Here is a 49,587-nt window from a genome sequence, read left to right as displayed (position 1 = left end):
CATTTTGAATCTGACGAGATTAAAAATCTCATTTGTGCTCCAGCCGATTCAAGCCAAGGCTTGTTTCAAACTTTTGCGTTCATTCTGCAAGCAGAATGTTTACTCACTCGTTGTTCAGTTTTCAAAGATCAAACTTGTTTTTTCGTCACCATTTTCTCTCAGCGGCGACTTTTATAATATATCACACTTCGTTTGTTTTGGTCAAGTGTTTTTTTGAAATTCTTTTTCGAAGTTCGTAATGAACTTCTTCGTTTCATCTAAAGCATCTAACCAAGCAAGCAAAGCAACGAGATATAATGTACCATATAAATATCGCGTGAGTCAACTATCCAAACAAAGAAATTTTCAACCCCAATAACAGCCCCACACCCGGTAATCCCAAAACAGTTACAGTCCCTATCGTTGCAGGGTTCAGCGGGATGTAAGTTCCTGTAATCCAGCCGGAATAATTTACGATGTATATTCCTACCGCAGCAAGCACCAGATGAATTCCAAATGAGGTGAAAACCGATATCCCGATCCGCTTTTTGAATAAAACAACGATAATCCCCAGTAGCGATAGAACCAATACACTCCCCAGTATAATACTCTTCATATAATACACCCCCATATTTAATGTAAACCCAACTCTACATACTAACCCCTCGCTGTGATTTAACATCCTCATTGGCTCTGGCTTGCTTTGCTCTTCTCAAATGTATCTGGTACTTCCGCTCCGCTGCCTCCAATACATAAATGGCATAATCAATCTCATCCTGCCCATGTGCATCCTCAAACTGTCTCATAGCCCGTTCCCATTCCTGCTTAGCCACCTGAATATCTGCATAGATCTGATCCTCCTCAAGCTCCTTCAACATTCTGTGGTGTTTCTCTATCGAGTTCCGCGTATTTCGCCACAAAAACATACTCTCTCCCCCTCCTGTTCAGCACAGCATATTCTCATACTTATCAGGAAAAGGACAAACTTAGAACTCGGCTATTCATTTCTTTACAAAAAAAAGAGAGCCCTAAGGCTCTCTTTGCACATCGAAACTAATTTAGCATCCGAAGTTTCCAAGGAAGTGCACTGTGTAATACAAATTAAACACACTAACGCATCTCCCTGCGCCCTTCCAATGCTTTGGAAAGGGTCACTTCATCCGCATACTCAAGATCGCCACCTACAGGCAATCCATGCGCAATCCGGGTCACACTGATCTCAAACGGACGCACCAAGCGGGAAATGTACATCGCTGTAGCCTCACCCTCAATATTTGGGTTCGTCGCCAAGATGATCTCTTTTATACGTTCATCACTTAATCGAATCAGGAGTTCCTTCAAACGAATATCGTCCGGGCCTATTCCCTCCATAGGTGAAATCGCGCCCTGTAACACGTGATAGTATCCATCGAATTCCTTGGTGCGCTCCATGGCCACCAGATCTTTCGAATCCTGAACTACACAGATTACAGAGACATCCCTGGACTTATCCTGACAGATGCGACACGGGTCCGTATCGGTGATATTACAACATACAGAGCAGTAATGAAGATTACGCTTCACACTTACAAGTGCTTTGGCAAAATCGATAACGTCATCTTCCTTCATGTTAAGCACATGAAAAGCTAAACGCGCTGCCGTCTTGGGACCTACACCCGGCAACCGGGTGAAGGCATCAATCAGCTTGGCTATTGGTTCGGGATAGTACAATCGATTGTGTCTCCTTTGACAGGATCAATTTTTAATTAAAATAACCCCGGAATATTCATTCCGCCTGTGAACTTGCCCATATCCTTGTTGGCAATCTCATCAGCTTTGGCCATTGCATCATTAACAGCTGTCATAACGAGATCCTGCAACATTTCAACATCTTCCGGATCTACCGCTTCAGGTTTGATCGTGATCGCAAGCAATTTCTTGTGTCCGTTAACTTCAGCCGTCACTACACCGCCACCAGATGTACCTTGAACTGTTTTGTCCGCCAGTTCCTCTTGTGCTTTCAGCATTTGCTCCTGCATTTTCTTCACTTGTTTCATCATTTGGTTCATGTTGTTCATAATTGTTCATCTCCTTTGTTATAGTTATTGCGCTATGCGCATTATTCTTTGATCACTACAAGGTCTTCACCAAAGAGCTGAATGGCTTCATCAATCCAAGGCTGTTTGCCGCTTGAACCGCCGTCTTCATGCTCAGGTTCAAGCTTAAAGTCCTCCTTTGGCGCTTCAGAAGCTCCCTCCATGGCTCCGGTCCAATCTTTGAGCATCATCGTCACCAATCGTGCAGGACGCCCAAGTTGTTCGGACAACACCCGCTCAATGACTTCACGGTTAGCCTGCTTCTCCGTTGTTTCACGGTGGATGTTGTTTTTAAAGGCAACCAACACATTGTCTTCAAGCAACGATACCGGCTCACCATCCACAAACCAGGCATGAACGGTGACCCTCTCTTCCTTCACTCGTTGCAGGATTTGACTCCATTTCTTGCTGATCTCTGCGAACTCAGGTGCTCCCTTGCGCGCAACATACTGATCCAACTGAGCAGGAAGCTTGGCAGGCGAGTTGCCTCTCGATACAGGTGCTCGTGTTGCCGGACGCGATGGAGCGCTCGATGAACCCTCTCCACCAGACAACCCACTCTTCAATGCACGATCCAACTTCTTCTCCAACTCAGCAAGTTGCTGCTTCAAGCGGTTGATCTCTCCCCCATCAGCAGGTGCCGCATGAACTGAAGCTCCCACTTGAACAGAAGCCTCACCCTGAGCTGGAATACTACACAGTTTAAGCAATGCAACTTCAAACAATGTCTGTGGCTGTACTGCATACTTCATTTCACTCTGGTACCGATTAAGGGTGTCAATCATATGAAACAGTTGTTCCCTGGTGAATGACTCCGCCATATCACGGAAAGATTCAGGATTAAGTACCCGGTCCGTCAGTTTATCTGCATCAGGTACCATCTTAATCATAAGCAAATCACGGAAATAATACAGTAAATTCTCCATGCACTTGTCTGCACTCTTTCCTTCATGCATGAAACCTTCAATCATCTGCAGAATATGACCAACATCACCTTTGAGTAGTGAAGCAGCCAGTTTGGCAAATTGCTCTGAAGCAATTCCACCCGTCATGTCCATGACCTGCTGGTACGTCACTCGTCCATCCGTAAATGAAGAGATCTGATCCAGCACACTAAGTGCATCCCTCATTCCACCGTCCGATAAACGGGCGATGTATTGGAGCGCATCCTGGTCAGCTTCCATGCCTTCCTGTTCACAGATCAGTGTAAGTCTTGCTGTCTGCTCTTCCAGGGATACCCGGCGAAAATCAAATCGCTGACAGCGCGATATAATGGTAGCCGGAAGGCGGTGCGGTTCCGTTGTTGCCAAAATAAACATCACATGTGGCGGTGGCTCTTCCAATGTTTTGAGCAAAGCATTGAATGCCTCCGTCGTCAGCATGTGCACTTCATCAATAATATAGACTTTCTGCCGGACTTCGGTTGGCGCATATTTAACCTTTTCCCGAAGATCACGGATTTCTTCAACGCCCCGGTTGGATGCAGCGTCAATCTCCTGCACGTCCATCACAGCGCCAGTCGTAATCCTGCGGCAAGCTTCACACTCGTTACAAGGTTCAGGCGCAGGCCCACGTTCGCAGTTCACAGCTTTGGCCAAAATCTTGGCGGCACTTGTCTTCCCCGTTCCTCTGGGCCCGCTAAATAAGTAGGCATGGGAAGTCCGCTGTTCACGAATCGCGTTCTGCAAGGTCTGAATAATATGCTGTTGCCCCACCATATCTTGAAACGACTGGGGACGCCAAGCCCGGTATAACGCGATATGCTCCATGATGCGTTACCTTCCTTCCACTTCGCATTCGAGTCCTTTGTCGTTCCCCCATTATACTATATTCCAGGGTGAATCCAAACTTTATCTGACTCATTCATGCATGGTTTTTTAAGACATATCAAAAAGACCTCTGCATACATACAACTGCAAAGGTCTCTACATTTAAATGGTAAGCCGTGCACCTGCTATCGATATTTGCGATCCAAGTGGCACCCCTGAACAATAGCTCGGGCTAGGCAACCCTCCGGCACAAGAGTGATCTCACTTATGGCTGCTTCCTTCCGGACCTGACCAGGTTCATGAGTACTCATTGCGGAGGACCCAACCGTCAACACCACGTTTAGGGACCAAACCTCACATCGGCAAAACCTCTAGCAGGAATTCAACCTCGCTATAGCGGATTGCGAGTTACAGGGCACCGCTACCTCCCCATCTAGCACGGTAAGAAATAGTATAACGTAAGGTTATCCAAATTGCAACCAGAGTAAAAATCGGAAGCAGCTACGCTTACACATAACATATAAAAACCCCTGCCAGATCAGCAGGGGTGTGTTGGATGCAATTAACAGACAACTCCAAGAATTGTCCTATTAGATTCCGTATTTCTTTTTGAAACGATCAACACGGCCGCCAGCATCGATAAACTTCTGTTTACCTGTGAAGAACGGGTGGCACGCGGAGCAAATCTCTACACGAAGTCCGTCTTTAACCGAACCTGTCTCAAAAGTATTCCCGCAAGCGCAAGATACTTGACCAATCGTGTATTTAGGATGAATTGCTTCTTTCATTACCTTTCACCTCTTTCCGCCCTGAGCCTCAAGCGGACCCAGAGTAAATGGCACAACTCTGAGATTATAACACGGCCTTGTGCCTGTTGCAATCCATTATTGTTAAGAGGTAATCAACCGTTTCGGACGTGCCATTCCAGCGGGTGGAACATGGGTATACGATCCGATTACAACATCAGGCAACTCGTCTTCAAATATCTCAATCATCTGCTTCATACCCAAAATATCACCTTGAGCTGGAGGGATTAATTCCAGATAGCTCTCCGGATCAATATTTAGATTACGCATCTGAATCAAGCGTAGATCGGTTCTTCTTGCAAACTCAATCATCGCCTCGATCTCTTCTTCACGATCCGTTACACCCGGGAAGATCAGATAGTTAATGGAGGTGTATACACCTTGCTGCGCTGCGTATTTCATCGACTTTTCAACATTAGCTAAGGTATAACCACGCGGTTTATAGTAGGCGTTATAGTGGTCATCCAGTGCGCTAATTGTACTTACACGCATCAGATCCAATCCAGCATCTACAATACCTCTTATGTGATCGTTCAGACCGGCATTGGTATTAATGTTGATATACCCCATGTCCGTTACGGAACGCACTTCGCGAATCGCTTCTATAATCAGCTTGGCCTGTGTGGAAGGCTCCCCTTCACAACCTTGTCCAAAGCTAATGATGGACTCTGGCGTCTTCAGGTGTTCCAGCATAACTTCCACAATCTCATCCACACGCGGTCGGAAGTTCATACGTGTCTGCGGAGAAACAAAGCCACTATCATCCGGTTGCTCGGAGATACACCCGAAACAGCCTGCATTGCAAGAATAGGATACTGGCACTCCACCTTCCCAACGATTCAGAAACGTGTTTGATGAAGTTAGACATTCATATCCAAGCGCACAGTTGGATAGATGGGTGTAAAGACGATTCTCGGGGTATTGCTCTGTCAATCGTTTAACCCCGGAACGCACATCGTCACGATCACAGTTGAGCGGATTCCATTTCTCAGGACTATCCGACTTCGAGGCTGTGACATAGAAACCGCCATCTTTCCAGACTACTGCGGAATAACCGAACAACGGCAACTTATACTCCTTATCCGTCTTCACATATCCCGGGAGACACAAACGAGTGAATCCTTGCGGAAGCAAAGCACCTACAGCCTGTGTGTCCGTTGGCATTGGCAGCATCTCACCTGTGTCCGGGTCCATACCAATGGGCCGGGTGCTCGGGAGTCCTACCAACGTTGCACCCTCTGGCAAAGGGATAAGTTCGTCTTCCATAATCTCAACGATCATATCTCCACTGCGGGCAAGCCCGTACAGGGAAGGGTGATCAAATACATTACCTTTTTCATCTGCGTATACTAAATACATGATGTTCTCCTCACATCTAATGGGTTAAACCTAACGACGAGTGTTATTGTAACATTTACAGCAACGCTGCAAAAAGAAAGTGATTAATTAAACGACTTACGTCGATGTACCTGACGTAGCTGTCTGTCTAGGTGAACGACGGGTTGTTGTTGTCCCGGAATTGCTTGTCGGGCTATTACCAGCCGAATCAAATGCCGCCAAAAACTCTGCATTCGTCTTGCTGTTACGAAGTTTTTTCAAGAATCCTTCAACAAAGTCATGGGAATCATTCATGTTTTTACGAATCGCCCAGATTGTATCCAACTCTTCCTTGCTTAGCAAGACTTCTTCACGACGTGTACCCGAACGACGAATGTCGATTGCCGGGAATATACGGCGCTCTGCCAGACGACGGTCCAGATGAAGCTCCATATTACCTGTACCCTTAAACTCTTCATAAATGACATCATCCATACGTGATCCGGTATCAATTAATGCCGTTGCCAGGATCGTCAAGCTTCCGCCTTCTTCCACATTCCGGGCAGAACCGAAGAAACGTTTTGGACGATGGAAAGCAGCTGGATCAATACCACCACTAAGTGTACGACCGGATGGTGGAATAACCAGGTTATATGCACGGGCAAGACGCGTAATGCTATCCAGCAGGATAACAACATCCTTTTTAGCCTCAACAAGACGAAGCGCGCGCTCAAGTACCAATTCCGCCACCTTAATATGATTCTCAGGCAGTTCATCAAATGTCGATGCCACAACTTCCCCTTTTACAGAACGCGACATATCCGTTACTTCCTCTGGACGTTCATCAATCAACAGGACAAACAGTTCAATTTCAGGATTGTTAGTTGAGATGCTGTTGGCAATTTCTTTGAGGAGAAGCGTTTTACCCGCTTTCGGAGGTGCTACGATCAATCCGCGCTGTCCCAATCCTACCGGGGCGAGCACATCCATAATTCGTGTGGACAAATGGTTGGGGGATGTTTCGAGAACCAGTTTTTTCTGCGGATACAGTGGGGTTAGTGCTGGGAAGTGAAGTCGCTCTGCGGCCGCCGATGGATTCTCACCATTTACAGCATTGACTTGCAACAAACCGAAGTATCTCTCGTTTTCCTTAGGCGTTCTACACTTACCTGATACGAGATCACCTGTTCTTAGGTCAAACTTGCGAATCTGAGAAGCTGAGATGTAGATGTCTTCCGTACTTGGCAGGTAGTTAATCGGCCGAAGAAATCCGTACCCTTCAGGTAAAATCTCAAGTACGCCTTGCATGAACATCAGGCCGCTCTGTTCAGCTTGTGCGCGTAGTATAGCAAAGATTAATTCTTTCTTTTTTAACGTACCATAGTAAGGTATCTGATATTTTTTGGCCAGTTTGTAAAGGTCCGTTAGTTTCATTTCTTCCAAATCGGAAATTTGTAGATCCATATAATAACCACCTATTCAATTAATAAGTCCGTGTGAAATGGATAGTTTCGCTAGATGTTCCGGCTATAGAGCGCAGCACCTGCCACGATCTCTTCTGTCCATTGTACGGAATGTAACCGTTATAATGCAAATACTTGTCTTTGAGTGTAAGTTTCCGGGTGGGATGGCCAACATTCGGCAAGATCCGCTATTGAGTGAACGATGCAATGAGGCGATCAATCCGGATAGACCGGCTATGGAGCGCAGTTCAGACAAAACCGGGGGTTGGGGATGAGAAATGATGTTCTTACAGCCATATGAAGTTTAATTCAAAAAAAGACCCTCCGGTAAAGGAAACAGTAACATTTCGTCTTATGCCGGAGAGACTGAGAACTCTATTAAAACAGGTTTACCCAATCATCGAGAAGATATGCAGTTCAGTTAAAATAAACATGTATATGACTGAATCATGCATAATGCTTCCTATTAATCAGTTTCCCGCCATACGTCTGCACCGAGCAGGCGCAGATTAGTCACCAAGTGATCATAACCACGGTCGATATATTCGACCCCGGTTACTTCAGTCACGCCTTCACTAACGGTGAGACCTGCAATCACCAGCGCTGCTCCAGCACGAAGATCGGATGCTTTTACTTTGGCCGCGTTTAATGCACTGCCTTCAATAATCGCTGACCGTCCTTCTACTCGAATCTTTGCGCCCATCCGTACCAACTCAGGCACATGTTTGAACCGATTACTGTATACAAAGTCGCTCAGGACACTTACACCGGTTGCCTGTGTTAAAACACTGGTCATTGGTGACTGTAGATCGGTTGGAAAACCAGGATACACAAGCGCCTTCACGTCAACATGATTATAGTTCGGTTTGCCAATGACACGTATACTTTCATCCAATTCTTCAATGCCAACACCCATCTCCAACAGCTTTGCCGTTAAAGCTTCGAGATGCTTGGGAATCACATTGTCAATCAGAACATCTCCACGCGTCGCCGCTGCAGCGATCATATACGTACCCGCTTGGATACGGTCCGGAATGATGGAATGACGGCAGCCTTTAAGCTCCGAAACCCCTTCAATACGGATCGTTTCGGTACCTGCACCCTTGATGCTGGCACCCATGGAATTCAGAAGTGTTGCTACATCTATAATCTCAGGCTCTTTAGCCGCGTTTTCGATAATTGTAGAGCCTTTGGCACGAGTAGCCGCCAGCATGATATTAATGGTTGCACCGACACTGCTTACATCAAGATAGATTTTTGCTCCGCGCAGCTCTTTGGCATGCAAATGAATGGAGCCATGTTCGTTTGTTACGGTTGCGCCAAGCGCTTCAAATCCTTTGATATGTTGATCAATTGGACGAGGCTCGAAATTACAGCCCCCTGGTAAACCTATGGTCGCTTCTTTGAAACGCCCTAGCAATGCACCCATCATATAATACGAAGCGCGAAGCTTCTTCACGGGACCATTCGGCATAGGAATGGATTTGATGTCAGAAGGATCAATCTTCATCTGACTGCCTTCCCAAGTCACACGTGCTCCGAGTTCCTCCAAAATTTCTGCATAAACCGCCACGTCACTCAAAAGCGGCAGGTTGTCCAACACGACTTCTGACTCGGCAAGCAATGCTGCAGGAATAAGCGCAATGGCGCTGTTCTTGGCGCCGCTTATGGTTACAGTTCCCTGTAACGGACGTCCGCCACTAATCATCAATTTTTCCATAAAGCTTAATGTCCCCCTACGTGTTTTGCAGCCGATGAACGGCAATACGTGCTGATGGCTTCCGATGTAGAAATAAGGTGTGAAAATGGAAAGACACCGGCTAGGCGGTGTTCTTCCATTTCACAGTATGGAACTGGTAAAGATAAATTAAGCTTTGTTGTTGGAACCAAACTCGCGGATTTTACCTTTAACTGTTTCTTTGATTGCATCACGGCCTGGTACGATGAATGTACGTGGATCGTAAGCATCCGGTTTAGCTGCAAGCACTTCACGAACCACTTTGGAGAAAGCAATTTGGTTCTCTGTGTTTACGTTGATTTTGGATGTACCCAGAGAAATGGCTTTGTCGATGTCGTGTTTAGGAATACCTGTACCACCGTGCAATACGAGTGGAACTTGTACCGCGTCACGAACCTCTTCCATTTCTTTGAAGCCCAGGTTAGGCTCGCCATGGTAAGGACCATGTACGGAACCAAGTGCCGGTGCCAATGTGTCGATACCTGTTTCTTTAACGATACGGATACACTCGTTCAGGTCAGCGTACATGATACCGCCGATAACATCGTCTTCTTGTCCGCCTACAGTACCTACTTCAGCTTCTACAGAAACGCCTTTAGCGTGTGCATATTCTACAACTTTTTTAGTCATTTCGATGTTTTCATCGATAGAGTGGTGGGAACCGTCGATCATAACGGATGTAAATCCAGCATCGATCGCTTCTTTACACTTGTCGAAGCTTGAACCGTGGTCCAGGTGAATAGCAACTGGTACGGAGATTTTCATGTCGTGAATGAGTCCTTCTACCATTTTAACTACAGTGTAGAAGCCGCCCATGTGACGTGCTGCGCCTTCGGATACACCCAGGATTACTGGGGATTTTTCTTCTTCAGCAGCACCAAGAATCGCTTGAGTCCACTCAAGGTTATTGATGTTGTATTGACCAACTGCATATTTTCCTTCGAGTGCTTTGTTCAACATGTCTGTCATAGATACTAATGGCATGGTTTCAATCCTCCTAGGGGTTTGGGTGTGTCTATGGTTTTTAGCCGAAATCACATACGGGCTTATTATACCACATCCCATGTCAAATACTAAACAAGCATTTGCAAAAATGCTGTGCTTTGCAGCACAGTTTTCATAGACAACGCTTTATAACTTCCCCATTTCCAATATTCCCCGGCCGAAGGAGTGAAATACCTCATTCTCTCACCAAATATCACCTATGTTCTCCACACGCAAAAAAATCCTGTATTAACAGGATTCAGCTGCATTTATTGGCAGCACCATTGCGAAGTTGCATATTCACGGCCACTCGCATCTCGTCGATATCAAACGGTTTCGTAAAGTGCATGAGCGCTCCGAGATCCGTGGCTTCTTTAATCATGTCCAGTTCACCATAAGCGGTCATCATGATCACCTTGATACCCGGATCAATTTCTTTAATATGCTTCAGGATTTCCAGACCGTCCATCCCAGGAATCTTCATATCGAGCAATACCAGGTCAGGCTTGTCATTATTCACAATCTCCAGAGCAACCTTGCCGTTGGGTGCTTGAAACGTGTTATACCCTTCACTGCTGAACACTTCCATTAACAGGATTCGAATTCCATTCTGGTCATCAACAATCAAAACTTTTTTATCTTCCACTCTGTAACCTCCTAGAATTAGGAAAGCATGTACGTCTTCGAATCTGGATAACTATCCCATAGTCGTCATGATTAGTATTCTACCTCTTCCATTAAAATCCTGCTACCTTCACAAAATGACAAAAAGCATTTCCATCTGCTTTTTACGCAAAAAAAGGGATGTTCATGGCATCCGCTACGGTTGTCATGAACATCCCTTTTATCTATTGCGTTAACCCTAAAACATGATTATTTCTTTGCATTCTCCAATGAAGCTTTCACGAATTCACGGAACAATGGTTGCGGACGGTTCGGACGGGAAGTGAATTCCGGATGGAATTGCACCGCCAGGAACCATGGGTGTCCTGGAAGTTCCACGATCTCAACCAGACGTCCATCCGGGGATGTACCGGAGATAACCAGTCCTGCTTTTTCGATCGCCTCACGGTATTCATTGTTGAACTCATACCGGTGACGGTGTCTTTCATACACCAGTTCGTCATCATAACAAGCCATCGCCAAAGAACCTTCCTGAAGCTTACAAGGATACAGACCGAGACGCATCGTACCACCCAGATTTTCGATATCTTTTTGCTCAGGCAACAGATCGATCACAGGGAATTCAGTAGCCGGATTAATCTCGGAGCTGTTCGCACCATTCAAACCAACGATGGAACGTGCATATTCAATAACAGAAACCTGCATACCCAGGCAAATACCGAAGAACGGAATTTGTTTCTCACGAGCATAACGGATTGCGGATACTTTACCTTCAATACCACGGTCTCCGAAGCCACCAGGAACAAGGATACCGCCAATACCATGTAGCAGGTCGCCAACATTCTCATCGGTAATATCTTCCGAAGGAACCCAGCGAATTTTGACGTCGGCATTGGATGCAAATCCTGCATGAGACAACGACTCAACAACACTCAAATATGCATCATGCAGCGCTACATATTTACCAACAATAGCAATCTCAACCGTATGCTCCAGCTTGTTGATCCGGTCAACCAACCCTTCCCACTCGCTCATATCCGGTGCAGGAGTAGTCAGTTTCAGGTGATTTACCACGATCTCATCCAAGCCTTCTTCACGCAGGTTCAAAGGTACTTGATACAAGGTGTCTGCATCGCGACATTCTACCACGGCATTCTCATCAATGTCGCAGAAGAGAGCGATCTTCGCTTTCATGTCGTCAGACAATTCATACTCCGTACGGCATACAATCACATTCGGTTGAATACCGATGCTACGCAGTTCCTTAACACTATGCTGCGTTGGTTTTGTTTTCACTTCACCCGCTGCTTTGATATAAGGAATAAGTGTTACATGGATGTACATCACATTGTCGCGGCCTACATCACTCTTGATCTGACGAATAGCTTCCAGGAAAGGCAAACTCTCGATGTCGCCCACTGTTCCACCAATTTCCGTAATAACCACATCCGAACCTGCTTCACGTCCAGCGCGGAATACACGCTCTTTGATCTCGTTCGTAATGTGTGGAATAACTTGTACCGTTCCGCCCAGATATTCCCCGCGTCGCTCTTTGCTGATGACGGAAGAGTATACTTTACCAGTCGTGACGTTGCTGTTTTTGGAGAGATTGATATCAATAAAACGTTCATAGTGGCCAAGGTCCAGATCCGTTTCCGCGCCATCATCCGTTACAAAAACCTCGCCGTGCTGATAAGGACTCATTGTCCCCGGGTCGATGTTGATATATGGATCAAATTTTTGGATCGTTACTTTAAGCCCTCTGTTTTTCAGCAATCTGCCCAGCGAAGCAGCCGTAATCCCTTTGCCCAGGGAGGACACAACTCCGCCTGTCACGAAAATATACTTTGTCACTGTTATTACCCTCCTAATATAAGTACAGAAATTCAGGCGATATATGGTGTTATCGTAACCTGTTTCCCAGGTAATCATCGTTAAAAAGAGCAATGGCAGAAATTCCCTGCATCTGCGAACTGCTCTTTCTGCGAAGACGGTTTAACTACACGTTGTTCTACAGCAAAAAATGGTGCAAATATTCCGGTAGCCTTCATTTCATTACGTGTTTTTGATATACAAAAACGGGCCACGAAATGTTGGCCGGGAGCATACGGAAAAGAATCATTTTGCAAAATTATGCCTCTAAAAATACAAAAAAAAGTACTCCCGCAGGACGGGGCACCTTCTATAAAAAACATAAATATATTGTCGCTCATTCATAAGCCCATGCAATAGTTTACCCGTTACCCCGTCCGCTGTCAAGGCTGACTATTCGGGGGAAACGGGTAAATTATAGACGTCAAAAATGACTACCGATTATCAGAATCGTCGTCAAATTCATCCTCGTTTTCGGACTCTTCTTCGTCTTCTTCGAGGTCTTCATCTTCCAGATCGTCATCTTCGACCAGCACTTCTTCTTCGCTGTCTTCTTCATCAAAGATGTCGTCTTCGTCTTCATCTTCTTCGTCTTCATCTTCGTCTTTATCCGGGCTGTCGAAGTCTTCATCGCTGTTATAGCTATCTTCTTCTTCACCAAAGTCTTCATCTTCCAGATCATCATCTTCATCGTTGATGATACGCGGACGCTTCGCACCCGTCATGGAATCTTCTGTTCCAGCTACCGGATACCAGCGCTTCAAGCCCCACAGACTTGTACCGACGCAAGCAAAACGGCCATCGATATTAATCTCGGTATATAGCTGGGCGATAAATTCGTTGATTTCTTCATCAGTCATTCCGCGCTGCTTCGCTACCTCATTCATCAAGTCACGATAGTAATACGGCGTATTAGCCGCTTTCAGCACCATAAAGGCAAGGTCCACCAAAGGGATCTCTTTTACCTTTTCTTTATCAATTTTCAAATTGAGCGAGGTACTCACTGCAGACACTTCCTCTCACACAAAATTCACTTTTTAACCCCTACGAACTGGACTGTTACGTATAACATATCCATTAACAAACCTAAGTAAAACCTATTTAGCGTTAAAAAGCAAGTTTTTATGTACGGATGTTACGCAAATGCGGAGAGCAGCTCCAATCCGTCCAATATATTCAACGCGATGTGACATTAAACTCATACCTATCCTTCATTACAAAAGAAACAACTCCATAATAAAAAAGACGGAGTCCCCCCCGCCTTCTGACTGTATACCCCTGGAGGATTACTCCTCACCAGGTTCCCCGCAAGAGCCCTCTAGCTCTCCATCCATCATATGTCCCTGCGCCCGTTTTGACACGAAGAGAATGTGTTTTTGTAAAAAAAGGGCAAGTTCCCCATGCGGCGGGATGAGCGCATTCATAGAATACCTCAGCATGTTCATCCCGAAGGGGGCTGCCCATTATGGACTATACTGGTTTATTGCATCAATTGATTGACGGAATGCGACGCCCTGAACCAGAACAGGGAGGGCGATATTTGATCCGATTTGCCAAACCGCAGCAGTACGAGGCCTGTCTCGTGGAATTATCCCGCATGCGGAATGAATTTACCGACCTTGGGGCCGTCCGCTCCTCACGACTAGCACGTTCCATTATCGCTACAGTACAACGCCCGGAGGATCTATACCGCTACGGGGATGAGATTACGATTGAAGAAGACATACCCATCTCCCTTCATGCCACCGCACTCCACAGCAAACCGAGCAATGCCCAAGGCATACCCTGGGGAGTGAAGCAGATTCGGGCGCCCAAAGTATGGTCTGTATCCACCGGACACCGGATTAAAATCGGTGTAATTGATACAGGTGCTGATTATCACCATCCTGATCTTCGTTATTCTCTGGCACGCGGAATCAATCTGTTAAACCGCAGCCTGCTTCCACATGATGATAACGGACACGGTACCCACATTGCGGGAACGATCGCCGCAGCCAACAGCACCGCAGGCATGATTGGTGTAGCTCCACGCTCTCTGATCTATCCTGTGAAGGCATTTGACCACAACGGATCGGCTTATGTATCCGACATCGTGCTTGGCATTGACTGGTGTGTACGTAACAAGGTCGATATCATCAATATGAGCTTTGGCATGAAAACACGCAGCAAGGCGCTTCTTGACGTTGTCAACCGTGCATACCATGCCGGAATCGTCATTGTTGCTTCGTCAGGAAATGACGGCAAACGCCGCAGCATTGATTATCCAGCACGGTACCCCCAAACCATATCTGTTGGAGCAACCGACAAAAACAGACGTATTGCATCCTTCAGCAATCGCGGTGCATATGTGGATGTCTATGCACCCGGTGATAAGATTGTTTCCTCTTGGGTACAAGGCAAGCATCACGAGATGAGCGGCACCTCCATGGCGACCTCTCATGTGAGCGGTGCTATCGCCTTGCTGCTCTCAAAACATCCAGGGTTATCACCCAGCGAAATCAAGGCACTTGTCAAGCGTGCTACAATCCCTTTGCACACCCGCAAAACCACCACCACAAAAGGTAAATTACGCGGTGGTGAGATTGACGCCCTGCGGCTAATGCAGGAGGGCGGGGAGTGATCCTGCTTTACCAGCTGCCAGCAGGACTCCTTGATGCTTGGCGAATGGAAGTAACCTCCCCCAGACTTTTACGCGCAAAGGGTATTATTGCGTAGTTGATGAGTCTTCAGGTGGAGCATGCTGTGATGTCAGGGCCAGCTAGCTCATCTTAGACAGGGCCATTTGTTTTCTTCAGCTCCAGGGCACACAAAACAAAAAGTCTCCATGTACCACGTTGAAAACACTCAACGTGGACGTGGAGACTTTTTATTTTAGGCAGAGGAGCGATGTACCGCTCGCATGGAATTTACATTTTGTCAGGAGCGGTTACGCCTACCAGACGAAGCGCTGTTGCAATAACGGTACGCACAGCACCGATCAGTGCAAGACGTGCCTGAGTTTGCTGCGCATCTTCCGTAATGACACGTTCTGCACGGTAGTAGCTGTGGAACAGGGATGCCAGCTCGTATACATAACGGATGATACGATGAGGCGCATATCCTGTTGCTGCTGCCGAGATTTCCTCAGGCAACTCTCCCATTTTGCGGAGAAGGTCATACTCGTGCTCTGTAGTAAGCTTGGACAGGTCAATCTGTGCCAGTGGCAGCAGTTCAATACCTTGTTCTTCAGCCTGACGGTATACGCTGCATACACGTGCATGCGCGTATTGTACGTAGAATACCGGATTCTCATTGGATGTCGAAATCGCAAGGTCCATGTCAAAGTCCAGATGGGAGTCCATGCTGCGCATAGTGAAGAAGTAACGGATAGCATCAATGCCAACTTCATCCATCAGGTCTTCCATCGTTACAGCTTTACCTGTACGTTTGGACATCTTCACTTTTTCACCGTTCTGGAACAGGCTCACCATCTGTGCAATCAAGACCACCAGTTTCTCAGGGTCATTACCCAGTGCTTGCATCGCAGCTTTCATCCGCGGAATATATCCGTGGTGATCCGCACCCCAGATGTTGATCATCGTGTCGTATCCGCGAGCATATTTGTCACGGTGATACGCAATATCTGGCGTCAGGTAAGTATACGTGCCATCGTTCTTGATCAACACACGTTCTTTGTCGTCACCATACTGCATTGTTTTCAGCCAAGTTGCTCCATCTTGCTCATAGATCTCATTACGGTCACGCAATTCATCAAGTACTCGCAAAACTTCTCCGTTGTCATACAGGGAAGTTTCACTGAACCAGATGTCAAAGTTAACACGGAAGCGATTCAAGTCACGTTTGATCTTGTCCAGTTCCTTCTCCAGTCCAAAGTCACGGAAATAAGCCGCACGATCACCCGGATGCATGGACAGCAATTCGTCACCCTTTTCAGCAACGAGTTGCTTGGCAAATCCTTTAATATCCTCACCGTGATAACCATCTTCAGGCATCTCAGCATCCTGACCCAGCTCTTGCAGATAACGAGCTTCAATGGAACGAGCCAGATTAAACACCTGATTACCTGCATCATTAATGTAGTACTCACGGGTTACATCATATCCTGCGTAGTCGAGGATGTTACATAGCGCATCACCTACAGCTGCTCCACGGGCATGACCCAGATGCAAACTGCCTGTCGGGTTGGCACTGACAAACTCCATCTCGACTTTGCGTCCTTCTCCGATGTTAATTCTACCGTAGTCTTTACCCTGCTCCTGCACAAGCGCAAGCACTGGGTAAAGGTAACTCTTGTCCAATTTGAAGTTAATGAATCCTGGACCCGCAATCTCAGCCTTCTCGATGCCTGCTTCAGCCAGATTCAGATTGGCAATGATCTCTTCAGCAATCTGACGTGGATTGCGCTTGGCAATCTTGGTCAGCTGCATGGCAGCATTGGTCGCCAGGTCTCCGTGTGTTTTCTCACGCGGCACTTCCAATGTGATGGCTGGCAATTCTTCCTGCGTAACAATTCCGGCCGCCACAATGGCGTTACCGATAGCCGTGCTTACCCGTTCGTTAATCGTATCTAGTGGATTACGTGTCATGAAATTGGTTCCTCCTGTATATGCAAACTAATCGCGAAATGTCCGGATTCTTCATCAAAGCGGTAAAAGTCGTAGCTCCACGCTGCGCGTGCGCTCAATCCCTGAATGGAAAGTTCCAGCTTCTGTGTATGCGTGGACAGAGCAAACGACATGTATGGTGATCGGTAGAAACCAGGAAGCTTCCGATTCAATTCAAAAGTCTGCTCCGATTCCACTTCACCATGACGTATAATCTTGATGGATTGTCCGCCCAGCTTCAATGTGGTACGAGTTGTGCCTCCCTCGGGTCCAACCTGCGGTTCTTCATAACGAACATAAAGAACAGACCCTTTCAACACGGCTTCACCCTGCATTTCCTGCAGCACATCTTCACCTTCATAACGGCTGTGCAGCCGGATGTGTACCGGTCGCATGTTCGACATGAATGTTAACCTCCATTATATTCGAGGCGACGCAAAATCAGGCACGGCCGGTGAGAACAGCCCTTCCCGTATTGTTGTGTCGCTATACGCGCTCATATTCCCGGATAGCTCGCTATCCTACACTCTACTGTATAACTATATCCAGTTCCCTCGCTCAATTCAAATCCAAATTCAGAGTTTTTTCCTCATCAAGCCAAAAAAGAAGAGCCACACCTGTAAAGTGCAACTCTCTTTTGCTTCATTATAATAAGATTCATTCATCCGTTCAGGCCCATTGTGATTCATAAGGAAAAGGACATGTCGACTCTCTCAGCTTCGCTCGCACCTGTACGATACAGCCGCAGTGCCGGCAAGTTGTGCCATATTGCAATCCCGGACAGGCAGAACAGATGGAAAGCCGCCGCTCATACTCCTCATCCTGTACCGTCGGACGGGAACGTGAAGCAACCTCAACAAGTCTGGCCATTTTGGCATCGCTAATCTTCACATCATACTGATCATCGCAACCTTTGCAAGGTTCCTGCCTTTTCATCATTAACCCTCTACAGCGATAACCCCAACGGATGCTGGAGGAAGAACAAAACGCAAGGTGTTATTCTCCAACGCGAGTCCCTCCCACGCCACAGGCTGAACATGATTCGGCTGATCAAAGGTATTGAATGCACCAAAATCAGTGTGGTGCAGAATCTGACCGTATACTTTAGCCGCTTGAGTTGCGTCCAGCTGACACACAACTTCCAATTCATCAATATGGCTCAGATTACAAGCTGTCACATGAATGACCCCATCCTTGTTGCGGGAGGCTGATAAGCTAAGCTGCGGAATGGTGTCTTCTCCGAAAGTATATCCAGGGCTTTCATAATTCAGATCCAGTCGCTTCGCATCCATATGCACCTGATACATATCAAACACATGATACGTAGGTGTCAGGAGCATTTTGTCCCCTTCCGTGAGCACAAGCGATTGAAGCACATTGACGATCTGCGCAAGGTTCGCCATGTGTACCCGTTTATTATGTTGGTTGAAAATATTCAGGTTAACGGCTGCAAGCACAGCGTCCCGCATCGTATTCTGTTGATATAGAAACCCGGGGTTGGTTCCCGTCTCAACGTTATACCACGTGCCCCATTCGTCAACAATAATGCCAACCCGGCCATCTGGATCATATTTATCCATGATTGCAGAGTGCTTCACAAGCAATTCATCCATAAACAGCGTTTTCTTCAACGTGGTAAACCATTCAGCCTCTCCAAAACCGGTAGCGTTCCCTTTGTCTTCCCACACACCTGTCGGAATCGTATAATAATGAAGACTGATGCCATCCATGAAACGAGCAGCTTCCCGCATCAACACTTCCATCCACTCATAGTTACTGTCGTTCGGGCCACATGCAATTTTATAAATCTCATTCCCCGAATAATTACGTACATATGTAGCATAACGGCGATATTCATCCGCATAATATTCTGGACGCATGTTGCCACCACAGCCCCAGTTCTCATTACCCACACCAAAATACTTCAGCTTCCACGGTTCTTCGCGGCCATTCCGTTTCCGCCAGTTCGCCATAGGAGACTCGCCATCAAACGTAATGTATTCCACCCATTCCTGCATCTCTTGCACTGTACCGCTGCCCAGGTTGCCGCTTATATATGGCTCCGTGCCGAGCAACTCACATAATCTCATGAATTCATGCGTACCAAAGTGGTTGTTCTCTTCCACCCCGCCCCAGTGTGTATTGATCATACGAGCGCGTTCACTCTTCGGACCCACACCATCTTTCCAGTGATATTCATCGGCAAAACAACCGCCTGGCCAGCGAAGCACTGGAATATTAAGCTTCTGCAAGGCCGTCAATACATCATTTCGAATCCCATCCGTATTCGGAATTGGTGAATCTTCTCCTACCCACAACCCCTCATATATACAACGTCCCAAGTGTTCGGAAAAGTGACCATATATATTGCGATTTATTAATCCTTGATCTGAATCTGCCTTTAAAATAACATTAACCATGATTTCAACCTCCATATAATGTATTGTTATCGCTTACAATAACTTGTTTTAAAGCAGGTTTCAACCGTTTTTATTTCTACATAAATAAGCCCCTTCCCGCATCATTAGCCAGGAAGAGGCTTGTTCATGATAGATATACATGCAGAGACATACCACATCGATTATCATTCATTTCTAATTTGGATTTGCTCCGTTATTATTTCAGATTAACAGGCTATTTAATCCTGATTTGAAGGCAGCAATAATTTTTGTGCCCACGTCGTTCCACCATCTGTAGTCCGATAGATCGCAGGGGAATTATCACTTGTTACGACGAGCCAACCTGTCTTGGCAGATGGGAACGAGATACGAGAACTGTATCCTGGATCTTTCAGGTCTACGTTTTTCCACGTGGAACCTGCATCATATGAACGTCCGATTCCCACTTTGCCAGCTGCCGGTGAACCTGCAGACAGATAAGCCGTCTGATTACCAATCAACACCATGTTTCCAGGATGACCACCTGGGTTGGCTGGTCCAGTTCCTTTGCCCGTACTGTTTGTACCGGGTGCAGGACCTCCTCCTGCTGTCGATTGCGCAAATACTTGGGTCCAGTTCTTGCCTTGATTACCGCTCGCGTAGAGGGAATACGATTGTTGGGACATGCCTGCATCACCATACAGAAGGGCCCACACTTGCTGACCATGTGCATACAGATCCGCTCCACTCCATGTGTCTGAGACCACTCGAAGAGAGGTTGTCCAGTTCTTGCCGCCATCACTTGTTTGCTTCAAATGATATCCCGATCCAGGTACAACCACGACGGCATACCCTTGCTTCTCTGTCGCAAAAGCAGCTGCACGCGTGTTGGCAGGCGTATTCATTTTGCTCCAGGTGACCCCGCCATCCTTCGTCTGATATGCACCATTATAGGTGTAACCATAACCTACATCTGTATTTCGAAAATCGATTCGCTTGAATTGAATGCCCGGCGTATCGATCCGCTTCCAGTGCGATCCCCCATCATGGGTACGGATCAGATAGGTTGCAGGTGAATTTTTCACTTGTGCCAACGCATATCCATTCACATTATTCGGAAAATCAAGCTGTGTGAATTGCCACTGCCCGGTATATATGGACTGCCACGTACATCCTGCATTCGAGGTGCCGATCAGGAAGCCTTCACCCCCGGCTCGACCAGTCGTATCATTTAGAAAATCAATGTCGGTAAATTGCAATCGTTGCTCTTCCACACCACTACCTTTTTTCAATGTAGCAGAGAGTCCGTGATCTCCCTTTCCACATGCCAGCGAGGATGCAGCGTTAGCGCCTGATAGTGTATGTACCGGTCCCATCCCCCAAGCCAGCGTTAACGATAATGCGAGTGCACCAATCCGTTTCCATGTCTTTGTACTCTTGGTTGTCATCGTAACACCTCCTTCTATGGTTTTACCCAAATTGGATGGTGATAACGTAACAATCTGGTGCACTTCGATGACAATTTCGCAAGAAAAAAACCACCTTTACCCATGATTGGATCATGTAGGCAAGGGTGGCTAATCACTAAACGTTGTGAACTCTAAGTTAAATGGGATACGTCACCACAGCAAGGATAACAAAACTGATACTTAATAAAAGGCATAATATTATGATGGAGTCATGCCAAAGCAGGAAATCTGCATGTGCGAGCCTATACTAACACTAAGCAATAAATGGTAGAGGCACGGGAACATACGTGCTATAATTAATGTTATGGACTTTTGAATATCGGTGGATGTTTTCCAGACCACGGCGCAGCTTCCCGAAAGGGGGTGACGTCGATGGTCAAACTTGTGACGTTGCTTGATGTAATCCGATGGATTGCTGCGATCCTTAGTATTGTACTGAGTGGGCGAAAGCTTTACCGTTGGTTGCGCAAAAAGTTTCGTAACAAGCGAAAACCCACCTCATAAGGTTGGACGCCTGACGGTGGGTTTCGCTTGAATAGCATTATTTAGTTCATGCGCGCCGTGGCAATCCACAGCCTTTCGGGTCCTAAGAGTCTTTACCGTTGACGCGGTGAAGACTCTTTTTTAGTATATGACCGAACCCGATCACCATATACTTCACGAATGTAATATATCAATTAATATACTACTGAATACTTATTAGTCAGTATAGCACAGCTCTGTCCAAAAGTTAAATTACGTTAATTTAACTTAACTTGGTTTTTTCGTTTGCAGAACAGTTTGGTCCAGCAATCCAGTCGGTCACTAAGCTGGGCTAGTTGAGGAAACAGCGATAAACGTTAACAATACAAAACGCCCTCCCCTGCGCAAATTTGAAACCGCGCAGACAGAGAGCGTTATGTCTATCGATTATTCTGTAATTACTTCACGAACCCAAGCAACATTTCACGGATCAGCTTCGCAGCTACAATCTGTGTCTGTTGTGTTGGATCATAGATTGGTGCTACTTCAACCAAGTCACACCCAACGACATTTACATCAGATCCCGCGATCATATGGATGGCTTCCAGCAATTCCTTGGACGTGATGCCGCCCGCTTCTGCCGTACCTGTTCCTGGTGCTGCTGACGGATCAAGCACATCGATGTCGATGGTCACATACACCGGACGGTTGCCCATCTTCGGAAGAGCTTCCTTCATCGGAGCTGCCACTTCAAATGGATAGAAGTTGATGTTCTCGCGACCATACTGGAACTCCTCACGGGAACCGGAACGGATACCGAACTGATAGATGTTTTGGCCACCCATCAACTCAGCTGCTTTACGCACTGGCGTGGAGTGGGACAATGGCTCGCCTTCATAATTTTCACGAAGGTCTGCGTGTGCATCAATATGAATAAGGATCAGATCCGGGTATTTCTTGTACATCTGTTGGATGACTGGCCAAGTAACCAGATGCTCGCCACCGAGACCAACTGGGAATTTGTCATCAGCAAGCAAACTGCCGATGTATTCATGAATTACATCAAGGCTGCGTCCCGCGTTACCAAAAGGCAGTAGCAAGTCTCCAGCGTCAAAGTACGTCATGTCTACAATACTTTTGTCGAGATATGGGCTGTACTCTTCAAGTCCAACCGATGCTTGACGGATATGAGATGGGCCGAAACGGGAACCCGGACGGAAGCTGACGGTGTAATCCATTGGCATACCATAGATAACCGCTTTGGAGTTCTCATAATCCTCAGAGCTGCAAATAAATACGTTTCCTGAATAAGCTTGATCCAGTTTCATTAATGATTTCCCCTTTATTTCGTTAAATCTTCCACGAATTTAGGAAGTACAAATGCTGCTTTGTGCAGACGCGGAGAGTAATACTTGGTATCCATCTCCGGGATTTGAGTCTCATCCACTTCGAGCGGGTCATGTTTCTTGCTACCCATAGTGAATGTCCACAAACCACTTGGATAGGTTGGAATATTACAGCCGTACACATGTACGATCGGGAAGATTTCTTTGACGTCTTTGTTCACCTTCTGGATCAGATCCGCCTTGAACCAAGGGTTGTCCGTTTGGGCAACGAAGATTCCGTCTTCTTTTAACGCTTCGTAGATGCCTTGGTAGAAACCGCGCTCAAACAGCGGAGCAGCCGGACCAACAGGCTCTGTAGAGTCTACGATGATCACATCGTATTCATTTTTATGTTCAATAATATGCATGTAGCCGTCGTTAACGAGCACTTCAACATTAGGCTCGTCCAACTTGCCGGCGATTTCAGGCAAATATTTTTTGGAGTATTCAATAACTTTACCGTCGATCTCGACGAGAACTGCTTTTTCTACAGCAGCATGCTTGATCACTTCACGAATGACTCCACCATCACCGCCACCAACAACCAGAACTTTTTTCGGATTCGGGTGAGTGTTTAGCGCAGGATGTGCTGCCATTTCGTGATATACGAATTCGTCTTTTACGGTCGTCATCACCATGCCATCAAGAAGCAACATGTTACCGAATTCTTCAGTCTCTACCATGGCCAAATCTTGAAAATCCGTTTTCTCTGTAACATAGGTCTGCTTAATCTTCGCGGTGATCCCGAATACCGGGGTCTGTTTCTCCGTAAACCACAATTCCATAATCTCTACCTTCTTTCCGTAAAGTTAATGATCAGCCATACCCGACCAAGCGCTGTACCCTATGATCGGTTCGCCCAAGCACGTCCAGCGTTCGGCGCCATATCGCGTTATGATTGCCGGCCTGCGGGAAAGGTCCGCGGTTCACTTCATTTTATAGATTAAATTGACCAGAGCGTGCAGAGCGTCTGACTAATCAATGAATCAATGACCATTCGTCTGTTCGTCCTTACGCGCTTTAGTATCTTGTGCCGAATCTACCCTTTTCATTACCCTTTTGCATTATACGCGATTGACGTTTATACTGCAAAACGGTTTTTCCTTCGAAAAGGCTACATTTTGTTTGCTTATGCACCCAATTGAATATCCCTGCCAATGAAGTCCCATACTGGAAGAAAAGAGAGGAGCCCGTTCCATGACCAAGCCAAATCAAAAGACCCGCAAACGCGGGTTCCGTGTACGTAAATTCATTAAAAACCTGTCTCTGCTCGCCGTGCTCGCTATGCTTGCTACCGCTGCGGGATTGGTGTACCTATACGCAACCAGCCTGCCCCTCGCAGACTCTGACCGGAATTCAAGATTGCTGGACAGTCAGGGTGAAGTGATCGCTACCTTCTCTGCAGGTGGAAAAGACTCCGTACCCGTTCAACTGGAGGATATCGCTCCGGATCTCGTCAACGCCACTCTGGCTGTAGAGGACCGCAAATTCTATAATCACTACGGTTTTGACGTTCAAGGGATGGGACGAGCTGTACTCGTTAACCTGGAACATATGCAGATGTCGCAGGGCGCGAGTACATTGACTCAACAGCTGGCGCGTAACCTATATCTATCTCATGAGAAAACATGGACTCGCAAAGCCAAGGAAGCCATGTACACGGCGCAATTGGAGATGAAATATAGCAAAGATGAAATTTTGCAGATGTATCTGAACGAAATCTATTATGGGCATGGTGCGTACGGAATCGAAGCGGCTTCGCGAATGTATTTTGGCAAATCAGCCAAACAGCTGGATCTTGCAGAGAGTGCCATACTGGCAGGAATCCCGAAAGGACCGACCTACTATTCACCCTATAACCATATGAAGAATGCCAAAGACCGGCAGAAGATTGTGCTGAATGCCATGGCTGATATCGGTAAGATCACCCAAGCCGAAGCGGATAAGGCCTATGAGAAAATGCTTACGTTCAAACCGGAAAGTGAGCGTAAAACGGTAGAAAGTGCCCCGTATTTCCGCGACTATATCCGTAACCTGGCCATCAAAGAACTGGGAATCAGTGAAGCGATGCTGGATCACGGGGGATTGAATATCTACACCACCCTGGATCTGCGTGTGCAAAAAGCAGCGGAAGACGCCATAGCAAAGGGTATGGATGCCAAAAGTGAGCTGGAGACAGCGTTGGTGTCCATCGACCCTCGGACGGGCTACATTAAAGCCATGGTGGGCGGCAAGAATTACCGCACCAATCAGATTAACCATGTACTGGCGACAACGCGCCAGCCAGGTTCGGCGTTTAAACCCATTATGTATCTGGCAGCTCTGGAATCCAAGCAGCTCACCAGTGCATCCATATTTAACAGTGAACCTACCCTGTTTCACTACGACAATGACCGTAAAACCTATAAACCCGGCAACTTTGGTGACAAGTATCTGGGTGAAATTGACCTCAGACAGGCGATCGCCGCTTCAGACAATATCTATGCGGTGAATACCATTATGCAGATTGGTCCTGAGCAAGTTGTAAGTATGGCGAAAAACCTCGGAATTACAAGCAACCTGAGCGCCGTACCTTCTCTTGCACTGGGAACGTCACCCGTTAGCCCGCTGGAGATGGCGTCGGCCTTTTCCGTTATTGCTGCCGGTGGACAACGGACGCCACCTGTTGCCATTCTGCAAGTGACGGATGCAGCAGGACGTGTGCTGTATGAATCGCCTCAGACGAAAGCTGAGACCGTGGTGGAACCTGCGGCAGCTTATGTACTGACTCGTTTGATGGAAAGTGTATTCGAAAATGGGGGAACGGGTAACCGGGTATCTGCCGCGATCAAACGTCCGGTTGCCGGAAAGACAGGGACGACCAATACGGATGCCTGGCTCGTTGGATTCACACCGGAGCTCTCTACCGCCGTATGGGTTGGGTACGATCAGGGCAAAGCCATCTCAACTTCCGATGGCCGCCGGGCGGCGCCGATCTTTGCACAGTTCACAGAGCAGGCACTTGAGAGCGTACCACCCAAAATCTTCACCGTGCCTGATCATGTCGTCAGTGTCTATATCGACCCGCAATCCGGCAAGCTGGCAGGCAACGGTTGTGAAGAGAAACGACTGGAAGTTTTTATTGATGGTACTGAACCGACAGAGGTATGTCACGGTACGACGGATGATTCGGATTCTGGAGAAGATGAGAAGACCCGTCAGGTACAGAGTCAGCAAGGCATACAGGAAGAGAAACGTTCCTGGTGGGGAGATTTCAAACGTTGGTGGGTAGAATGACGCAAATGCGCGATGACTTAGTTGCGTCACCCATAACCCCTGATAATATGGGGCCATTGGAAATTCACTTCGGATGAAAACTCATAATTATTCAGGTTCGTGAATATGATTAATGCACAAGCAAAAGCCCCCAAACCGAACTTTCGGTCAAGGGGCCTTTTGCTTTTTTTTCTTTTATACAGTGTTGCATGATTCGCCTTAGGCGAGTGCTTCTTTCAATTCATCCGGAGAAGCATTCCACCATTCTTCGTTGTGTGAGATCAGCAGCGTCTTGAGTGCAGCCCGATCTTCAGGTCCAAGCTCGTCCAGCATGAAGCGACGCTTCAAGGCATAATCCATGCGATTCACATGTTCCGCCAGCAGTTTCCATCCACGTCTTGCTTCCGTATCAATCCACATCTCACATGCCGTTGCTCCACCATACAGTTGGCCTTCCTCCGTGCGATCGACAGCTACCCACACCAGCCATACCTGGCGTCCGTTGGGCACATCTTCACGATTGGTAGAGAACTTGATATTGCGTTCCACTTTGCTTTTCGCATGCATCGCACCGATATCGATTTTGGCTTCGCCATTATCAATAATGACCGGGGAAAGGTTATTCAGATCAATGGAGCCTGCACCGAAGCCTTTATGCTTGCTTTTTGCACTAACGATATTCAAGGCAATCTGTTTCTTGCCGTTTTGCTCGTTTTGGTCCATGTTTATAGCCTCCAAGGGTTGATACAAATATTTTAACTAATAATTGTCCCATTGCAAACATATACATGCTGTAGATGCTTGTCAACGGGAGGTATTTAACGATGATTCCACGACGCGCCAAGAGCTGGCTCACTGCATCCCTGGCCCTGTGTGTACTTGCCGGAGGGATATGGATCACTCTGGGTTATAATCGCTCAACTCATTCCGAATTGCCAGTACTCGCCCCCGAATCGGGCAAGCCCAAGGCAATAGCTCCAGCTCCAGCACCTCCAGAAAGTGTACAGACCCCTACAGCCGAAGTGTACAGCAACCGTGTTGTGGAATATCACATGGATGTGAAGCTGGTCCAAGGAAACATATTGGAAGGGACTCAGACGATCACCTGGACTCATCCAGGCAAAAAAACCGTCAGCGAGCTTTACTTTCATATGTACCCCAACGCCTTCTCTTCTGCTGACACCACCTTTATGAAGGAATCCGGTGGAAAGCTTCGAGGTGATGTCATGCCTACCAATGGTTATGGCTCGATGAACATTACCGAAATGAAAACGGAGGACGGGCTCTCTCTGCTGCACCGGATGCAGTATGTGCAACCAGATGACGGAAATATCAAGGACACCACCCTCATTAAAGTACGCCTGCCCAAACCCGTCAAAGGCGGGGAAAGTATCACACTCCACACCCGATTTGAAGTGAATCTGCCCAAGATTTTTGCCCGGATGGGAACTGCTGATAATTTTGTCATGGCTGGGCAATGGTTTCCCAAATTAAGTGCCTATGAACCTGTAGGCAGGCGTGGACGAACAACGGAAGGCTGGAATCTGCACCAATACCATGGCAATTCAGAGTTTTACGCCGACTTCGGTATATACAGTGTGCGTATTCGGGTGCCTGAAACATACAAAGTGGCTGCTACCGGATTTCCAACGCAACAAGCCGTGGTGAAGAACGGAGAAAAGGTCTATCAATTCTACGCCGATGATGTGCATGACTTCGCATGGGCAGCCTCACCCGATTTTGTGTACGCAGAGGAGCCCTTCTCCGCACCCAATGTGCCTGGTGTACGAATCAAGTTATATCTGGACCCTGCTCATCAGGATCTGAAAGAACGTTATTTCTACGCCGCGAAGGCCGCACTAGCCAATTATAGCAAATGGTTTGGCCCTTATCCTTACGCTACCTTATCCATCGTTGTTCCACCCAAAGCGGGAAACGGTGCTGGAGGTATGGAATACCCTACGCTAGTTACGGCCTTTGGAGCCGATGATACGACTCCAGGTTATGACCTGGAACGTACCGTAGTCCACGAGATCGGACACCAATACTTCTACGGCATGGTTGCCAGCAACGAATTCGAGGAAGCCTGGCTGGATGAGGGGTTCACCTCTTATGCAGAAGACAAACTGATGGAGCAGGAATACGGATTGATTCCGAATCTGCCGGTACAATCGGGACTGATTACGTCTCCTTCATCCTTAACACAAGAATCCTGGAAGTTCGATTCACAGAATGAGTATGCAGCTAATGTTTACACACGTGGCAAGCTTGTATTGCTTGGTATTGAACATCAAGTCGGCACCAAAACGATGGAACGCATTCTCTCTACCTATGTGAAGAAGTACCGCTTCAAACATCCCACTTCGGCTGATTTTCAGAACGTTGTGGAACAAGTGACTCGCACTTCCTGGTCTGATTATTTTGACCAATACGTCTATGGTAACGGGATGGCTGACTTTGCTGTAGAGAAGATTCGTGTTACACCCGTACAGAAGGACGGTCAAACATGGTACGAGTCATCTGTGACGATCGCAAAAAAAGGCAGTGATTACAACGCCGTTCCTGTTCGAATTGCTTTTGAAGACGGACATACCCTCACCAAGCAATGGGATGGCAAGGATGATCGCATTACCTATAAATTAACGCACACATCCCCCGTAACCTGGGCCATGACCGATCCCCTGTACACGATCGTGCTGGAGAACCGCCATATGAACAATTTCCTGAAATCCGGACTGGATGAGCAGACGAAGTCCCGCTGGAGCATGAGTGTAACCAAACTAATAGAAGCCATATTCGGAGGTCTGTCATGGTGAGGTGGAAACGGTGAAAGCAAAAATACGTGAAGGCTGGTTTCTCGTCCGTCAGCATATGTTCATTGCAGCACTTTTATTTCTCTATCAACTCATTTGGGGCTATTTCTTCTATCGAATGGTACAATCGGCGGTCATTCCACTCCTCCTGCGCTATCCAGATCCTGATGCCGGGGAGCTGAGTACACTTCTGTTCAAAATGGAAAGCCAGCTTAACCTGTCTACCCATCCGGAGGTTCATCGTTATCTATGGATTCTAGGGGGCATGCTGCTGATTCGCATGTTGATCAGCCCCCTCATTCAGGCCGGACTGCTCTACTCGCTTCAGCACTTTAATTCTACAGAAGAGCGCATTCCCTTCGTCCGCGGAATCAAAAACCTGTGGAAACCGATGCTGCTGCTGCACACCATACGTACATTATTGATACTTCTGCCCGCCTACTGGCTCATACCAAAGCTCTACTCGATCCTCATGGACGGATTTCATTCCCTTCAATTACTTTTGCCTGGTATACCTTATGTTGCTGCCTGGATTGTATATGGTTGGATCATCCACCATGCCCTGCTCTACATGCAGTTCGGTGTTTCGGCACCAGAAGGAGAAGGCGGGGCTCACGGTACCCTCAAAGCTCTCTGGATTGTAGTGCGTCATCTCATCGCCGTAATCGGTATTGCACTCCTGCTGGGCGGAGTTCACCTGCTCGTCTTTGGGGCATTCACTTCTGCCTCATGGTTATTAACGGGACTTACCGGACTTATACTACAACAGACGTATCCACTCGCCAGATGTCTATTGAATCTGTGGAAAATATGCAGCCATTTCCGATTGTGGCAGTCCAAAGTATCCAAAGGTGAGAGCAGATAGTTTAAAAATTGTTACCATCACATGTTAAACATATGGCCTAATATGTACTTAAAAATAGGCAAACCTCAACCTTTCCCCGTCAAAGGTCGAGGTTTTTTTTGCTAAATTTGTTGCTAAACGTTGCCAAAGCCGTACTCCTCTGTTACAATAATCGCAGTGAGTTTTTAGTAACAACTTTGTAATCTTTACATTCATATTTGTAACTACTTAAAATTAAATCGTCATTTCTTGATTTCGCAGGTGCATAACTAGCATAGCCAAATTCCTGGCACCTGGGAAGCGGGGGAACCAGTTATGGGTGAATTGATCTTGCTACAGAGGGATCATAGGGGACCTTCAACCGAATCCTTAAGCTAACCTCGCAGGCGTTGGAAGGGGAATATCTCTTGTTCAAGAAGAAATTAACCGCAGCTGTACTTAGCATCACATTTGCATTATCGCTTGGTGCAGGTAGCGCATTCGCAGATTCAAAAATGGATAAAGTAATTGATTCAGCAATGGGAACTACATACAAAAGTGGGGGAACAACGCTTAACGGCTTTGACTGCTCCGGATTTACACGGTATGTATTCGACAAGTTGGGTATTGATTTGGCACGCCAATCCAGTTCCCAATTCGACATGGGTGATTCCGTATCCCGCATGGAAATGAGAGCTGGCGATCTGGTATTCTTTAATACAACAGGTAAAGGCGTATCACATGTAGGAATCTTTGTAGGGGATGGGAAGTTCGCACACTCCTCTTCTTCCAAAGGCGTTACGATCAGTGCATTGAGTGAAAGCTATTGGGCCAATCGTTATGTTGGCGCTAAACGGATTATGAGCACGGACGCATATGAATCACTGGCCCTGGAGTAGGGACAAGCTGAGCAACATGATGCTGTAACCATGAACCATACTGGAACGAAACAAGAAGCATAACAGAACCGCCCGGTACATTCTCCGCAGGAATGTATCCGGCGGTTTTTTTGTGCTTCAATCCTGAAGCATGTTGCAAGTTACACTCGGGGCATATCCTGCGACATCAACAAGTTCATTTTGCGTTCGTTCGTCCGTGCCCTTATGATGTTTTTACCCATCCTGTTATAATATAAACGGAATTACCGGAACTTTTGTTTCATATTTTTTCTGGTAAGGGAGACTTGCTAAATGAATATCTCTTTTGTAGAGTGGACAGTGAGTTCTGTTTCAAGGAAAGGAGCATGCAGGTGTATGAAGGAAGCCCCTTTAACGTTTCATGTTATACCCATGCGAGAAGAACATGCGGAGCTCATCTGCAGTTGGCAGTATGATCCGCCTTACAATATCTACAGCTGGCTCCCCTGGGAGCAGATGAAAGCTCTGGAAGTGGAATTCGGAGATGCACAGCTGCGGCAGGAGCAATATGCGATTGTCCTGGATCAGAACGATCGTATATGTGGATTTGCTCAATACTTCCCACTTCAAGGGGTAACCCGAATCGGCCTCGGCATGCATCCAGAGCTGTGTGGTCAGGGCCAAGGGACAGCTTTTGTCACTGCCATTGTACAGGAAGCCATTCGCCGAAATCCCACGAACGAGATAGATCTGGAAGTGCTCACTTGGAATGCTCGTGCCATTCAAGTCTATTTGAAGAGTGGATTTGTCACCCAGGATACATACGAACGACAGACCCCAAGCGGCTTGAAGCCCTTTCACTGTATGGTTTATGAAGGGCCTCGTGATTAAAATCCATTGCAAAACAACCAAATTTGCCCCTTGTTATGTGATTAGTTCAAAAAATTCCCACAAAATGCTATGATGTCAGTACAGGTTCCGTTATAATGATATGGATAGTTTCAGGTTAGATGATCTTTCATTCTGGAGGGGACATAAGGGATGCACAAATGGATCATGAGCGGAGTATTTTTTGCAGCATGCGCTTTAGCTATTGTTTTAATGTTTACGCTTCCAGGGAAAGAAGAAGTGGCTGAAGAAGCCAAGCCAACCATGCCGGAAGTAACATTGGATGCCGGACAGGCTGAAGCACTGGTCAAAGCCAATTGTATCTCCTGTCACGGGGATCAGCTTCAAGGTGGCGTAGGACCTGCTCTGGCTAACATCGGCAGCCAGGATGATCTGGAGAAGATCTACTCTACGATTGTCAAAGGTAAAGGCGGTATGCCTTCCTTCAAAGGCAAACTGCAGGATGAAGAGATTGCAAATATCGCCATGTGGCTGTCAGAGAAGAAATAATCTCTGCACGCACTACATAATGAAGAGGCCCTTAATCCCCTTTTGGGAGAATAAGAGCCTCTTTGTTATACCAATTATTAGACATCTGCCGCGTGCTCAGCCAGGAAGGCCTCCACTTCACTTGCGGACGGCATCCCGGACTGGGCGCCGAGCTTCGTCACGGATAACGCGGCTGCACCCATGGCGAAGCCTACGGCCGCGTCCAACGTCTCACCGCGCGCGAGGGCTACCGCCAGCGCGCCGTTGAAGCAATCGCCAGCGCCGGTCGTATCGACGGCGCTTACGGCGTAGCCGGGCGCACGGCTTGCGCCGGCACGCCCTGCCTGTACGCGGCCACCAGGTGCCGCCGCGTACACAGCCCCCTCGGGGCCAAGCGTCGTGACGACAGCGGCCCCGAGGGATGCGGCGAGCTCTGCGACCGCCGCATCCAGGTCTTCCGGCCGGAGGTGATCCCGGCCGGTAAGCACGGCAAGCTCACTGCGGTTCGGCGTGACAACGTCGACGCACCGCAGGAGCTCCTGGGGCAGACCCGGCACCGCGGGAGCCGGGTTGAGCATCACCAGTGCGCTGCCTTCAGCCGCCAGTTGGGCGGCGCGGGTAACCGCTGGCAGCGGGATCTCCAGCTGCAGCAGCACCGCTGAGGCTGCAGTCAGGCTTTTTACCGTATCCGCCTCTTCCAGCATCTCAGGCACCACTTGCCCATTCGCACCAGGAATAACGATAATCCGGTTGTCTCCCCGAGAGAGCCAAATGGAAGCTGTCCCTGTAACCGTATCTTCCAATATGCGAACCTGCGAGACATCTGCACCACTTTCCGTCAGACTGTGCAACAGACGTTCGCCAAAACCGTCCGATCCCACCGCACCAATCATCGTTGTCTGTCCACCTAAACGCGCAGCAGCGACAGCCTGATTCGCCCCTTTGCCACCAGCGAGATAATGCAGTTCTTCACCGCTCACCGTCTCTCCTTCTTCCGGAATCGTGTCTGTTTTCACCACAAGATCCATATTGAGACTGCCTACGACTGTAATAAGAGGTTGTTTCTGATTATAGTCTGACATGTATGGTTCACTCACTTCTGGCCGCACGATAATAACCGACCTGGTTATTCCGACCTCATTTTGTCATAAGCTTCGTTATATTGGCCTGCTTCCTTGATATCTACAGATGTGATACCCCCCGCGTCCCATGACGTGAGACGCAGCGTAACCGTTGTATAGTCAATCGTAATAAAAGGATGATGATTGAATGCTTCCGAGATCGCAGCGACCTCATCCACAAATGCAATCCCTTTCATGTAGTTGGAGAACACGAATTTGCGAACAATCCACCGTCCCTCTTCCAGTTCCCAGCCTTCCAGCCTTCCCAGATGAGCTTCGACTTCCTCTTGCGAAAAAACCATGCGTTATCTTCCTCCCCATAGGATGGTACATTACAGACGTGTGTCCATATAACCACCAACACCTTCAGCGCTATCAACAGCAGCCTCAAAGGCCAGGCTCACCGCCATGCGGTTGGCCCATTTCACGACTAACATCTTACCACGGACAAGCTTCAAAATCCAATTAACTTAAATGGCATAGAACCAATAACCATAAGGCTTTGAGGAAATTTCCAGTTCCATTCATACCCCTGAAAATACATGTACACACACTAAATTAAAGGTACAAAAGTTAACTCTTCTTCCCCTATCAAAATATGAATGCGGTGCTGTTCCTTATCATGGATGACCACGCCACTCCCAACCGGAATGATCGATTCCTCACCCAGCGCATAGAACAGATCCTCCGCCAACGCCTCATCTACTTCAAGTTGCTCAGGTGGCCCCAGTCTCCCCCACTCTTCCGCGTCCATTTCAAAGAAAACATACCGATCCGGTATGCGTCCGATTGCCGTTGTCAGATCTGTCAAAATTCCTTCATAATCCCGTCCATGCTTTACGCCCATTGGCTTTTCACTCCTATTCGGCCCCTAAGGAGCGGATTTGATCTTATTATACCTGAAAATAGCCCTTAAAAAAAAAGGCCTTCTGGTCGATAAATACTATATATGACCGTTTGAACTGTTTTAGCAACCGCAAGGAATGCCTAACATTGAACGGATTGCGGCCAAAAATTCGTCCGGAAGCCCGAATACAGCCGCTTGAAAGGATTCAATTTTATCTCATGGATGAGGTGTATGATGAACATTTCAACGATTATTGGACTCGTTTTTGGGCTGGTCTCCCTTGTACTCGGTATGTTCCTGAAGGGTGCGCCCTTAATCAACCTGGTTAACAATCCGGCAGCCTACGTTATTATCTTTGTTGGTACGGCAGGAACCATCTTTATTGCATTTCCGATGTCTGAAGTTAAGAAAATCCCTAAGCTTTTCGGGATTATTTTCAAAAATCAAGTACTTATTGATCGAGTATCCCTGATCGGCACGTTTATGGATTGGGCTTCCACTACCCGTCGTGAAGGTTTGCTTGCACTGGAATCAAAAGTAGAAGAGATTGACGATCAGTTCCTTCGTGGCGGTATGCGTATGATTATCGACGGCAACGATCAGGAATTTGTAAGTGATGTACTCATGGAAGATATTCACGCTACAGAGGAGCGCCACCGTGGCGGTGCCTTGATCTTCGCTCAGGCGGGGATGTACGCACCTACGCTCGGGGTTCTCGGGGCCGTTGTAGGTCTCATCGCAGCACTTGCCGATCTCAGTGACATGGAGAAACTCTCCCATGCGATTGCGGCAGCATTTATCGCAACACTCCTTGGTATATTTAGTGGTTACGTGTTATGGCACCCGATGTCTAACAAGCTGAAGCGGATGTCCAAGCAAGAAATGGAGATCAAGCTGATGATGGTTGAAGGATTGTTATCCATACAATCTGGTGTATCCACCATTGCCATCAACCAAAAGTTATCCGTATTCCTGACACCTTCCGAACGTAAACAACTGGAAGAGAAGGAGGGATCATCAGGTGAAAAAGGCTAAAAAGCACGAACCACATGAAGAACATATAGACGAGAGCTGGTTGCTTCCCTATTCTGACTTGATGACCTTGTTGCTTGCCCTGTTTATCACGTTGTTCTCCATGAGTTCACTCGATGCAGCCAAGTTTGAGCAGATGGCTTCCGCACTAAGCAGTGCATTGAATGGAGGCTCCGGTATTCTGGATCATACGTCCATGAATCCGGATACGCCAGGTGCTGATCTGGGTAAAAACAAACAGGAACCTACAGAAATCACCAAAAAAACACCAGCTCAGATTACGGATGCACAGATGGCTCAAAAAGAGCAGGAAGATCTGGAGAAGCTCAAGAAACGACTTGACCAGTATATCTCAAAGAACGGACTTTCGGACCAGCTGAACACCAAGCTGAATCAGTCTGAATTGAAGATCACCATCAGTGATAATGCCCTCTTCTCCTCAGGCCGAGCAGATGTGAAGCCTGAATCACGATCCCTGGCCAAAGCGATTTCAAGCATGCTGCAGGAGTTCCCTGAATATGAAGTGGTGGTATCCGGTCATACCGATAATATTCCCATTTCGAACAACCAATATAAAGATAACTGGGATCTGAGTGCAGATCGTGCACTCAACTTCCTGAAAATCCTGTTGCTGAACACACAATTGGATCCTTCCAAATTCACACCAAGTGGTTATGGAGAGTATCACCCGATTGCCAGCAATGACACCAATACCGGACGGGCACAGAATCGCCGTGTAGAGGTTTCTATCATTCGGAAGTATCAAAGTAACAATACCAATGTAAAAGCGGTTGGCGAAGGAAACTAGAGGCCAATACGCCGCCAATGACCCAAAAGACCGTTCTCCAGGTACAAGGAGAACGGTCTTTTGGGTTTATATAAAGGCTTACGCTTGGTTTATCTACATATTTCCGTCCTATTCGGTATTATTGAGCAGCCTTCATTAACTCTGCACCAAAAAGCCCTGCACTCCCTTACGGAAAGCAGAGCTTTAATCGGTTAAATTAGTCAAAGTCGAATCGACTATTCCAGTGAATAGTCCAACAGACCGCCCAGCTCCGCTTTTTCAGCAGCGGTAAGCTCTCTCCAAGAACCTGTTGCCATTTCTCCAAGATGGATGTTCATGATCCGAACCCGCTTCAGCTTACGAACCTCGTAGCCAAAGGCACTACACATCCGCCGAATTTGACGGTTCTTTCCTTCGGTCAAGATAATACGGAATACACGATCCGTCATCCGGGTCACAGTACAAGGCAGTGTCATTTCACCCAAAATCTTAACCCCTGTGCTCATGCCTCTAAGGAAACTCGGCGTTACAGTTCGATCAACAGTGACGATATACTCTTTCTCATGGCGTCCTTCTGCTCTAAGAATCCGGTTAACGATATCTCCGTCATTGGTCATCAGAATCAAACCTTCCGAGTCCTTATCCAGACGTCCAATGGGAAAGATACGTTCATCGTGTCCGACAAAATCAACAATATTACCCTGAATATGCTGCTCGGTTGTACTTGTGATTCCAATCGGTTTATTCAGCGCAATATATACGTGTTTTCTCTTTTCCTTGATCGGTTTGCCATTAATTCGTACATCGTCGCCTTCTTCTGCCTGACTGCCCAGTTCAGCCTTAACTCCATTAATGGTTACCTGACCACTATCCACCAGCTTGTCGGCTTCACGCCGGGAGCAATAACCTGTTTCACTAATAAATTTATTAATACGCAAAAGGTAATCTCACCTCATCTATTTCTCTTCATCTGTAAGTGGTTCATCCGTTACCTGATCTGCCTCAATAACCTCCGGTTGTTGCTCGGATGCAGGCAGTTCAATGATAACCGTTGTTCCCTTGTTCATGACGCTTTTAATATCCATCATGCCCTTATGTGATTGAATAATTCGCTGACTGACCATCAGACCCAGCCCTGTCCCAGACTCCTTATTCGTAAAGAAAGGCTCCCCAAGCTTGGGCATCATCTCTTCCGGGATACCTATGCCTTCATCCCTGATCTCAATTCTGACACGTTTCGACTGCTCGTCATGCTTGAGCTTGATATGGATACTTCCTCCATTTGGCATGGCCTCCATACCGTTTTTCAGCAAATTGATGAATACCTGCTTCAACTGGTTCTCTTCACAGTGTACCATAGCCGAATCGGATGAGGCACGCAGTACAAATTCTACACCATGCAGATGCGCCTGACTATCCAGTAGCGAGATGACATCGCCGAGAATAAAACGAATGTCCCGATTCTGAAAATGAACCGCCTGCGGTTTCGCCAGAATCAGAAATTCACCAACAATAAGGTTGATGCGATCCAGCTCCGATAACATCAGATCCAGATGACGATGATTCAGCTTGTTGCTCTCTTGCTGTAACTGTAGGAATCCGCGAAGCGTAGTCAATGGATTACGAATCTCATGCGCTACACCTGCTGCAAGCTGGCCTACGGTTGTCAACTTCTCAGAGCGTCTGAGCAGCTCTTCCATCCGGTTACGGCTTGTAATGTCCCTAGAGACACTAATCAGTGCGGTAATCTCTCCAGCCTCGTCTCGTACCGGAGCCGTACTGACACTGACCTCTACCCGTGTCCCGTCTTTCTTCATCCAGGTGGTTTCATTGGATGTAATGGACATGCCTTCAACGAGTTGGGCATGCTGGCGTTTCATTTCTTCTTCTGCCTCTGGCGGGATGATCTTCAGATGACGACCTTCAACCTCACGACTTCGAAAACCATATAATTGTTCAAATGCCCGGTTAACCCGCAGCACTTTCCCTTCAAGATCCGTAATATGAATGGCATCCGCTGTCTGATTGATAATGGACTCCAGATGCTCTTTCACCGCCCGATTCTCTTCATACATCTGTTTCAGGCGGCTCGTATAATGACCCAGATTACGAATCATGGCATTAATACGATTGGCCAGTTGGCCAAGTTCATCCTTCCTCCGGACTTTCAACCGGAAATCAAAGTGTCCATCTGCTACATCATTCACTTTGCCCAGTATGGATTGGATCGGACGCGTAATATACCCTGCGAGCAGATAGCTGCCAAAGATCACAATCTCCAGCAAAACCAACGATATGGAGGCATGGCTCACCAACTGCTCAGATACCATGGAGGATATTTGCTTATAGTCCATGACAATACTGATCACATAGGAAGACTGATTGGGTGTGAAAATGGGAATAAAGCTCTTCAATACCTTCTGTTCGTGCGTTTCACTGACAAAAGATACATTTTGCCCTGTTCGAATGGCGCGCACCACAGCACGATGATCCTCATCCTTAGAACCATACTGGTATGTACCGAAACGAATCGGTCTGTTATTCAACTTGCTAAAGTTTGTATCTCTTCCGTCATCCCCCATGTTCGGGCTTCCAAAAGTCAACGGATTGATGCCTGTAATCTCCAGAATGGAGGGATTGACCTCACGGATTTTATTCAAAATCTCATCCGGACTAGAGATTTTCACATAGTCATCAACTTCCGTATTATTATAGAAGGGATTGATTATGTAGTTTCTCTTTCCATCATGGTAGTAACCCCAGATATCAATATCCGAAGGACTGGATGTCGAATATTCGAATCCATCTGACCAGAAATGCTCTAACTTCTGCCCTTGGGGAATCGTCACCTGTTGTTTTTCAAACAGCTGCTTAAAGGCCTGATACCAGTAGGTCATGGATTTGGTCGACAGACCAATTTCTCTCGGATCCGATGAGCGGCTAACCACAATGTCATCATCCGTCTGCTCCATCAACGAAATATGTGATACGCCAACCTTCTGACTCAAGCGAACAAGTTCTTCATTTGTGATATTATTAATATCCGGGTCCAATTCTTCTGCTGCCATGACAGCAGCAAGCCACAGATTGTTTCCAATCTGCCGTTTTACATAATCCGAACTGTATTGATTTTGTTCGACAGCAATTGCAATCTGTTTTGCAGTGAGCACCATCTTGGTTTCACTGTCCTGCCGCAGATTCTCTTCTGTAGTATAATAACTCAGTGCGATATTCAACACTAAAATAACGAGCACTGAGCACGACATAATCATGGATAATTTCGTTTTAATAGACAAGTTTTTAAGTTCACCTCTCGGCTTGTACCCTCTGGCGATATATGGCAAAACCTATCTCCATCATAACGCTTGTATGACTTTTTGAAAAGGATAATTGACCTGTGTCCAAAAGTTACCGAATGACTGAAAAGCTCGAAATTCGTTGTTTTTTGCATTTTCGACCACTACAATGAAATTAATCACTATATTTATCCACATACCCACAGGCTTGTGGATAGTTTGTTTATAACTATGTGAGCAACTCTATGGTTATCCACATTTCTATACACAACATGTTAACAACCCGAATGCTTGTTCGCTGAATAAATGCTTTTTGGAAGGAGTTATATCGTAATGAATGACCATTCTCTCCAGCCCGATCTTGGGAATTTATCTGAGGAGGCTCAACATGAGCACTGGATGCGGGAGGCCATTGCTGAGGCCTATAAGGCCGAGGCTCTTGGGGAAGTGCCGATTGGCGCTGTAATTGTACAAAACAACCAAATTATTGGCCGAGGATTCAATCTGCGTGAAACTACACTGGATTCCACCGCCCATGCAGAGATGGTGGCTATTCGTCAGGCCAGCGAGACCATCGGAGCTTGGCGTTTGTTGGATTGTTCTCTGTACGTCACACTGGAACCTTGTCCGATGTGTGCAGGTGCAATTGTACAATCGAGGGTCCCCCGCGTAATCTTTGGTACGGCTGATCCCAAGGCAGGCTGTGCAGGTACACTGATGAACCTGCTACAGGAGCCTCGATTTAACCATCGCACCGAGGTGATCCCGGATATCCTTCAGCCTGAATGTTCCACGATGCTAACTCAATTTTTTAGAAGTCTGCGCCAAAAGTTAAAGTAGTCACCGAATACAAACATCCCAATTAGAAAGGAAGTGTGCTGTAATGGCACTAACACTCTATGATACAGCCCATGGCATAAGCCTTCGGCTGCTCACACCCCAGGATACACAGTCCTATCTGGACCTGATTCAGATTACACGCGTCCCATATCAGGCTGTAGAACCGGTTCGAGAGAATGATTTTTATACACTGGATGCTCAGACTCGGCGGATTGAGGATCGGGTCAAGGCAGCAGAAGAAGGTACAGGATATCAGTTTGGAATCTACACCATTAAAGACAGCCTGTTGATTGGACAAGTAAGTCTTAACAATGTCGTATTGGGCGTTGCCAATTATGCGGATATGGGTTACTTTATCCATCCAGATTATCAGGGCGGCGGACGAATGACAGCAGCGGTTAAACTGGCCGTAGCTTATGGCTTCCGTGCGCTGAAGTTAAATCGGGTTCAGGCTGCGGTATTGCCTACCAACAAAGGTTCACAGCGCGTATTGGAGAAGAACGGATTCCAGTTTGAAGGTACTGCTCGTAAATACCTCAAGATCAACGGCAAATATCAGGATCATCAGATCTATGCTGTCCTTGCTGAAGATTTGGATGAACTTGCGAATTAATTGATTTAGAGGCTCCACCACAGAACTGTCTGTATTCCCAATTCAACAACATACAAATTTAACTATTCCAAACCGCACTATCCTGGTTATGTAGGAGAGAGTGCGGTTTTATTTGTATAAATCAACAGCCACGATTTAATATCAAAGATCAATTATTTTGCAGATCCCCCTCATACGCTGTGTAACAAAAAAACCGCCTGTATCCAAGCGGAAGGATATTACCCTCACTTGAATAACAAACGGTTTGATTTGGACTCGACGAGCTTAGTATCCGTATGAAGCGTTCATCAGTTCTTCGAACTCTTGCATAGTAATTACGTCATCGCCAGTAGGGATGTTGATTTTGAATGCTGCTTTTTCGTTAATCTTGGTGTACGTATTGGAACCGGTAAATGCCAATTTCACTTCGTCTTTGGTATCTTCTGGCTTGATCAGCACATCAGCGACCATCTTTTGATATACAGGGAAGTCGTTTTTGTCCAATGCGAAATCAATGTTGAATTGGTTAATTGTTAGAACATCTTTCAATTTATCCAAGTCTTTAGCCATTTCAGCCTGATCTGCTTCAGTGATTTTCAAATCTTCTTTAGCTTTGTCGATATCGGCCTGATCCATTTGCAGCATTTCACGATATTCCTCTTTGGACAGAATATCCAATACTTTAGGCATCGCTTTTGTTACCAGTACAGTAACCGCTTCTTTCACGTTGTCATTATTCACTGTGAATTGTACAACCTGCTTCGCATCTACACCTTCAGGAAGTTGTGCATCTTTGGTATCCAGGTTTTTGAAGAATTTAGCTTGGTCGTATTCACCCAGCACCGCGTTCATGACTTCATTGCTCAGCTTTTGAGTTTTGGCTGCGTCCATAGCATTCGGGTTCCATTCCGTACCCTCTTGCTCAGCCAATTCTTTCAGATCCAGCTCCAGGAACTTGCCAACAACATTTTCCGGAATCGGGAAAAATGGAATGTTCGGCACTTTCACATACAGTTTCTCTGCCGTCATCACCATTGGAATGTTAAAGGTCATCCCCATGTCGCCTTTAAGTTCAATGCTAAGAGTCATCTCTGTCTGCATTGGCTCACTTTGGTATACACCTGTTACATTCAACTGAGCATCCTTCAACATACTCATAAACTGAGTCATGGTCGGATCACTTTGTGAAGCATCCCCAGGTTTATAGCTCAATTCATTAATTGTAAAGTTGGAACTCATTTCATACGAAGTCAATTTGGAAGCATTGGCTGCGGCCGTCTTCAATGCTTCTTTTGGTTCCTGCTTGCTGCTACATGCTGTCAAGGCCATAGATACGGTTAACAGCAACGTAAGAAGAAGCGCCCCCATACGTTTAGTCATTTGTTTCTCTCCTCTCGTGATAACCCCAAAAAAGTAATTCAATATCAATGATATACCATATTACCAGATACTGAAACCTAATTTGGGAAAAATGTGATCTTTCCTCTTTAAAATGGCTACAAAGACCTATGTTAGCTTTGGGAATAAGCATGTACCAGTCTTTATATATGTATGAATACGCAAAAGCCCCCTGTTAGGTAACAAGAGACTTTTGCATGGAGTCTGATCATAATTATTATTTGCAGTGAAACTGGTGTTGTTTCTATTAACCTTGAGGATTCAGATGATCCACATGATTCTGATTTTTCACTTTTTTGGAACCGGATAACGGTTCCTGCATAGAAGAGCGTTTGGATGAACGATGATGCTGTTCAGATGCTTGCGCTTCGGGAACGGGTATTGTTTTTGGTTTGCTCATATTATTGCCCCCTCATCTTTGTTAGGAATGGGATGGGTCCCTATCTTCGGTTTTGTCATGATTCAGTGCATCCTGATGACGGCGATCATTGATATCTTGCTGAATTTGCTGGGCATGATGACTGTTTACGGCTGGCTGCTCCAAATCATCGACTACATTTTGCAGGTTTTTGTCAACTCCCGCTTTGGCTTTAGTCAATTGAGTTCACTCCTTCAGATTTCAGGCTATTGTCTCGTCTGGGATTGTAACGACTGGGCGCATTCGTGAATGTGCCGTGTATAATCATGAGCCAGTTCCTGAATCGGTTCTGTACGCTCATCTGTCGTTCGCCCATCCCGTTCCACATCAATCAGCTGTACACTGACTTCACGGGAATCGACATATGCACATTTGAAATCAAAAGAATACATCTCATGACCTGCTGTCGCAATGTGTATCCGAATGGCCTGCTGATCGGCTTCATCGGCCATTACCTGCGCCTGGTCTCCGACATTCAAGACTTGAGGCAAACGTTCTTGCCAAGCCCCTACAAGCTCTGTCTGATCAATGTTTAACTCGCGGTTCATCTTACCACCTCCACTCCTATAAAGTGCGGCGATGAAGATGTTTTTATACATATGAGCCTTATTCAAAATATTAAGCTATGCTGCGCAACCTATACATCGGTCACCAACCTGTATGCTCATTACGCTGAACAAACTCACAACGCAAAAAAGGACCCGAGCGATATCGCTCGAATCCTTGTTATAAGTGTAGTATGGCGGAGAGGGTGGGATTCGAACCCACGTGGAGTTGCCCCCTAACGGTTTTCAAGACCGCCCCGTTATGACCGCTTCGGTACCTCTCCAGGGAAATTAACTTTTATAAACTTGCCACGAAAAGTATCATACCACATATCAACATCATAATGCAATCTTTTTTATATTAAAATTGATAATCCATATCAGACAACAGCCTCAGCTTATACAAAAGAATCCAATCCGCCATTCTGAAATGACGGATTGAATTTGTATTCCTCTTGATGGGGATGGTTAATTGATATTAAGAACGACGTGCAATCACACTTGTGCCGCCCATATAAGGACGCAGTGCTTCAGGAATGATAACCGTACCATCTTCCTGTTGATAGTTCTCCAGGATAGCAGCTACTGTCCGTCCAACGGCCAATCCTGACCCGTTCAATGTGTGCACAAATTCCGGTTTGGCTTTTGGCTCTCTGCGGAAACGGATATTGGCACGACGCGCCTGGAAGTCCTCACAGTTAGAGCAGGAAGAAATCTCACGATAGGTGTTGCTCTCAGGTAACCATACTTCAATATCGTATGTTTTAGCTGAAGTGAAGCCCATATCTGCGGTACATAATGTTAGAACGCGATATGGCAATCCCAATAATTGAAGCACACGCTCTGCATTTTGAGTCATTTGCTCCAGCTCTTCATACGAAGTCTCCGGAGTAGAGAGTTTGAGCAGCTCTACTTTGTTAAACTGATGTTGACGAATCAATCCGCGTGTATCCCGTCCAGCCGAACCGGCTTCAGAACGGAAACAAGAGCTGTATGCCACAAAGTGCTTAGGCAATTGATCTACATTCAGAATCTCTTCGCGATGATAGTTCGTTACCGGAACTTCAGCAGTAGGGATCAGATAATATTCGGTATCCTTCAACTTGAACAGATCTTCTTCGAACTTAGGCAGTTGACCTGTTCCAAACAAGCTATCCCGATTAACGATGTATGGAGGCAGAATCTCTTCATATCCATGTTGATCGCTATGCAGATCCATCATAAAGTTAATCAATGCACGTTCCAGACGGGCACCCAATCCTTTATAAAAGGTAAAACGAGATCCTGTTACTTTGGCAGCCGCTTCAAAATCAAGGATATCGAGGTCCTGTGCAATTTCCCAGTGGGCTTTTGGTGCAAAAGCAAATGACTTGGGCTCTTCCCAGCGGCGAATCTCAACATTGTCCTCTTCGGAAGCTCCAATAGGTACGCTCTCGTTAGGAATGTTCGGAATCGCCATTGTGAGATCATTGATCTTCACTTCCAGCTCACGAACTTCTTCGTCCATGGATTTGATTTGATCAGAGACTTCGCGCATCTCCACAATCAGATCATCAGCATTCTCGCGATTTTTCTTCAGTCTAGCAACTTCCGCAGAGACCGTATTTCGACGGCTCTTCAACGTTTCACTCTCTTGAAGCAATTCCCGACGTTTGGCATCCATCTCGGTAAATCCAGCGATAAGATCCAGCGACTTTCCACGTTTAGTCAACGCTTCTTCTACACGTGCATACTCATTCCGCAATATTTTCACATCAAGCACGATATACCCCTCCTAAATAACCCCACGAAGTGAAGCCTTTGTTAAATCGATTCTCAAAACTCTACTGTGTATACCTTACTATATACTTATCGGAATCTGTAACCACAAAAACAACCTATGTCCCCGGTGTGACCCTCCGCTGCGATTCCCGCTATGAAGCAGATACAGGCAACATCAGGCATCCGTTCAGATGCAACTGCCAATCAGCGGCCTTACAAGGCTGCTGGGGAAGTGATCCGATGACCGGGAGATCATAGGTTGTACATCATACATTATTTAGGGTTTACCGCATGTTTGTAGGACTTGGCCATCTCTACAAAATAAGCATGCAGACGATAGTCATCCGTCAACTCCGGATGATACGAGCAAGCTAGCAAATGTCCCTGCCGAGCTGTTACAATCTCATCCTTGTAAGTGGAGAGAACCTCCACCTGATCTCCCACACTCTCAATCAAGGGAGCCCGGATAAACACAGCTCTCACCGTTTCCTCAATACCTTTGACAGGCAAGTCTGTTTCAAAACTTTCTCTCTGCCGTCCAAATGCATTTCGGGATACAGTCATATCCATTAGCTCCAAATGAGCTTCTTCCTGTCCTGTAATATGCTTAGCCATAACGATTAAGCCAGCACAGGTACCAAATACAGGTTTGCCCTCAGCAGCAAACGCTCGAATGGCATCCATAAACCCATACTTACGCATCAATTTGCCAATCGTTGTACTCTCCCCGCCAGGAAGGATAAGACCATCCAGATCGCCCAATTGCTGAACCTGTTTGATAGCCACACCTTCTGCTCCAGCGCGTTCAATACTCCGTATATGCTCTGTGACAGCCCCTTGAAGTGCTAAAACGCCGATCTTCATTTGCACATTCCCCTTCTCTTACCAGCCACGATCTTGCATACGCTCGGAAGGTGCGAGTTTGGATATCTCTATGCCCTTCATCGGTGCTCCAAGATACTTGGACACTTCGGCCCGTAATGTATGTGTTGTTCTAAAAAACATTGGAGTTTTTGCTTCATTATACGTGAATTCTAACTTGATATTTTACCGGAAAAATTGTAATTATACAATCCATCCGGTCGGAATAACTTGTATTTTGTCAATGAAATGACCACTTAAACATCAAATTCATGATCGTACTCTTTTTCAAGAAGTAGGTTATGGGCTAAAACAGGTTTTTGATTCCGTCAAAGAGATCCACGAAGAAATCCTTAACAGCACGGAAGAACAGACGGAACCATCCACCTTTATCGGCTTCTTCCGCTGTGATCAAGTTCACTGTTTTTTCCTGAGGTTCAATTCCATCTGCTTTATAAGTGTACGTTACTGTACCAACCTTCGTACCTGCCTTGATTGGAGCTACTAACTTGTCAGCCTCAGTTACGTTCGCTTTGAACGTCACATCCAGGTTCTGAGTACCTTTGGGTACAACGAAACTTACCGCATTATCTGTTACGACAGGAACGGTTGTTTCTTTACCTTTTTTCACCGGCACAGCTTCCCAGCCCGTCACTTTGGTCTTGCCTGCAACAGCCTGCTTCACTTCAAAGTTGTTAAATCCAAAGTCCAATACCTTTTTAGTTTCTCTGAAACGTGCAGATTCCGAATCTGTGCCCATAACGACACTAATTAGACGCATACCGTTACGTTCCGCTGTACCTGTAAAGTTATTACCTGCGTTTGTGGTATGGCCTGTTTTCATTCCATCCAGACCTTCATAGGCATAGCTTTTGAAATTGGTTATATTTTTATTCGCTTCCAGCATCCAGTTGTAATTAATAATTGGAGCTTTATCGTTTGGACGGAACTTATAGGATTGAATGGTTGTAAAATCTGTGTAGTCCGGGTGATCCATGATGATATATCTGCACAGAATCGCAGCATCCAGTGCGGACATCACTGTTTCCTTGTCTTCAGCTGGGCGGAAGTCGGCAGGCATATCTGCTCGGTCTAGACCGGAAGAGTTGATGAAGAACGTGTCCTTCATGCCCATACGCTTCGCTTCATCATTCATCATTTTCACGAAAGCCTCTTCCGAACCTGCAACATGTTCAGCCAAAGCAACCGTAGCATCATTGGCAGAGCCAACAGCCATAGCAATATAGAGATCCTTAACTGTGTGCTGATCACCTTCCGCGAGGAAAATACGCGAGCCGATACTTTGTGCAGCATTCTTTTTAACAGTTACAATATCGTCCCAGCCAAATTTACCTTGTTTAACTTGTTCGGCGACAATGTACTCTGTCATCATTTTGGTCATACTTGCAGGTGGCATCGCTTTATCTGCATCGACATTTAGTAGGATCTGTCCCGTTGAGGCTTCCATAAGCACCGCAGATCTAACTTCAAGCCCAAGTGAGTCTACCCCAGGAACCTGAACAGCTTTCTCCGTCTTTGTTGTTGTTGCCGCAGCAGTCAGAACCTGACCGGAGTTATCCGCAGCAGCCATGACCGGCATTACTGCAGACATGCAAAGCATGTTAATTAGCATTACCGAGGCTACGCTTTTTTTGAGCATTTGGCGTTTCTTCTTATTCATGTGTTTGGTTTTCAATGATGAATACTCCCTTCGATCCAAAGCATTGTGAATTGCTTCAGTGCAGCTTATGCTGCGATTTTCTTGTTCCCTAACTTGCGTGTTTGATGTGTGAGATGTGTGTTATATGCGCTGTATCGAACGAGCAATATTATTGCTCCTAAAGTTCGTTATCGATTGTCACTTAGTCCGCATTTTGCGAATGCATATGTAAAAGGACGTCCGCGCTTCTGTTTAGCTGTTGGCAGCCTTTTCTTGCACTGCATTTGCTTTTCAAAACCATATTCATAGATTCACGTCAAATAACCGCCGCAACGCCTTAATCCATCCATGGATCGTCACCGCTTGTTCTATTCTATCACAGGGGTATCAGCAAAAAAAGACAGACCCGGTGAAAATCACCAAGCCTGTCCTGGAAATGATTAACTCTCTTCTGATTACAACGAGTAGTTAGGTGCTTCTTTTGTGATCTGTACATCATGCGGATGACTTTCACGCAGACCTGCACCGGTAATGCGAATGAAGCCAGTATCGTTCCGAAGCTGCTCCAGGTTGCTTGTACCGCAGTAACCCATACCGGAACGCAAACCACCAATCAGTTGGTGAATTGTATCAGACAATGGACCTTTGTAAGCAACACGGCCCTCAATTCCTTCTGGAACCAGTTTTTTGTCATCATCCTGGAAGTAACGGTCCTTACTACCTTGTTTCATTGCAGCCATAGAACCCATACCACGATATACTTTATAGCTACGTCCTTGGAAGATCTCAGTCTCCCCTGGGCTTTCCGCTGTGCCGGCAAATAGACTTCCCAGCATTACCGCGTGTGCACCTGCAGCCAGTGCCTTCGTAATTTCACCGGAATATTTGATTCCGCCATCCGCGATAATTGGAACCCCATATTCGCGTGCCACTGTTGCACAATCGTACACTGCAGTTACTTGAGGTACACCAATACCAGCGATAACACGTGTTGTACAAATTGAACCTGGACCAATACCCACTTTGACTACCGAAGCCCCTGCTTCGATCAGGTCACGAGTGGCTTCACCGGTAGCCACGTTACCTGCAATGATGGTCAGGCTAGGGAAACGTTCACGAAGCTGACGTACCGCTTCAATGATATTGATGTGGTGTCCGTGAGCCGAGTCTACCGTAATCAAGTCAACACCAGCTTGTACCAAAGCATCTGCACGTTCAAATGTATCTTTGGAAATACCAATCGCTGCACCAACCAACAAACGTCCTTGGGCATCTTTGGCTGCATGAGGGAATTGAATGGCTTTCTCAATATCTTTAATCGTGATAAGACCTTTCAGCGTGTTCGTCTCATCCACTAATGGAAGTTTCTCAATCTTGTGCTTCTGAAGGATACCTTCAGCTTCTTGTAGTGTAGTGCCTACAGGAGCGGTAACCAGGTTTTCACGAGTCATGACTTCGCTAATTTTGATGCCATAGTCATGGATGAAACGAAGATCGCGGTTAGTCAAAATACCTACCAGCTTCTGGTCTCCTTCAATAATCGGTACACCAGAGATCCGATATTTTGCCATAACTTCTTCTGCGTCAGATACCAGATGATCTGCTGTAAGTGAGAATGGATTCGTAATAACACCGCTCTCCGAACGCTTAACACGATCTACTTCTTCTGCCTGTTGTTCAACAGACATATTTTTATGGATAATACCGATACCGCCTTCACGTGCAATGGCAATAGCCAATGTCGCTTCAGTTACCGTATCCATACCCGCACTGATCAAAGGAATGTTTAACTTTACACTATCGCTCAAACGAATAGATACATCTACTTCTTTAGGCAGTGTCTCGGATTTCCGTGGCACTAGCAATACATCATCAAAGGTGAGGCCTTCCTTACCAAATTTATCTTCCCACACGCAAGTGTTCCTCCTTATGTTTGCTCAGCTTTACGGTCCAAAACCCGAAGATTCCAGGCTGTATTTTATGCCGAAAATACGTTTTCTGAAAAATTTATTATTGCCATCTTAGCAAAGCGATATTTAGACTGTCAAGGAAAAGTACTTGGTTATATAAGGTGTGTTGTCTGATGCATACAAGTGTTTTTCTCATGCGGACAAGTGCAAACAATATATCATATAAAAGTCATCTTAAATCAACTGACATTTGCCTTCTATTGAGGCCTTTAGGCTGTTATGTTGCTGTTTTTATGCTATTGTTCAAACCTCAACTATTCATTTATATACAAATAAAAACCACCACCGAATAACATCGGCAGTGGTTCTTTGCTTGGCGGCGTCCTACTCTCCCAGGACCCTGCGGTCCAAGTACCATCGGCGCTAGAGGGCTTAACGGTCGTGTTCGGGATGGGTACGTGTGGAACCC

Annotated in this window: 46 protein-coding genes, 1 tRNA gene, 1 rRNA gene, 1 other RNA gene, 1 pseudogene and 1 riboswitch; of the genes and pseudogenes, 12 read left to right on the top strand and 38 right to left on the bottom strand. The window is 46.5% G+C overall.

All coding sequences use genetic code 11. From position 1 onward, the window contains the following. Positions 1 to 325: 325 nt before the first annotated feature. The 14 genes from ACE3K2_RS24090 to rpoE form a co-directional block, all read right to left on the bottom strand. Positions 326 to 595, bottom strand: coding sequence for a pro-sigmaK processing inhibitor BofA family protein (locus ACE3K2_RS24090; protein ID WP_421895936.1), 270 nt, complete (start codon positions 593 to 595; stop codon positions 326 to 328). A 34-nt stretch (positions 596 to 629) separates the two neighbouring features. After that, a complete protein-coding gene (locus ACE3K2_RS24085; RefSeq protein ID WP_421895943.1) occupies positions 630 to 857 on the bottom strand; it encodes a DUF2508 family protein in 228 nt (75 codons plus the stop codon). Positions 858 to 1,089: 232 nt separating this feature from the next. Then, positions 1,090 to 1,689, bottom strand: a complete 600-nt coding sequence (gene recR / locus ACE3K2_RS24080; RefSeq protein WP_062838113.1) for a recombination mediator RecR — start codon at positions 1,687 to 1,689, stop codon at positions 1,090 to 1,092. 35 nt (positions 1,690 to 1,724) lie between these two features. Further along, positions 1,725 to 2,036 carry a YbaB/EbfC family nucleoid-associated protein gene (locus ACE3K2_RS24075; RefSeq protein WP_036607248.1) on the bottom strand — a complete coding sequence of 104 codons (312 nt, stop codon included), beginning with the start codon at positions 2,034 to 2,036 and terminating at the stop codon, positions 1,725 to 1,727. A 41-nt stretch (positions 2,037 to 2,077) separates the two neighbouring features. Continuing rightward, on the bottom strand, positions 2,078 to 3,823 hold the full coding sequence (gene dnaX / locus ACE3K2_RS24070; RefSeq protein ID WP_421895931.1) for a DNA polymerase III subunit gamma/tau: 1,746 nt from the start codon (positions 3,821 to 3,823) through the stop codon (positions 2,078 to 2,080). Between the two features lie 174 nt (positions 3,824 to 3,997). Then, positions 3,998 to 4,265, bottom strand: an RNA gene (ffs, locus tag ACE3K2_RS24065) — signal recognition particle sRNA large type. A gap of 148 nt (positions 4,266 to 4,413) precedes the next feature. Further along, positions 4,414 to 4,611: a 50S ribosomal protein L31 gene (gene rpmE / locus ACE3K2_RS24060; RefSeq protein WP_056698168.1), complete on the bottom strand. Its 198-nt coding sequence runs from the start codon at positions 4,609 to 4,611 to the stop codon at positions 4,414 to 4,416. Between the two features lie 102 nt (positions 4,612 to 4,713). Further along, positions 4,714 to 5,988, bottom strand: a complete 1,275-nt coding sequence (locus tag ACE3K2_RS24055; RefSeq protein ID WP_074092949.1) for a radical SAM protein — start codon at positions 5,986 to 5,988, stop codon at positions 4,714 to 4,716. Positions 5,989 to 6,084: 96 nt separating this feature from the next. Beyond that, entirely contained in the window at positions 6,085 to 7,410 is a 1,326-nt protein-coding gene (gene rho / locus ACE3K2_RS24050; RefSeq protein ID WP_036607258.1) for a transcription termination factor Rho, read from the bottom strand. A 465-nt stretch (positions 7,411 to 7,875) separates the two neighbouring features. Further along, positions 7,876 to 9,129 carry a UDP-N-acetylglucosamine 1-carboxyvinyltransferase gene (locus ACE3K2_RS24045; protein WP_062838117.1) on the bottom strand — a complete coding sequence of 418 codons (1,254 nt, stop codon included), beginning with the start codon at positions 9,127 to 9,129 and terminating at the stop codon, positions 7,876 to 7,878. 147 nt (positions 9,130 to 9,276) lie between these two features. Further along, positions 9,277 to 10,131 carry a class II fructose-1,6-bisphosphate aldolase gene (gene fba / locus ACE3K2_RS24040; RefSeq protein ID WP_091039193.1) on the bottom strand — a complete coding sequence of 285 codons (855 nt, stop codon included), beginning with the start codon at positions 10,129 to 10,131 and terminating at the stop codon, positions 9,277 to 9,279. 259 nt (positions 10,132 to 10,390) lie between these two features. Continuing rightward, positions 10,391 to 10,777: a response regulator gene (locus ACE3K2_RS24035; protein WP_421895924.1), complete on the bottom strand. Its 387-nt coding sequence runs from the start codon at positions 10,775 to 10,777 to the stop codon at positions 10,391 to 10,393. Between the two features lie 227 nt (positions 10,778 to 11,004). Beyond that, entirely contained in the window at positions 11,005 to 12,609 is a 1,605-nt protein-coding gene (locus ACE3K2_RS24030) for a CTP synthase (protein ID WP_339238984.1), read from the bottom strand. A 452-nt stretch (positions 12,610 to 13,061) separates the two neighbouring features. Next, positions 13,062 to 13,631 carry a DNA-directed RNA polymerase subunit delta gene (gene rpoE, locus ACE3K2_RS24025; RefSeq protein WP_091039194.1) on the bottom strand — a complete coding sequence of 190 codons (570 nt, stop codon included), beginning with the start codon at positions 13,629 to 13,631 and terminating at the stop codon, positions 13,062 to 13,064. A 461-nt stretch (positions 13,632 to 14,092) separates the two neighbouring features. On the opposite strand from rpoE, the gene ACE3K2_RS24020 reads away from it, so the two are divergent. Beyond that, positions 14,093 to 15,247, top strand: a complete 1,155-nt coding sequence (locus tag ACE3K2_RS24020; protein WP_421895919.1) for a S8 family peptidase — start codon at positions 14,093 to 14,095, stop codon at positions 15,245 to 15,247. A 286-nt stretch (positions 15,248 to 15,533) separates the two neighbouring features. Here the strand turns inward: ACE3K2_RS24020 and argS are convergent, their stop codons facing one another. The 5 genes from argS to ACE3K2_RS23995 all read right to left on the bottom strand — a co-directional run bounded on the left by argS (position 15,534) and on the right by ACE3K2_RS23995 (position 21,057). After that, positions 15,534 to 17,213, bottom strand: coding sequence for an arginine--tRNA ligase (gene argS / locus ACE3K2_RS24015; protein ID WP_341005707.1), 1,680 nt, complete (start codon positions 17,211 to 17,213; stop codon positions 15,534 to 15,536). After that, a complete protein-coding gene (locus ACE3K2_RS24010) occupies positions 17,210 to 17,635 on the bottom strand; it encodes a DUF1934 domain-containing protein (protein ID WP_017691299.1) in 426 nt (141 codons plus the stop codon). The genes argS and ACE3K2_RS24010 overlap by 4 nt, the downstream gene beginning before the upstream one ends. A gap of 265 nt (positions 17,636 to 17,900) precedes the next feature. Further along, positions 17,901 to 18,170: a DUF6171 family protein gene (locus ACE3K2_RS24005; RefSeq protein WP_421895915.1), complete on the bottom strand. Its 270-nt coding sequence runs from the start codon at positions 18,168 to 18,170 to the stop codon at positions 17,901 to 17,903. Beyond that, positions 18,170 to 19,651, bottom strand: coding sequence for an alpha-N-arabinofuranosidase (locus ACE3K2_RS24000; protein WP_421895912.1), 1,482 nt, complete (start codon positions 19,649 to 19,651; stop codon positions 18,170 to 18,172). The genes ACE3K2_RS24005 and ACE3K2_RS24000 overlap by 1 nt, the downstream gene beginning before the upstream one ends. Positions 19,652 to 19,869: 218 nt before the next feature. Further along, complete coding sequence (locus ACE3K2_RS23995; protein ID WP_421895909.1) at positions 19,870 to 21,057, bottom strand: WD40/YVTN/BNR-like repeat-containing protein; 1,188 nt, start codon at positions 21,055 to 21,057, stop codon at positions 19,870 to 19,872. 393 nt (positions 21,058 to 21,450) lie between these two features. Here ACE3K2_RS23995 and ACE3K2_RS23990 point away from each other — a divergent pair, with 393 nt between their 5' ends. Beyond that, entirely contained in the window at positions 21,451 to 21,582 is a 132-nt protein-coding gene (locus ACE3K2_RS23990) for a hypothetical protein (protein WP_421895906.1), read from the top strand. 416 nt (positions 21,583 to 21,998) lie between these two features. On the opposite strand, the gene speB is transcribed toward ACE3K2_RS23990, so the two are convergent. Together speB and speE are read right to left on the bottom strand one after the other, a co-directional pair. Further along, entirely contained in the window at positions 21,999 to 22,868 is an 870-nt protein-coding gene (speB, locus tag ACE3K2_RS23985) for an agmatinase (RefSeq protein WP_278297424.1), read from the bottom strand. A 14-nt stretch (positions 22,869 to 22,882) separates the two neighbouring features. Further along, positions 22,883 to 23,710, bottom strand: coding sequence for a polyamine aminopropyltransferase (speE, locus tag ACE3K2_RS23980; protein ID WP_017691306.1), 828 nt, complete (start codon positions 23,708 to 23,710; stop codon positions 22,883 to 22,885). A gap of 412 nt (positions 23,711 to 24,122) precedes the next feature. On the opposite strand from speE, the gene ACE3K2_RS23975 reads away from it, so the two are divergent. Then, the gene (locus ACE3K2_RS23975; RefSeq protein ID WP_421895901.1) at positions 24,123 to 26,201 is read left to right on the top strand and encodes a transglycosylase domain-containing protein; all 2,079 of its coding nucleotides are present in this window, start codon (positions 24,123 to 24,125) and stop codon (positions 26,199 to 26,201) included. Between the two features lie 198 nt (positions 26,202 to 26,399). Here the strand turns inward: ACE3K2_RS23975 and ACE3K2_RS23970 are convergent, their stop codons facing one another. Further along, on the bottom strand, positions 26,400 to 26,903 hold the full coding sequence (locus tag ACE3K2_RS23970) for a YwhD family protein (RefSeq protein ID WP_421895898.1): 504 nt from the start codon (positions 26,901 to 26,903) through the stop codon (positions 26,400 to 26,402). 101 nt (positions 26,904 to 27,004) lie between these two features. Between ACE3K2_RS23970 and ACE3K2_RS23965 the strand changes: the two genes are divergently transcribed. From ACE3K2_RS23965 to ACE3K2_RS23945, 5 genes are all read left to right on the top strand, one after another. Further along, a complete protein-coding gene (locus ACE3K2_RS23965) occupies positions 27,005 to 28,996 on the top strand; it encodes a M1 family metallopeptidase (protein WP_421895895.1) in 1,992 nt (663 codons plus the stop codon). Positions 28,997 to 29,006: 10 nt separating this feature from the next. After that, positions 29,007 to 29,858 carry a hypothetical protein gene (locus tag ACE3K2_RS23960; protein ID WP_421895892.1) on the top strand — a complete coding sequence of 284 codons (852 nt, stop codon included), beginning with the start codon at positions 29,007 to 29,009 and terminating at the stop codon, positions 29,856 to 29,858. 245 nt (positions 29,859 to 30,103) lie between these two features. After that, a riboswitch (cyclic di-AMP (ydaO/yuaA leader) is annotated at positions 30,104 to 30,241 on the top strand. Between the two features lie 3 nt (positions 30,242 to 30,244). Beyond that, positions 30,245 to 30,715, top strand: coding sequence for a C40 family peptidase (locus tag ACE3K2_RS23955; RefSeq protein ID WP_421895889.1), 471 nt, complete (start codon positions 30,245 to 30,247; stop codon positions 30,713 to 30,715). A gap of 354 nt (positions 30,716 to 31,069) precedes the next feature. Next, on the top strand, positions 31,070 to 31,564 hold the full coding sequence (locus ACE3K2_RS23950; protein WP_421895886.1) for a GNAT family N-acetyltransferase: 495 nt from the start codon (positions 31,070 to 31,072) through the stop codon (positions 31,562 to 31,564). A gap of 150 nt (positions 31,565 to 31,714) precedes the next feature. Continuing rightward, positions 31,715 to 32,071 (top strand): c-type cytochrome, encoded by a 357-nt coding sequence (locus tag ACE3K2_RS23945; protein WP_036607288.1) that lies wholly within the window; start codon positions 31,715 to 31,717, stop codon positions 32,069 to 32,071. 77 nt (positions 32,072 to 32,148) lie between these two features. Here ACE3K2_RS23945 and rbsK read toward each other — a convergent pair whose 3' ends face one another. The 3 genes from rbsK to ACE3K2_RS23930 form a co-directional block, all read right to left on the bottom strand. Then, entirely contained in the window at positions 32,149 to 33,132 is a 984-nt protein-coding gene (gene rbsK / locus ACE3K2_RS23940) for a ribokinase (RefSeq protein ID WP_421895882.1), read from the bottom strand. A gap of 44 nt (positions 33,133 to 33,176) precedes the next feature. Then, positions 33,177 to 33,473 carry a 4a-hydroxytetrahydrobiopterin dehydratase gene (locus ACE3K2_RS23935; RefSeq protein ID WP_062838136.1) on the bottom strand — a complete coding sequence of 99 codons (297 nt, stop codon included), beginning with the start codon at positions 33,471 to 33,473 and terminating at the stop codon, positions 33,177 to 33,179. Between the two features lie 251 nt (positions 33,474 to 33,724). Then, positions 33,725 to 34,018: a hypothetical protein gene (locus ACE3K2_RS23930; RefSeq protein WP_421895877.1), complete on the bottom strand. Its 294-nt coding sequence runs from the start codon at positions 34,016 to 34,018 to the stop codon at positions 33,725 to 33,727. Between the two features lie 234 nt (positions 34,019 to 34,252). Here ACE3K2_RS23930 and motA point away from each other — a divergent pair, with 234 nt between their 5' ends. Further along, entirely contained in the window at positions 34,253 to 35,053 is an 801-nt protein-coding gene (gene motA / locus ACE3K2_RS23925; protein WP_017691317.1) for a flagellar motor stator protein MotA, read from the top strand. Continuing rightward, on the top strand, positions 35,040 to 35,858 hold the full coding sequence (motB, locus tag ACE3K2_RS23920) for a flagellar motor protein MotB (protein WP_253428960.1): 819 nt from the start codon (positions 35,040 to 35,042) through the stop codon (positions 35,856 to 35,858). Before motA ends, motB begins: the two co-directional genes overlap by 14 nt. A 215-nt stretch (positions 35,859 to 36,073) precedes the next feature. On the opposite strand, the gene rluF is transcribed toward motB, so the two are convergent. Both rluF and ACE3K2_RS23910 read right to left on the bottom strand, forming a co-directional pair. Further along, positions 36,074 to 36,775 (bottom strand): 23S rRNA pseudouridine(2604) synthase RluF, encoded by a 702-nt coding sequence (gene rluF / locus ACE3K2_RS23915; protein WP_421895874.1) that lies wholly within the window; start codon positions 36,773 to 36,775, stop codon positions 36,074 to 36,076. Positions 36,776 to 36,793: 18 nt separating this feature from the next. Continuing rightward, the gene (locus tag ACE3K2_RS23910) at positions 36,794 to 39,133 is read right to left on the bottom strand and encodes an ATP-binding protein (protein ID WP_421895871.1); all 2,340 of its coding nucleotides are present in this window, start codon (positions 39,131 to 39,133) and stop codon (positions 36,794 to 36,796) included. A 333-nt stretch (positions 39,134 to 39,466) separates the two neighbouring features. Here ACE3K2_RS23910 and tadA point away from each other — a divergent pair, with 333 nt between their 5' ends. Both tadA and ACE3K2_RS23900 read left to right on the top strand, forming a co-directional pair. Continuing rightward, positions 39,467 to 39,973 carry a tRNA adenosine(34) deaminase TadA gene (tadA, locus tag ACE3K2_RS23905; protein ID WP_421895868.1) on the top strand — a complete coding sequence of 169 codons (507 nt, stop codon included), beginning with the start codon at positions 39,467 to 39,469 and terminating at the stop codon, positions 39,971 to 39,973. A gap of 43 nt (positions 39,974 to 40,016) precedes the next feature. Then, complete coding sequence (locus ACE3K2_RS23900; RefSeq protein ID WP_421895865.1) at positions 40,017 to 40,586, top strand: GNAT family N-acetyltransferase; 570 nt, start codon at positions 40,017 to 40,019, stop codon at positions 40,584 to 40,586. 264 nt (positions 40,587 to 40,850) lie between these two features. Here the strand turns inward: ACE3K2_RS23900 and ACE3K2_RS23895 are convergent, their stop codons facing one another. The 11 genes and pseudogenes from ACE3K2_RS23895 to rrf form a co-directional block, all read right to left on the bottom strand. After that, positions 40,851 to 41,945, bottom strand: coding sequence for a hypothetical protein (locus tag ACE3K2_RS23895; RefSeq protein WP_421895862.1), 1,095 nt, complete (start codon positions 41,943 to 41,945; stop codon positions 40,851 to 40,853). Between the two features lie 265 nt (positions 41,946 to 42,210). Then, positions 42,211 to 42,363, bottom strand: a complete 153-nt coding sequence (locus tag ACE3K2_RS23890) for a small acid-soluble spore protein P (protein WP_421895859.1) — start codon at positions 42,361 to 42,363, stop codon at positions 42,211 to 42,213. Positions 42,364 to 42,384: 21 nt separating this feature from the next. Further along, positions 42,385 to 42,561, bottom strand: a complete 177-nt coding sequence (locus ACE3K2_RS23885; protein ID WP_017691325.1) for a hypothetical protein — start codon at positions 42,559 to 42,561, stop codon at positions 42,385 to 42,387. A gap of 26 nt (positions 42,562 to 42,587) precedes the next feature. Next, on the bottom strand, positions 42,588 to 42,929 hold the full coding sequence (locus ACE3K2_RS23880) for a hypothetical protein (RefSeq protein ID WP_124118848.1): 342 nt from the start codon (positions 42,927 to 42,929) through the stop codon (positions 42,588 to 42,590). 192 nt (positions 42,930 to 43,121) lie between these two features. Then, positions 43,122 to 43,210 (bottom strand) — tRNA-Ser (locus tag ACE3K2_RS23875). A gap of 194 nt (positions 43,211 to 43,404) precedes the next feature. After that, entirely contained in the window at positions 43,405 to 44,688 is a 1,284-nt protein-coding gene (gene serS / locus ACE3K2_RS23870; RefSeq protein ID WP_421895854.1) for a serine--tRNA ligase, read from the bottom strand. A 272-nt stretch (positions 44,689 to 44,960) separates the two neighbouring features. After that, positions 44,961 to 45,551: a pyridoxal 5'-phosphate synthase glutaminase subunit PdxT gene (gene pdxT / locus ACE3K2_RS23865; protein WP_421895851.1), complete on the bottom strand. Its 591-nt coding sequence runs from the start codon at positions 45,549 to 45,551 to the stop codon at positions 44,961 to 44,963. Between the two features lie 18 nt (positions 45,552 to 45,569). Further along, positions 45,570 to 45,680 (bottom strand): annotated as a pseudogene (locus tag ACE3K2_RS23860) (pyridoxal 5'-phosphate synthase lyase subunit PdxS); the annotation flags it as partial. A 175-nt stretch (positions 45,681 to 45,855) separates the two neighbouring features. After that, a complete protein-coding gene (locus tag ACE3K2_RS23855) occupies positions 45,856 to 47,229 on the bottom strand; it encodes a D-alanyl-D-alanine carboxypeptidase family protein (RefSeq protein ID WP_421895939.1) in 1,374 nt (457 codons plus the stop codon). Between the two features lie 434 nt (positions 47,230 to 47,663). Next, positions 47,664 to 49,121: an IMP dehydrogenase gene (gene guaB / locus ACE3K2_RS23850; protein ID WP_421895848.1), complete on the bottom strand. Its 1,458-nt coding sequence runs from the start codon at positions 49,119 to 49,121 to the stop codon at positions 47,664 to 47,666. Positions 49,122 to 49,489: 368 nt separating this feature from the next. Next, positions 49,490 to 49,587, bottom strand: a 5S ribosomal RNA gene (gene rrf, locus ACE3K2_RS23845); the annotation flags it as partial.

Source organism: Paenibacillus sp., from assembly GCF_048976745.1.
GTDB lineage: Bacteria > Bacillota > Bacilli > Paenibacillales > Paenibacillaceae > Paenibacillus.
Note: the sequence above shows the minus strand (reverse complement) of the source record. Positions and strands in the feature narration are given on the sequence as shown.

Excerpts from the sequence above, each read along its gene's own strand:
- ACE3K2_RS23890 (WP_421895859.1), bottom strand. The coding sequence starts at position 42,363 with ATGAGCAAACCAAAAACAATACCCGTTCCCGAAGCGCAAGCATCTGAA.
- ACE3K2_RS23975 (WP_421895901.1), top strand. The coding sequence starts at position 24,123 with ATGACCAAGCCAAATCAAAAGACCCGCAAACGCGGGTTCCGTGTACGT.
- argS (WP_341005707.1), bottom strand. The coding sequence starts at position 17,213 with ATGACACGTAATCCACTAGATACGATTAACGAACGGGTAAGCACGGCT.
- ACE3K2_RS23895 (WP_421895862.1), bottom strand. The coding sequence starts at position 41,945 with ATGACTAAACGTATGGGGGCGCTTCTTCTTACGTTGCTGTTAACCGTA.
- rbsK (WP_421895882.1), bottom strand. The coding sequence starts at position 33,132 with ATGTCAGACTATAATCAGAAACAACCTCTTATTACAGTCGTAGGCAGT.
- ACE3K2_RS24055 (WP_074092949.1), bottom strand. The coding sequence starts at position 5,988 with ATGTATTTAGTATACGCAGATGAAAAAGGTAATGTATTTGATCACCCT.
- ACE3K2_RS23935 (WP_062838136.1), bottom strand. The coding sequence starts at position 33,473 with ATGGTTTTTTCGCAAGAGGAAGTCGAAGCTCATCTGGGAAGGCTGGAA.
- ACE3K2_RS23970 (WP_421895898.1), bottom strand. The coding sequence starts at position 26,903 with ATGGACCAAAACGAGCAAAACGGCAAGAAACAGATTGCCTTGAATATC.
- ACE3K2_RS23950 (WP_421895886.1), top strand. The coding sequence starts at position 31,070 with ATGAAGGAAGCCCCTTTAACGTTTCATGTTATACCCATGCGAGAAGAA.
- rpmE (WP_056698168.1), bottom strand. The coding sequence starts at position 4,611 with ATGAAAGAAGCAATTCATCCTAAATACACGATTGGTCAAGTATCTTGC.
- motA (WP_017691317.1), top strand. The coding sequence starts at position 34,253 with ATGAACATTTCAACGATTATTGGACTCGTTTTTGGGCTGGTCTCCCTT.
- ACE3K2_RS23945 (WP_036607288.1), top strand. The coding sequence starts at position 31,715 with ATGCACAAATGGATCATGAGCGGAGTATTTTTTGCAGCATGCGCTTTA.
- speE (WP_017691306.1), bottom strand. The coding sequence starts at position 23,710 with ATGGAATTGTGGTTTACGGAGAAACAGACCCCGGTATTCGGGATCACC.
- fba (WP_091039193.1), bottom strand. The coding sequence starts at position 10,131 with ATGCCATTAGTATCTATGACAGACATGTTGAACAAAGCACTCGAAGGA.
- ACE3K2_RS23990 (WP_421895906.1), top strand. The coding sequence starts at position 21,451 with ATGGTCAAACTTGTGACGTTGCTTGATGTAATCCGATGGATTGCTGCG.
- ACE3K2_RS24075 (WP_036607248.1), bottom strand. The coding sequence starts at position 2,036 with ATGAACAACATGAACCAAATGATGAAACAAGTGAAGAAAATGCAGGAG.
- ACE3K2_RS24090 (WP_421895936.1), bottom strand. The coding sequence starts at position 595 with ATGAAGAGTATTATACTGGGGAGTGTATTGGTTCTATCGCTACTGGGG.
- ACE3K2_RS24000 (WP_421895912.1), bottom strand. The coding sequence starts at position 19,651 with ATGGTTAATGTTATTTTAAAGGCAGATTCAGATCAAGGATTAATAAAT.
- ACE3K2_RS23930 (WP_421895877.1), bottom strand. The coding sequence starts at position 34,018 with ATGGGCGTAAAGCATGGACGGGATTATGAAGGAATTTTGACAGATCTG.
- tadA (WP_421895868.1), top strand. The coding sequence starts at position 39,467 with ATGAATGACCATTCTCTCCAGCCCGATCTTGGGAATTTATCTGAGGAG.
- ACE3K2_RS24045 (WP_062838117.1), bottom strand. The coding sequence starts at position 9,129 with ATGGAAAAATTGATGATTAGTGGCGGACGTCCGTTACAGGGAACTGTA.
- ACE3K2_RS23965 (WP_421895895.1), top strand. The coding sequence starts at position 27,005 with ATGATTCCACGACGCGCCAAGAGCTGGCTCACTGCATCCCTGGCCCTG.
- ACE3K2_RS24010 (WP_017691299.1), bottom strand. The coding sequence starts at position 17,635 with ATGTCGAACATGCGACCGGTACACATCCGGCTGCACAGCCGTTATGAA.
- ACE3K2_RS24085 (WP_421895943.1), bottom strand. The coding sequence starts at position 857 with ATGTTGAAGGAGCTTGAGGAGGATCAGATCTATGCAGATATTCAGGTG.
- pdxT (WP_421895851.1), bottom strand. The coding sequence starts at position 45,551 with ATGAAGATCGGCGTTTTAGCACTTCAAGGGGCTGTCACAGAGCATATA.
- ACE3K2_RS23900 (WP_421895865.1), top strand. The coding sequence starts at position 40,017 with ATGGCACTAACACTCTATGATACAGCCCATGGCATAAGCCTTCGGCTG.
- ACE3K2_RS23880 (WP_124118848.1), bottom strand. The coding sequence starts at position 42,929 with ATGAACCGCGAGTTAAACATTGATCAGACAGAGCTTGTAGGGGCTTGG.
- ACE3K2_RS23855 (WP_421895939.1), bottom strand. The coding sequence starts at position 47,229 with ATGAATAAGAAGAAACGCCAAATGCTCAAAAAAAGCGTAGCCTCGGTA.
- dnaX (WP_421895931.1), bottom strand. The coding sequence starts at position 3,823 with ATGGAGCATATCGCGTTATACCGGGCTTGGCGTCCCCAGTCGTTTCAA.
- rho (WP_036607258.1), bottom strand. The coding sequence starts at position 7,410 with ATGGATCTACAAATTTCCGATTTGGAAGAAATGAAACTAACGGACCTT.
- speB (WP_278297424.1), bottom strand. The coding sequence starts at position 22,868 with ATGAAACTGGATCAAGCTTATTCAGGAAACGTATTTATTTGCAGCTCT.
- ACE3K2_RS24005 (WP_421895915.1), bottom strand. The coding sequence starts at position 18,170 with ATGATGAAAAGGCAGGAACCTTGCAAAGGTTGCGATGATCAGTATGAT.
- ACE3K2_RS24020 (WP_421895919.1), top strand. The coding sequence starts at position 14,093 with ATGGACTATACTGGTTTATTGCATCAATTGATTGACGGAATGCGACGC.
- ACE3K2_RS23995 (WP_421895909.1), bottom strand. The coding sequence starts at position 21,057 with ATGACAACCAAGAGTACAAAGACATGGAAACGGATTGGTGCACTCGCA.